We start from the raw sequence: 57,671 nt of genomic DNA, 5'->3' as shown, positions 1-57,671 counted from the left end.
CGGACCTCTGGACAGGTATCCGTTCGGCGTCGGCAGGGAGGTCAGCCGTGCGGCGCAGCCGCCAGACCAGTACGTCGCTGGTGGAGTCGGCGGTGTCCAGCTCGCGGCGTCTGGTGGCGTCGGTGAGCAGCGCGGCTGGTTGGTGTCCGGCGGCTTCGGTGTCGTCGAGGGTTGCGGCGAGGGCGGGCCAGCCGGGTTCGTTGAGGATCTGCTCGGCCAGCTCCGGCACCGCCGCCCGTAGGTGCGCGGCCTGTCTCTGAAGCCGGGGCTGGGTGAGGTGCTGGCCTCGCTGGTGCAGCACGGCCATCGGATGGCGGGCGGCGGCCCGGTAAGCGGTACGCAGGTGTTGGGCGCTCTGGCGGGCGGCGGCGGCCTGCTGGGCGTGGTTCTTTCTGGTGTGCCAGTGGACGGCGGCGGTGATCAGGAAGAACGCCATGTCGATCACCATGGCTGTGGTCGCCCCGTCCTCTCCGTGCCCGAGGACCGGCCCGCTGCGGACGAGGTCGCGGGCGGCCCGGCGAAGCGCCCGGTCGTGCCCCCGTTCAGTCTGGATGTGGGACCGGGTGGCGCGCTCGAACAGGAAGGCTGCCTGCCGCAGTTCGTCTCTCGTAGGGGCTGCGCTCGTGGTGGCGAGCGCGTCCAGGACTTCCCCCGCCCCGGTGATGCGGGCGGCGATCTGCTCGTCGGTGCCGTGGTCGATGACCAGCAGGGCCTGCCACATCGCGGTGCTCGCCCGCCGTCTCGCGCCTGCCGGCCCTGGCCACCGAGGACCTGCGGACACGTCGGTGTCATGTTCGGCCTGTGGACCGCTGGTGGTCCAGCGTTTGCGGATTCTGGGGAGGGAGAGGTCGGGGGCGAGGGTGGATCCGGCGTAGAAGACGGGTTCGCCGTCGTGGTTGCGGTCGTCGGGCAGGGCGACTTTGTATCCGAGGAGGTCGCCGGAGGGCGCGGCGCGCTGGTGAACCAGGAGTCCGGCTGCTGTGAGGCGGGTGAAGAACTCGTTCATGGTGCCGGCTGCCGCGTGGCGGACGGTTTCGCGTAGTTCCTCGCGTGGGGTCTGGGGGCGGTTCTCGCGTTCGGCTTTGTGGCGCTCGGCGCTGGTGGGGCGTTTGGCGGCGGTGCCGTCGCCGGGGTTGAGCTGCCGCAGGCCGTACTCGGCTTCGAGGAGGCGGGCTTCGGCCTGGGCGCGGGCGGCGTCGTTGTTGAGCCGTGGTCTGCGGCCGTCTTCGCGTACGAGGGTGGCGACGATGTGGATGTGGTCGTCCGCGTGACGTACGGCGGCCCACCGGCATGCCGTGTCGTCGCCGGTGGGGGCGATGCCGGTGGCGGCGACCATACGGCGGGCGATGTCCGCCCACTGCGCGTCGGTGAGCAGCGGGTCTTCGGGAGCCGCGCGGACGGACAGGTGCCAAACGTGCTGCTCGGGGCGGCGCGAGGGCGACAAGGTGTCGACGGGCTGGTCCAGGAGTTGTGCGAGGTGGTCGTAGGTGGCGTCGGGGTGGCGGCCGGGGTCGGGTGCGAAGGCGTCCCAGGCCGCGACGAGGTGGGGGTCGGTGTGCTCCTCGCACCTGCCGGGCTCGTACAGGTAGAAGATCAGGCCGACCGTGCGGCTGCCCCGCTTCTGAACACGAGGAATCATCGGCAGATCATCCGGGCCGGTTCTCGTTGCTGAGGTAGTGCTGGGTGAAGGAGTCCACCCGCTGTGCCGCGCGTTCGACGGCGGCGAGAACACCAGTGGCGTGGAGGACGTCGGCGCCGGAGTTGGCGGCCTTGGCGACCTGGTTGAGGTTGTTGCCGATCTGCCCGAGATGCCGGCGCAGCGCGAACAGCTCGCTCACGATTTCGCGTTCACCGGCCACCTCGGCCGCGGTCCGGTCGAGATTACGGGCGGCGTTGAGGCCGGCGCGGGCGAGGAAGGCGGCGATGCTCATACCGCAGGCGGTGGCACCGTCGGCGAGGAGGCGGTACTCGGTGTCGTTCATGCGGCAGCTCGGCTGGTGCATGCGCTTGTCGTCGTCACGCAGACGCTCACGCTGCTTCACGCGCGGCTTCAACGATGCGGCGCAAGCGTGCTGACACGACGAACGACGGCACTCGTGCTGCTCCTCCTGCTGTTCCGGATGCGGGCCGCCCTCGGCCTCATCCGGACCGGCCGGCGCCCCCTGGCGCCGGCCGGATCCCGCCGCCCCCGGGGCGGGAGATGCGTGAGCATTGCTGCCATCGGCAGCAATGCTCACGCGATAACTTGCTCCGCCTGAGGTCGAGTTGATATCTGCCTCACGGGGCTCGTGGGCGGGGGTGTTCTGCGGGTTTGTCATCGGATGCGGTTCCTCGTCGTGCGTGATTGTCGGATGTCAGATGGTGGTTTCGGTGCGCAGTTCCTGCAGCACGGGGCCCAGTCGGTCGTTCCGGCCTCCCCTCAGGCCCTCTCGGCGGAGGATCTCCCGCAGTTGAACCCGGGTGACGGCCTCGTTGCCGTCCCGTTCCAGCACCGCCGGGACATGGGGCCGAACCCTGGCGACGAGTTGGTCCATCGACAGCGCCGGTCCCTTCGGCGCGCCCTTCGCCTGCCTCGTTTGGGACCGGTTCCGCTTGCCTTTCGCCCTCTGGTTCCGTCGCACGGGGACCGTACGAACTCGTTCTCAGTCCCCGTGTTTTTCGGTCCCCGTCTCGGTCCCCACGGGTGTGGTTCTGCGGTCCCGGTTCCCGTGACGCGCGGTCCCCGTGACGGCGAGAAGCTGGCCCCGGTCCCCACGGCGGACGGTCCCCGCGCCGGTGCTCTGGCGGTTCCGGTCCCTGCGGTGAACTGCGGTAGGCGGCTCTGGAGTCGCCTGACCAGCGGGTTCGACGCGGTCCCCGTCGCTGACGACGGCGTCGGTCCCCGCAGAGTCCTGGGCCTTCTCGTCGGTCCCCAGTTCGCTTTGCTCGGTCCCCCCGTCGGTCCCGGCGTCGTGCTTTTCGCTTTCGGGGACCGGTCCCCTTTCGGTCCCCGATGCCCGGTCCCCGAAGGATTCGGTTTCAGCGCGGGGACCGTCGCCGGGGACCGAGGTGTAACCGGTCTCCCGGTGAAGGGGCCGTGTCTGATACCGCATCAGCCCGCTTGTTGTGCACGACGGTCCAGGGGGAGGGGAGGGCAACCGTGGCGAGGGCAAGTGCGTGCCTGCGGGCGGCGAGCTGGTCGAGCAGCTGCGCTCGCTGCGCTGGGTCGGTGCCGACTGCGGCGCGTCCCACGGCTTTGGACAGGCGGCGTGTGAGTCTCCGCCCGCGCCACCCTTGCCTCTGAGCGGGTGTGCGTTCGGCGAGGCGGGTGGCGAGCGTGACGGCGCGGGCGGTGGCGCGTTCGCGGGTGATCTGCGCGGCGTCACGGTCGCGGGCGGCGATGCCCAGGCGGGACAGAAACCGCTCGCGCACCTCGCGCCCGAGCCTGGCCAGGAGACTCTTCGAAGCGGCGCCCGGCTTGTGCAGGCGCAGTTCGATGCCCATGGCGAGGTGCCAGAGCATGGCGGCCATGACGGGTCCGACGAAGGCCCGTACCGTGCCGCCGACCATTCCGGACTCGGCGTACGCCGGGATGATCTGCACCCCGGTGATCACCCACACCAGGCTCCCGGGCAGCCCCGGCGCGCCCCGGCTGCTCAGATTCTGCCGCGCCATCAGCGCGGTCGCGAACAGGGCCAGTTCCGCAGCGCCGAACATCATGGCCCGCTCGACCGTGCCGGCCATGTCGAGGTAGTCCGCGGCGAACCGCCAGCTCGTGTCGGCGCTGTAGGCGGTGCAGCCGAGCGCCGCGACTGCGGCGACCTTCACCGCAGGACTGCCCGCCCGCCGCGGTTCTCGCTCGGTTCGCCGATGGTTCGACCACCCCGCCACGGCGAGGGCCAACCCGCCGGTCAACGTGACCCCGACCGCGAGAAGAGTGAGCAGGTCGGTGATCGAACCTGAGGGCAGGAGGTTGCTCATGCGGCCTTTCTGAGAAGGGCGTTCGCGGCGTCGGCCGACATCTGGCGGGTCGCTGGCTCGTCCGTATCGGGGCTGTTGGGCGTGGGCCGACTGGTTGTCGAGCTTGGCCTCGGGCGCTCGGAGGCCGGCGCGGGTTGCTGTGCGTGCTGCGCTGCGGCGGATTCGAGGCGGGACGGGTGGGGTGTGGTCCGTGGGGCGTTGCCCCTGGCTCCGCCGTCGGGGCCGACGCGCCTGCTGCGGCAGGGCTGTCCCTCGGCGGCGTGGCACCACTCGCAGCGGACACCGAGGGCATCCGGCTGACCCTGTGCGATAGCCGCCTCGCGGGCTGCGCGGGTGGGCCGGTAGCTGGCCAGCTGCGTGCGGACGGCCGGGGGGATGCAGGAGCCGATTTCCCGCAGCCGCGCTTCCAGGTCGGGGCGGGCCCGGCCGCTGGTGAGGGACCGGTGTTGGGCGGGCTCGGCGCTGCCGGTGGCCACGGCCCTTCGTGTGCCCACCAGTTCAGCGGTCCAGGCTGCCTGGTCGTCCGGATCGGCGGACGGGGTGGGGTCGGTGTGCCGCTGGAGACGGTCGCGGCGGTAGGCGTTCCACCGGCGGGCGACGTCCGCGGGGAGGATGGGGTACGGCGAGTTGAGGATGTGGTCCCGGGCGACGAGGCGGGTGTCCCATCCGTGTCGGGTGTCCAGGGGCACGTCGCCGAGCAGGTGGTGCCACTGGGCTATCTGGTCGCGGGCTTCGCCGGTGTCGGTGCGGATGAGGCGGGGGTCGAGCCGGCCGAGGTAGGCCAGAAGGGCGCCGACTTCGTTGGGGGTCACCGGGGTGCTACTCCGTTCCGTTCGGCTCGTTGAGCGCGGCGCGCAGGGCGGCGATGTGGGCCTCGGTGCGGGTCAACCCGCGGCTGGCGGGGCTGTTGCCGGGCCGGGCGTAGAGGTTCGGGCGGCTGGGTGTGGGGTTGTGTTCTCGGGCGATCCAGGAGCGCCAGTCCGCCGCCCAGGCTCCTGTCGTACGGGGCTGGAAGTCGGCACGGTGCGCACGCCACTTCGCGTCGGCGGCGGCCAGACCCTGTTCGCCGAGGCGGTCGAGGTGGCCCTGCTGCCGGGCCCAGGCGTGGGTGTCCGGGTCGGCCTGCCACTCGCCGGCCGAGGTGACCGGGGCAGCACCACTGCTGCTGTACCTACGGTTCACCTTCGGTTCACTACGGTTCTGGGGGTCGGTTTCTGACCCTTCCGGGGGTCGGTATCCGACCCGTCGGGGGGTCGGATTCTGACGTGAGGGGTCAGATTCCGGCCCGGCCGGAATTTGACGGCGGGGGTCGGATTCCGACCCGTCTCTGGGCCAGATTCCGTGCCTCCGCAGCCGTTTCCCGTCCAGCTCCGGCACCGGATCGGAGTCGGCCGGCGGCTCGACAATCGCCTCGGGGTCGTCCTTCGTGGCCGCGGCGGCCTTGGCGAGCTGTGCGGCGGTGCGCGGCAGCCGGTAGACCGTGCTGCGCTGCGGGCCGGTGAAGGCGTCCAGCGTCTCCAGCTCGCCGCTGTTCACGAGGGTGGTCAGAGCGCTGCGTACGGCGTTGCGGCTCGCGTTCGTCCGCTGCATGAGAGAGGTGATCGAGGCCCAGGCGACGCACTGCTCGTCCGGCACCCGGTCGGCGATCGACAGCAGGACCAGGCGCGCGGTTCCCCGGCTGGAGCTGTGCTCCCACACCCACTCACGGGCGTCCTTGCTCATCGGCCGCTCCGGTGGCCGGCTGCGGTGAGACCCGGCGGCTGGCTGGGCCTCGGGGCAGGGGAGGCGGCTACGGCGGGCTGGGCCGTAGGGTCGGGCATGGAGGTTCCTCACCCGGTGTCCGATGGGCTGGCACCCATGGCACACCGTTGTGTTCGTCGCGGAAGGGCGAATCGGCAGGGGACTTGGCGGCTCCCGGCGCTTTGCGCGCCGGGAGCCGGCCTCATTTCCGGGCGGGCGAATCCAAGAAGCCACACCCACGCCGCACAAGTCCAGCATTCACCGGAGAAAGCGGACAGCTGTCGGCGAACACCTGCTGCGGGGGCCTTTCACTAACGGTAGACCCGAAACGCCGGTTGACGAAAGAGCCCGCTCAACGGCAAAGCCAGAAGCATCACATCGCGGAAAGCTTGCACAGCCGCCGTGGCCCGAGCTACAACACATAACCCCACGTCAGACCACACCTCGATGCTCGCCGCCGACATCCGCACATCGCCCCCGGGCACCCCGCTCAACTTCCCCGTGACGGTGTAACGGGCCGCAACATAGCCGCAGAACGCCGGTTAACCAAACCGGCGAACCCGAGGTACAAATTTGGCTATGGAAATCAGACCACTCGCAATAGGTCGGGCAGGAATCCGGGCTGACCGCACCGTTGAATTCCTTCGCACCCGGCAAGGCATCGACAAGTGTCGACTCGCAGACCGCGCGCCGGCTTTGGGCCGCCCCGCGGCGAAGTCCGCCGTGTCCCGCATCGAACCCGCCCAGCGGCGCTGCGGCATCGACGATCTCGTCGTCGTTGCGGGCGCGCTGCGCGTCTCGCCCTCCGCACTGCTGCGGGAGCCAACCGCCGCCTAGCCGGCCAGCTCCGCCTCTCCCCGCCCTTCCGCGATCAACACCCAAGGCGCCGCCCAGGGATGCCAGTCCCGCGCGCCGGAACAGGAACGTTCTTGCATCGCTCCGCCATGCCCTCGCGCGGATCCTCTGCCCGGACCGATGCCGGGAAGGAGGTGAGCAACGAACCCGATCGCCTCCTCACCGTGGCCGACGCCGCCGAACGGCTCGGTACCGGCGAGCGGTTCATACGCCGCCTGATCCACGAGCGCCGTATCCGCTACGTCAAGGTGGGCAAGTACGTCCGCATCGCCGAGAGCGTCCTTCGCGCCTACGTGGACGAGCGGACCATCGAGCCCGTCCGCACCACGCGGCCCCGTCACGGGAGAGCGGCTTGACCGCCCGCGCCCGCCGGGCTTCGCGTCGCCGCTTCGGCGCGATACGCAAGCTGCCGTCCGGCCGGTACCAGGCCCGGTACCCCGGCACCGACGGCATGTTGCGCCCAGCCCCCGACACGTACGAGACGAAGCGTGACGCCGAGGTCTTCCTCGCGCAGATCCAGGCCGACCAGACGCGTGGCGATTGGATCGACCCGGCCGACGGCGAGGTGCAGTTCACCGAGTACGCCACCCGCTGGATCGACGAACGGGGCCTCGCACCCACCACGGACGAGCTGTACCGCCGGCTCCTGCGCCTGCACCTGGAGCCGACGTTCGGGGCTCTGGCCGTCAACGCCATCAGTCCGGCTCGCGTCAGGTCCTGGCGCGCGGAGCGGCTGCGGTCCACGGGCGGGACCACGGTCGCCAAGTCGTACCGGCTGCTGAAAGCCGTCATGGAGACCGCGGTCGACGACGACATGATCCGCAAGAACCCGTGCCGTATCCGCGGCGCGGGACGAGAAGAGGCCGACGAACGTCCCGTCGCGACGGTGGCCCAGGTCTTCGCTGTCGCCGATGTCATCGGCCTGCGCTGGCGACTGATGGTCCTCCTCGGAGCGTTCGCCTCGATGCGCCCTGAGGAACTCGCCGAGCTCCGCCGAGGGGACATCGACCTCGACGCGGGCTCCCTCTGGGTGCGCCGTGCCGCGCCCGAGCTGAACACCGGACGCCGCGTCATCGGCGACCCCAAGTCCCGAGCGGGCAAACGGGAGATAGTCCTGCCCGCCTTCCTGTACGAGGACCTCCGCCGTCACCTGGAATGGTTCGCCGAGCCAGAAGGCAACGGGCTGGTGTTCGTCGGAGAGAAGGGTGCGGCCCTGCGCGGTACGACCTTCGGACGCAAGTGGCGAAGAGCCCGGGACCAGGCGGGCCTGCCCGAGGGTTTCCGCTTCTACGATCTGCGGCACACCGGCAACACCCTCGCCGCCGACACGGGGGCCAAGCTGAAGGACCTCATGGTCCGTGCCGGTCAGTCCTCCGAGAAGGCGCAGCTCATCTACCAGCACTCCACCAAGGAGCATCAGCGTCGGCTCGCCGCCGACATCGACCACGACGTCCGCCGCCAGACAGAGCCGACCCAGCAGAGCGGCAGCGGCGCGACCATTCACCCTCTCCTGCCACGCCCGCCGGGACCTGGCGCACAGGCCGCTCGCCGCCGGTAGTCCGAAGGGCCGTCTCCTCCTGCCGCAGAGTGACGACGACAACGGCAATCGCCCCGCAGTGGATTCGCTCCCGCACAGCCCGGCCCGATCTATCTCTTGTGACACAGGTCACTCAAAGTGCGTCTCATTAAATGAGAAGACGGAGTGTCAGGCGCTGCGTGATGGGGTCCGACAGCAATGTTCGGCCTGGTCGGAGGGGCCGCTATGGCACGCGAATGGCACGCGGCCGGAAAATGGTCTAGACAACAAAGGAGGCCCAAGTCGCTGACTTGGGCCTTCGTCGTGGAGCGGGTGACGAGAATCGAACTCGCGCTCTGAGCTTGGGAAGCTCATGTTCTACCATTAAACTACACCCGCGCGGAGCCGCCGTGATCAGTGGCGCTTCCGTGGACACTCTACCCCATTGTCGACTCCTGTTGGTCGATGTGGCTCTCGGTCCCGGGAGTTGGGGGGTAGCCTCCGTCATCGGAGTGCCGCTTCGGTGGGCGTCCCGGTGATCCCCTAATGTGTGGGTTCGTCCACGTTCTTGGGGAAGGGACCTGATGGACTTGATGGATCGCCAAGTCGTCCGCTGTGCCGAAGGGCATGTGTTCAGTACTACGTCGTTCCCGATGCAGCAGCTTGACGCCGGGCGGCTCGGGCCCGGGCGGTTGATTCGGTGTCCGCGTTGTGCTCGGTTGCGGCATGCCGTGCCCGTGGAGGTCGGGCAGCGCTGACGCAGGTGGTTGGCAGGGGCGCGCGGGGTTGCCCGGTTGGGGTGGGCCCGCGCGTTCTGCGTATCCTCGGGGCGTGCTTCTCTCTGACAAGGACATCCGGGCCGAGATCGATTCCGGGCGCGTACGCATCGACCCTTACGACGAATCGATGGTGCAGCCGTCGAGCATCGACGTACGGCTCGACCGGTTCTTCCGCGTGTTCGAGAACCACCGCTATCCGCACATCGACCCCGCCGTCGAGCAGACCGATCTGACCCGCAAGGTCGAGCCGGCCGGGGACGAGGCTTTCATCCTGCATCCCGGGGAGTTCGTGCTCGCCTCGTCGTACGAGGTCATCTCGCTCCCCGACGACATCGCCTCCCGGCTGGAGGGGAAATCGAGTCTCGGGCGCCTGGGGCTCGTCACACACTCGACCGCCGGGTTCATCGACCCCGGCTTCTCCGGGCACGTGACCCTGGAGCTGTCCAATCTCGCGACGCTGCCCATCAAGCTCTGGCCCGGTATGAAGATCGGACAGCTGTGTCTGTTCCGGCTCAGTTCGCCGGCGGAGTTCCCGTACGGGTCCGATCGTTACGGGTCGCGCTATCAGGGTCAGCGCGGGCCGACCGCCTCCCGTTCGTTCCTGAACTTCCACCGGACCCAGGTGTGAGGGACGTGGACGACATACGGGAGAACCTCACGTACGAGCAGTTCGGTCTCGCCGTACGGGAGCTGGCCCAGGCCGTCGCCGACGACGGGTACGAGCCCGACGTCGTTCTGAGCATCGCCCGCGGCGGGGTCTTCGTCGCCGGCGGGCTCGCGTACGCGCTCGACTGCAAGAACATCCACCTGGTGAACGTGGGTTCTACACGGGAGTTGGTACGACTCTCGAAATGCCGGTCATGCTGGCGCCGGTGCCGAACGTCGTCGACTTCTCCAACAAGAAGATCCTCATCGCCGACGACGTCGCCGACACCGGGCGCACCCTCAAACTCGTCCACGATTTCTGTCTCGAACACGTCGCCGAGGTCCGCAGCGCCGTCATCTACGAGAAGACGCACTCGCTCGTGCGGTGCGAGTACGTCTGGAAGCGCACCGACGAGTGGATCAACTTCCCCTGGAGCGTCGAGCCCCCGGTCGTGCGCCGCGGCGGGCAGGTTCTCGAAGCCTGAGAAATCCGGTCCTGAGAAGCCGTGAGCCCGCCGTCCCCCATGGGGCGGCGGGCTCACGGCGTCAGTCAGATCGTGCCCAGCTTGATCAGCGACAGCAGCGCGATCAGCTGGATCGACGAGGCGCCCAGTGCCTTCGGCCACGGCAGGTCGTGCGACCTGCTCACCATCACCGTGAACAGCGCGCCCGCCGCGACCCAGGTGATCCAGCCGAGGATCTGCACCAGGGAGTTCTGGCCGCCCAGGAAGAGCGCGAAGACCAGACGCGGTGCGTCCGTTATCGACATGATCAGCATGGAGAGGCCGACCGTCGGCTGCCACGCGCCGTCGCCGCCCAGCTGACGGGCCAGGGTGTGGGTCACCGCGCCCAGGATCAGGCCGCCGAGCACGAAGGCGACGGCCGTCGTCAGGACGTACGGGATGGCCGTCGAGAGGGTGGCGTTTATCGCCTCCTCGCGGGCGCCGTCGAAGCCGAAGATGGCGAGCAGACCGTAGAGGAACGTGACGACCAGCGCCGGGCCCCAGACCGCGTAGTCGCGCATCTGCCAGAACGTCCCGTTCGGGCGCAGCACGATGCCGCTCAGCAGCTGCTTCCAGTGCAGGCGGGGGCCGGCCGGGGCCGGGGCCGCGCCCGCGTGGTACGTCGCGCCGTCGCCGTAACCGTGCTCGTCCACGCTGAACTGCTGCGTGTGACCAGGGTTGTTGGCGTACGGGTCCTGCCCGCCGCCACCGCCGTGCTGCTGGTTGTACGGGTCGCCGAAGTACTCGGGCTCGCCGTGCCCGCCCTGTCGGCCGCCCTGTCCACCCGGTCCGGGGTAGCCGTAACCGCCCTGCGGGGGGCCGGGCTGTCCGGCGCCCGCCGGGGGCCACTGCTGCTGCGGAGGGTGCGGCTGCCGGCCGTACGGGGGCGCCGGCTGCCCGCCTCCGTACTGCGGAGGGGGCGCCGCCTGCCGTCCGTACGGCTGCTGCTGCGGGTCTTGCTGACGTGTGCGGTTGTCCCGGCCGCGTCCGATCCTGAATCCAGCCACGTCACCGAACGTACCCGTTTCGGGCGGGCGGGGGGCTGGAGGAGCCGGAACAGGCCAGCCTTTGCGGCCGAGCTGTGACATCCCCTAAGGGAACCCTGGGGGGCTTGCTACACCTGGGGCGTGGGGAAACCTGATCCTACTTCAGGAAGATCGACGTGCTGAAGGTGATCACCGGGCGCTCCGCCGCCTTTCCGTCCTTCCCCGACGGATACAGCGCGATCAGGTCCTTCTCCTCGCCCTGGTGCGTGCGGGTCATTACGTCCGGCCCTTTGTCGCCCGTGAAGTCCGCGGACTCCAGGAGGTCCGTCGTGGTCCCGCCGCTCGCGCCGGGCAGCTTCGGCGCGGCCGGGAGTCCGACGGCCTTGAAGGTGTACGTGCCGCCCGCCTCGCCCGGTCCCCGGGGGCCTCCCAGCAGCAGCTTGCCCTTGGCCGCCTTGCCGGGCTCGTGGGTGCGGGTGGCGTGCACCAGGTCGTCGTAGCCGTCGCCGTCGGTGTCCGCCTTGCCCGTCGGGGGGTAGAGGACGGGGCCTCCGCCGGGGACGGGTTCCGCCGCGGCGCGGGGCGCGCCTGCGCGGCTGAAGGGGCCGCGCAGATAGCTGACCTGCCCGGCGCTGGCGGAGACGGCCAGGTCCGGCTTGTCGTCGCCGTCGAAATCGCCGCACACCGGGTGGTCGGGCCACTCGTTGCCGTAACGCGCCTTCGCGGGGATCTTCAGGACGACCGCCTTGCCCGTGATGCCGTCCGGGCCGCCGAAGAGCAGCTGGAGCGGGACGGGCGGGCGGCCGAGGCCGTCGTACGGCGGGTCCGTGCTCACGATCAGATCGGCGAAACCGTCCCCGTCCAGGTCGCAGGTGGCCGCCGCGTCGAAGGCGGCGGGGAGGACGCCGTCGGTGGCCGCGCCGTTGGCGGCGGGGGAGAGCGTCTGGCGTACGGCGGGGTCGACACCGCGCGGTGAGTCGGAGCCGTACACGATGCCGATGCCCGCGTCGTCGCCCTGGATCGCGTCGGGGGCCTTGACGAGGTCGTTCAGTACGAGGTCGCGGTGGCCGTCGCCGTTGAAGTCGGCCGGGACCGCGCTGCCGTCGCCGCGCGGAACGGGGCGCTTCGGTACGGAGGCGCGGCCGGCCAGGGGCGCGGTGTCGCCGTTCTTGGCCTTGCCGCCGTTCGACCCGCCGTCCGAGCCGGAGGCGCTGCAGCCGGTCAGCAGCAGGGCCAGTGCCGTACAGAGGCCGGCGCCGGTCATCACCGCTGTCGAGGCGCCGGTACGTATGCGCACGACCTCATCCCCCTACTTCTGTCCCGTCACATGACATTCGCTGCCACATGATGCTCCAGTTCGCGCGTTGCGGTAAGGAAACGGACCGATCGCGATCACGGGCCGATAGTCCCAGGGGATGGAAAAGCCCCCGGACGACGGAAGCGGCCGGACCCGCCCCCGAGGCAGGTCCGGCCGCTTCCTTCCGGGTCGGCCGTTTCTTCCGGCCGCCTCCCGAGGAGGGCGTTACGTCGCGGGCTCCGCCGCCGGTTCGGCCGCCGGCTCCGAGGAGTCCTCCGGGCCCGCGGGTGTCCGCACCGAGTCGAGCAGCAGCTGCGCCACATCCACGACCTGGAGCGACTCCTTCGCCTGGCCGTCGTTCTTCTTGCCGTTGACCGAGTCGGTCAGCATCACGAGGCAGAACGGGCACGCCGTCGACACGATGTCCGGATTGAGCGAGAGCGCCTCGTCCACGCGTTCGTTGTTGACGCGCTTGCCGATCCGCTCCTCCATCCACATCCGCGCGCCGCCCGCGCCGCAGCAGAAGCCGCGCTCCTTGTGGCGGTGCATCTCCTCGTTACGGAGGCCGGGCACCTTCGCGATGATCTCGCGCGGCGGTGTGTAGACCTTGTTGTGCCGGCCCAGGTAGCAGGGGTCGTGGTAGGTGATCAGACCCTCGACCGGGGTCACCGGGATCAGCTTCTCCTCGTCGACGAGGTGCTGGAGCAGCTGGGTGTGGTGGATGACCTCGTACTCGCCGCCGAGCTGCGGGTACTCGTTGGCGATCGTGTTGAAGCAGTGCGGGCAGGTCGCGACGATCTTCTTCGAGGACTTCGGCTTCTTCGTCCCGGGATCGTCGTCGTCCTCGCCGTACGCCATGTTCAGCATCGCCACGTTCTCCTGGCCGAGCTGCTGGAACAGCGGCTCGTTGCCGAGGCGGCGGGCCGAGTCGCCCGTGCACTTCTCGTCGCCGCCCATGATCGCGAACTTCACACCCGCGATGTGCAGCAGTTCGGCGAAGGCCTTCGTGGTCTTCTTGGCGCGGTCTTCGAGCGCGCCCGCGCAGCCGACCCAGTACAGGTAGTCGACCTCGGAGAGGTCCTCGACGTCCCGGCCGACGACCGGCACCTCGAAGCCCGCCTCCTGCTGGAGCTCCTTGGTCCACTCCAGACGCTGCTTCTTCTGGAGGCCCCAGGGATTGCCCTTCTTCTCCAGGTTCTTGAGCATCGTCCCGGCCTCGGAGGGGAACGAGCTCTCGATCATCACCTGGTAGCGGCGCATGTCGAGGATGTGGTCGATGTGCTCGATGTCGACCGGGCACTGCTCGACGCACGCGCCGCAGGTGGTGCAGGACCAGAGGACGTCCGGGTCGATGACGCCGTTCTCCTCCAGCGTCCCGATCAGCGGGCGTTCGGCCTCCGCGAGGGCGGCGGCAGGCACACCGGCCAGCTGCTCCGCGGACGCCTTCTCCTCGCCCTCCATCGTCTTGCCGCCGCCGGCCAGCAGATAGGGCGCCTTGGCGTGCGCGTGGTCGCGCAGAGACATGATCAGGAGCTTCGGCGAGAGCGGCTTGCCGGTGTTCCAGGCGGGGCACTGCGACTGGCAGCGGCCGCACTCCGTGCAGGTGGAGAAGTCGAGGAGGCCCTTCCAGGAGAACTGCTCGACCTGCGAGACCCCGAAGACGTCGTCCTCGCCCGGGTCCTCGAAGTCGATCTCCTTGCCGCCGGACACCATCGGGCGGAGCGCGCCCAGCGCCGTACCGCCGTCGGACTCGCGCTTGAACCAGATGTTGGGGAAGGCGAGGAAGCGGTGCCAGGCGACGCCCATGTTCGTGTTGAGGCCGATGGTGATGGCCCAGATCATCGTCACGCCGAGCTTGATCATGGCGGTCAGATAGACCAGGTTCTGGAGCGTGCCGAGGCTGAGCCCCTTGAAGGCCAGGACCAGCGGATACGAGGCCCAGTACGCCGGGTCGTAGCTGTCGACGTGGTGCAGGGCGCCTTCGAGGCCGCGCAGGGTGAGGATCGCGAGGCCGATCACGAGGATCACGTACTCGACGAAGTACGCCTGCCAGGCCTTGGAGCCGGTGAAGCGCGACTTGCGGCCGGCCCGCGAGGGCAGGCTCAGCAGCCGGATCGCGATCAGTACGAGGATGCCGACGGTCGTGGCGAGCGCGATGAACTCGATGTAGACCTCGTACGGCAGGAAGGTGCCGATGTACGGGATGATCCAGTCGGCCTGGAACAGCTGGCCGTACGCGTTGACGATCGTCAGCCCGAGCGTCAGGAAGCCGATCGCGACGAACCAGTGCGCGAAGCCCACGACGCCCCAGCGGTTCATCCGCGTATGGCCGAGGAACTCCTTGGCCAGGGTGACCGTGCGCGCTCTGGGGTCGTCGGTGCGGCTGCCGGCCGGTACGGGCGAGCCGAGCTTCACGAACCGGTAGATCTCGACGACGGCTCGGGAGATGAGCGCGACGCCGACGACGGTCAGCACCAGCGACACGATGATCGCGGCGAGTTGCATTGGGGGCTCCTCGGGCCTGCGAGGGTGGAAAGAACAGCACCACGTCAGTGGCATCTACTAAGCGGTAACTTAATCGGTTTGTGCTGAGGGTACCCAGTTATCCCGCCGCACTGTAGCCGCGCGGCCGGTGATCTGTGTCGCTGAGGTGACCCTGTGCCGGGATCCGCGGTGCGTCGGCGTTCTCGGTGTACGGGGCGGAGACGGCGGCCGGGGTGCGGGCGAGGATCAGCAGGTCGAGGCCGATCCAGTGGTGCTCCACATAGTGCTGGTCGAGCAGGGCGGGCTCGTCCCAGGGAAGCGGGGAGCGCCGGCGCACCTGGGCGAGGCCGGTGAGCCCCGGCCGTACGGACTGCCGCCAGGGCGCGGCCGCCCTGGGGTCGGCGGGCGTGAGCGGCGCGGGGCCGACGAGGGACATCCGGCCCGATACGACATGGGGCAGGCGTGACAGCAGGTCGAGCCGGCGGCGGCGGGTGGCGAGCGTGCGGACGGTGAAGACCCGGCCGTCCATGCCGACCCGGCGGCCGTGCGTGAAGGCGCTGCCGGGGTGCCGCTTGGAGAGCGTGAGGGTGAGGGCGGCGGCGGCCAGTACGGGCGAGGTCAGAACCAGCAGGAGTGAGCCGAGCGTCAGGTCCAGCAGGCGCTTGGGGTCGAGGACATGGTCGAGGATCCGGTACGTCGCGTCGCGCAGGGCATGCCCCAGGGCGTGCCTCAGACCATGCCTCAGGGCGTGCTCCAGCGCACGGCCCACGGCGTGACCGGCGGTGCGGTCCGTGACGTGCTCCAGGGCCGGGTCCTGGGCCGGGCCTCTTGCCGGGTCCGGGGCCTGCTCGGGGATCCGGTTCCCGGTGTGGGCCGCCGGGCCGGGATCCGGGTGCGGAACCATGAGATACCCCCGACCGTTGTGTGTGATTGTGCTCGGCAACATGGCATTTGCGAAGCGGGTGCCGGTCGATCGTGACCCAGCGGGGATGAGAAGTTCCGAAGGCGCGCGGACCTGCGGGAACCGCATGGTCCCGGGCGGTCCCGGAAGAGTGGCCGCACGATAGTTGAGTCCCCTCGACTCAGCTCTGTTGACGCCCGAGGATCAGTCGTGCATCCTTGAGCCTGTTCCACTCAAGTCAGCTGGAGGAATCGAAATGGCACGTGCGGTCGGCATCGACCTGGGCACGACTAACTCCGTCGTCAGCGTTCTCGAAGGCGGCGAGCCCACCGTCATCACCAACGCCGAAGGCGCCAGGACCACGCCGTCCGTCGTCGCCTTCGCCAAGAACGGCGAGGTGCTCGTCGGAGAGGTCGCCAAGCGCCAGGCAGTCACGAACGTCGACAGGACCATCCGGTCGGTCAAGCGCCACATGGGCACCGACTGGAAGATCAACCTCGACGGCAAGGACTTCAACCCGCAGCAGATCTCCGCGTTCGTCCTTCAGAAGCTGAAGCGCGACGCCGAGTCCTACCTGGGTGAGAAGGTCGCCGACGCGGTCATCACCGTCCCGGCCTACTTCAACGACTCCGAGCGCCAGGCCACGAAGGAGGCCGGCGAGATCGCGGGCCTCAACGTCCTGCGTATCGTCAACGAGCCGACCGCCGCCGCGCTGGCGTACGGGCTCGACAAGGACGACCAGACGATCCTCGTCTTCGACCTCGGCGGCGGCACCTTCGACGTGTCGCTCCTGGAGATCGGTGACGGCGTCGTCGAGGTGAAGGCCACCAACGGTGACAACCACCTCGGTGGTGACGACTGGGACCAGCGTGTCGTCGACTACCTGGTGAAGCAGTTCGCCAACGGTCACGGCGTGGACCTGGCCAAGGACAAGATGGCTCTCCAGCGTCTCCGCGAGGCCGCGGAGAAGGCGAAGATCGAGCTGTCGTCCTCCACCGAGACCACGATCAACCTGCCGTACATCACGGCGTCCGCCGAGGGCCCGCTGCACCTGGACGAGAAGCTCACGCGCTCCCAGTTCCAGCAGCTGACGGCCGATCTGCTGGAGCGCTGCAAGACCCCGTTCCACAACGTCATCAAGGACGCCGGCATCGCGCTGTCCGAGATCGACCACGTGGTCCTGGTCGGCGGCTCCACGCGTATGCCCGCCGTGGCCGAGATCGTCAAGGAGCTCACCGGCGGCCGTGACGCCAACAAGGGCGTCAACCCCGACGAGGTCGTGGCCATCGGTGCCGCGCTCCAGGCCGGTGTCCTCAAGGGCGAGGTCAAGGACGTCCTGCTGCTCGACGTCACCCCGCTGTCTCTTGGCATCGAGACCAAGGGCGGCATCATGACCAAGCTCATCGAGCGCAACACGACGATCCCGACGAAGCGCTCCGAGATCTTCACGACGGCCGAGGACAACCAGCCGTCGGTGCAGATCCAGGTCTACCAGGGCGAGCGCGAGATCGCGGCGTACAACAAGAAGCTCGGAATGTTCGAGCTGACCGGTCTGCCGCCCGCCCCGCGCGGTGTGCCGCAGATCGAGGTCGCCTTCGACATCGACGCCAACGGCATCATGCACGTGGCCGCGAAGGACCTCGGCACCGGCAAGGAGCAGAAGATGACCGTCACCGGTGGCTCCTCGCTGCCGAAGGACGAGGTCAACCGGATGCGCGAAGAGGCCGAGCAGTACGCGGACGAGGACCACCGCCGTCGCGAGGCCGCCGAGACCCGCAACCAGGCCGAACAGCTCGTGTACCAGACCGAGAAGTTCCTCAAGGACAACGAGGACAAGGTCCCCGGTGACGTGAAGGAAGAGGTCGAGACCTCCATCGGCGAGCTGAAGGAGAAGCTCAAGGGTGAGGACACGGCCGAGATCCGTACGGCCACCGAGAAGGTCGCGGCCGTCTCGCAGAAGCTCGGCCAGGCCATGTACGCGAACGCGCAGGCCGAGGGCGCCGGCAACGACGCCCCGGGCACGGAGCAGGCCGGTCCCGCCGGCGGCTCCGACGGCGCGGACGATGTCGTGGACGCCGAGATCGTCGACGACGAGAAGCCCAAGAAGGACGGTGCCGCGTGACGGAGGAGACTCCGGGCTTCGAGGAGGAGCCCGACGTCCCTTCCGGCGCCACCCCCGAAGACGCCGCGCCGAAGGCCGCCGCCCCGGACTCCGCCAAGGAGCCGGGCCCGGCGGCCCCCCCGGCCGGGGACGTACAGCACGACGCCACACAGATCGCCCTGATCGCACAGCTGGACCAGGTCCGTACGGCGCTCGGTGAGCGCACGGCAGACCTGCAGCGGCTTCAGGCCGAGTACCAGAACTACCGCCGCCGGGTCGAGCGGGACCGGGTCACGGTCAAGGAGATCGCGGTCGCGAGCCTTCTGACCGAGCTGCTGCCCGTGCTCGACGACATCGGGCGCGCCCGGGAACACGCCGAGCTGGTGGGCGGGTTCAAGTCGGTGGCGGAATCGTTGGAGACGGTGGCCGCGAAGATGGGCCTCCAGCAGTTCGGCAAGGAGGGCGAGCCCTTCGACCCGACGATCCACGAAGCCCTGATGCACAGCTACGCGCCGGATGTCACCGAGGACACGTGCGTCGCGATCCTGCAGCCTGGGTACCGGTTCGGCGAGCGGACCATCAGGCCCGCCCGCGTCGCCGTGGCGGAGCCCCAGCCGGGGGTCCAGCCCGGGGAGAAGGCGTCGAGCGCCGACGAGCCGGACACGGACGAGGAGAGCGGTGGCCCGGACGAGGGCTGACGCACGGACAAGTGATGCGGACGGACAGTACGCATGACGGGCAGTGAGGAGGGACGTCGGGAATGAGTACCAAGGACTTCGTGGAGAAGGACTACTACAAGGTTCTCGGCGTCCCCAAGGACGCCACCGAGGCCGAGATCAAGAAGGCGTACCGGAAACTCGCACGCGAGTTCCACCCGGACGCCAACAAGGGTGACGTCAAGGCCGAGGAGCGCTTCAAGGAGATCTCCGAGGCAAACGACGTGCTCGGCGACCCCAAGCGGCGCAAGGAGTACGACGAGGCGCGCTCGCTCTTCGGCAACGGCGGCGGCTTCCGGGCCGGCCCCGGGGCCGGTGGCGGCGGGTCCTTCAACTTCGACCTGGGCGACCTCTTCGGAGGCGGCCCGCAGGGCGGCGGCGGAGGGCCCCAGGGCCAGGGCGGCGGCGGCTTCGGCGGCGGACTCGGGGACGTGTTCGGCGGCCTCTTCAACCGAGGCGGTGCCGGCACCGGTACGCGTACGCAGCCGCGCCGCGGCCAGGACATCGAGTCCGAGGTGACGCTCAGCTTCACCGAGGCGGTCGACGGGGCCACGGTCCCGCTGCGGATGTCCAGCCAGGCGCCCTGCAAGGCGTGTTCGGGCACCGGCGACAAGAACGGCTCGCCGCGGGTCTGCCCGACCTGCGTCGGCACCGGACAGGTGTCGCGCGGCACGGGCGGCGGCTTCTCGCTGACCGATCCGTGCGTGGACTGCAAGGGCCGTGGGCTGATCGCCCAGGACCCCTGCGAGGTCTGCAAGGGCAGCGGCCGTGCCAAGTCGTCGCGGACCATGCAGGTCCGCATCCCGGCGGGCGTCAGCGACAGCCAGCGGATCCGGCTGCGCGGCAAGGGCGCGCCCGGTGAGCGCGGCGGTCCGGCGGGCGATCTGTACGTGGTGGTCCACGTCGGCTCGCACCCGGTCTTCGGCCGCAGGGACGACAACCTCACCGTCACCGTGCCGGTCACCTTCGTGGAGGCGACACTCGGCGGCGAGGTCAAGGTCCCGACGCTGGGCGGGCCCCCGGTCACCCTGAAACTGCCCGCGGGCACCCCCAACGGCCGTACGATGCGCGCCCGGGGGAAGGGTGCCGTACGCAAGGACGGCACCCGTGGCGACCTCCTGGTCACCGTCGAGGTGGTCGTCCCCAAGGATCTCGGCGCCGAGGCCCGTGACGCGCTGGAGAGTTACCGGAAGGCGACCGCGGGGGAGAACCCGCGTGACGAGCTGTTCCAGGCAGCGAAGGGAGCGTGACTCCAATGGACGGGGTCGGGCGGCGTCGACCGCACTCATCGTTCAACCCGGCCTTCGAACTGACCGAAGAGTCGCCGGTGTACGTCATCTCGGTGGCGGCCCAGCTGTCGGGTCTGCATCCGCAGACCCTGCGCCAGTACGACCGGCTGGGCCTCGTCTCGCCGGACCGTACGGCGGGCCGCGGCAGGCGCTACTCGGCGCGCGACATCGAACTGCTCCGCCAGGTGCAGCAGTTGTCGCAGGACGAGGGCATCAACCTGGCCGGCATCAAGCGCATCATCGAGCTGGAGAACCAGGTCGCGGCGCTCCAGGCCCGCGTCGCCGAACTGGGCGCGGCGGTGGACGGCGCGGCGGCGGCGATGCGCCAACGCGAGGCCCAGGTCCACGCGTCGTACCGCCGGGACCTGGTGCCGTACCAGGACGTGCAGCAGACGAGCGCGCTGGTGGTGTGGCGGCCGAAGCCGAAGCTGTCGTCGGACTAGCGCCTAGAGCCGTACGCGGGAAGGCCCGTTGCCTTCTGGAGAGATCCAGGGGGCAACGGGCCTTCTTCTGTAGCGAGGCCGCGTCGCGTTGCCCGGCCCCGGGGACCGCTGCCATGAGGTGGGTAGGTGTCGTACTGATCAAGGGACGACACCTCCCCGATGCGTGTGAAACGGCGCGGTGTTCAGCGGAGTTCGTACGGCTTGCTCGGCTGGGGTTCGATCAGGCCCGACTGGACCAGCAGGGCGCCGAGGTGGGTGCGGCTGGAGGCGTTGAGGGCCTGCATCAGTTTGGCTATGTGGGAGCGGCAGGTGCGGACGCTGATGCCCATTTTGCGGGCCACCGCCTCGTCGGTGGTCCCTTCGGCGAGGAGCCGGGCGATGCTGTGCTGGACGGGAGTCACCGGCGCGTCCGGTGAGATCGTGGGCGGGCGTTCCGTCATGGGGGTGGCCTGGCCCCACAGGACCTCGTAGACACCCACGAGGTAGGTGATCAGGGCCGGGTGCCGGATCTCCAGGGCCGTGTGTCGGTTGGCGCTGGCGGGGATGAAGGCCACCGCGCGGTCGACGATGATCAGGCGCTCGACGGTCTGCTCGACCGTGCGTACCTCCAGCCGGTCGGCGGGGACCTGATCCAGGTACTCCTTGATGTGCGGGCTGTAGCGGGCCGGGTGCTGGTACAAGTGCCTCAGGTGGGCGCCGCGTTCGATGGCGGCCAGCGAGCGGGCCAGCCCCGCCATCATGAGTTTGCGCTCCCTGCTGAACCCCGGCTGGACCGTCAGGATCTCCTTCGTCGCGGCGCGGGCGGCCTCGCCGACCTTCGCGTCGATCAGCACGTGCCCGTCGAGCATGGTGATGGAGAGGCTGGGGTCCTCGGCGACGACGGCGCTCAGCGGCGCGAGCGAGTTGACCAGGGAGGTGGTCAGCTGGACACGTTCGTGGATCTCACGCGTGATGGGCTGGAGGAGATGCGCCAGAGCCGCGGACGGCAGCACCGGGCTCATCCACGCGGCGTCGAGAGGGTCGGGATACAGGAGCGCCATGTCGAGGAGGCAGGGCGCCGGCGCCAGTGCGGCGCGAGTGATCCGCCCTCTGCGCAGCGCCTCGGTGTAGAGAGCGATCGCCGTCTCGCACAACTCCCGGTCGCCGTGTGGGTGGTGCGTCTGATTCTCTCTGTTTTCGCCTATTTCGGCACCCTCCACTTTCTGCAATGCAGCAAGATGACGGTGGTGCGATTCTAGTCGGTGGAGGAGGGTTGCAGGCGGGTGGGAGTCGCCAACTCCCGGGCCCGAACCCGGCCGTGACCGCGGCTCTCCCCCCGGGCGTGGCTCAGTGGTCGTGGTCCAGAATGCCCGACTGGGCGATGAGGTAGCCGAGTTGGGCCCGGCTGCCGCTGCCGAGCGTGGTGCTCAGCTTGGCGATGTGCGCGCGGCAGGTGCGGACGTTCATGCCGAGCCGGCGTGCGATGGCCTCGTCCACGTGGCCGTCGATGAGGAGTTTGGCGATGGAGCGCTGGGTGCTGGTGATTCCGTCGATCTCCGGCGCGTACGACAACTGTTCGTCCCAGGGGGTGCCGTGGAGCCAGAACTGCTCGAAGACGCCGACCAGATACTGCACCAGCCCCTCGTGGCGGAGTTCCAGGGCGATCCTGCGGTCGCTGCGGGCGGGTACGAAGGCCACTTTGCGGTCCACGATGATGAGGCGCTCGATGATCTCCTCCAGCGTTCGCACCTCCACCCCGTGCGGCGCGACCCGTTCCACATAGGCGAGCGTGGCGGGATGATGCCGGGCCGTGTGCTGATACAGGGTCCGCATCTTCACGCCGCTGTCTATCAGCGGTCGGACCCGGCGAAGGGCCTCCTCCTGGGAGCCCGGTTTCCGTCCGCTGCCGGGCTGGACCGTGAGCAGTTCCTCGGTGCACTCGGCGGTTACGCGGTCCAGGGTGGAGTTGATGAGGCTCAGCCCTTCGAGCACGGTGATCGCGTGCGTGGCTGACGGGTCCAGGGCGGTGAGAGTCATGAACGGCTCGAAGGTCTCCGCGAGCGACATGGCGAGCTGCCGCCGCTCCTGGATCTCCCGTTCCAGGGGATGCGTGAGCTGGTTGAGCGCGATCGACGGGGATACCGGACGGAGCCACTGGGCATCGTCCGGGTCCGGGCGCAGCAGTGCGAGGGCGAGCAGGCAGGGCGCGGCCTCCACCTCCGAACGGGACAGCCGGCCGGAGCGCAGAGCCGCCGCGTAGAGATTTTTGCCGGCTTCGCATAGTTCGCCAGGCCCATGCCTATGTCCGTCAATTCCCTGACTTGACTGCATTTGACACCCCCTCAGGGTCCTGAATTACAGGAACATGATGCCCGTGCTCGCTGGTGGAAGCGTTCGGCGTGGGCCATCGTCTTAGTCGCGGGGGGAGGATAGTGATCAGAATGGGGTGGAGATCGTCCATGAAGAGGATGGCTCGCGCGTTTTGCGTACTTGCTTTTGCGGTGGCCGTGACGGGCTCGCTCGTCGCGGGTGGCACCCCCGCGGCGGACAGCGCGTCTGTATCCGCCGTGCAGGCTCTGCCGAGTGATCCCTCCTGGGACAGCGCACCGGTGGACTTGGGCGCATGACTGTCCCGCCGGACGACAGGGTCTTTCGGCGTGAGATGGCTTCGGCCTACCGGTCCGGGTGGCACTTCATCGATCTCGTCACGGCGATCCCTCACCGTGGTGACTCGCTGATGGTCACCCTGTTCGGAGAGCCCGTGGTCGTCGTCCGCGAGGAGGACGAGGACGTCCGTGCCTACCGGTGTCTGAGGAAGCCTCGGGGGGCGCCGCAGCCCGTGCGCTGTGCGATTCGGTACGACATGATTTTCGTAAATCTTGACCAGCGTGACCACCAGCTGGTCGAACCACAGACCATTTCCGCCACCCCCCGCAGTGCCTGAGCGATTCCCCCGTCGTAGTAGATCGCTCCGGCACTTCCCCCACACAGCGGCGCCATCGTGGACCTGAAACGCGATGGCGCCGCTGTGCTGCCCGCATACAGGCCGGCCCGCGCCGCGCCGCGCGCCGCGGATCATCCTCTGCCGAGCGTGCGGTCGACGGCGATCTCGATGACTATCCGGTCCGGGTTGGGTGCGGGCGTGCGCTCGTAGCGGGCCGCGTAACGGCCTACCGCGTCCGCGACCCGATCGGCCTCCGTCCGTACCGTCGCGACGCCTTCAAGGGTCGCCCAGCGCCGTCCTTGGACCTGACAGACCGCCACCCGGGCCCCGTCCGGGCCCGCCGCCAGGATGTTGGCGACCTTCGTGGAGTTCTTGCCGGTGATGACACGTGCCAGCCGGGTCTCCGGCTCGTACGTCACGCCCACCGGCACCACATGCGGTGTGCCGTCGGGCCGGAGCGTGGTCAGGGTGGACAGATGGCGCTCGCGCCAGAAGGCGAGATAGTCGGCGCCGGGATCGCGTACGTCTTGGGCCATGCCGGAAGAATAGGCGCGAAATGGCCTCGCGGACGCGGGTCGGCGGTAGTTGGTCGGCGTAGCCGGATGTACCCCCTTCGGGCTTGAGTGGCATAGACTCAACTTTGCGTACGTTGGGTGGGTCAGGTTCCCCGGGGACGGACCCTGCGCCGAGGAGGAGAGACCGCACGTGGACGCCGAGCTGACGAACAAGAGCAAGGACGCCATCAACGCCGCCACCGACCGCGCGGTGTCGGCGGGCCATGCCGACCTGACCCCCGCGCACCTGCTGCTCGCGCTGCTCGGGGGCGAGGACAACGAGAACGTCACGGACCTGCTCGTCGCCGTCGACGCCGACCAGGCCGAGGTACGGTCCGGGGCGGAGCGGCTGCTGGCCGACCGGCCCAGCGTGCGGGGATCCACCGTCGCCCCGCCCGGCCCCGACCGCGCGCTGCTCGCCGTCATCTCCGACGGCGCCAAGCGGGCGAAGAAGCTCGGCGACGAGTACATCTCGACCGAGCATCTGCTCATCGGCATCGCGGCCGAGGGCGGGAAGGCCGGAGAGCTGCTGGAGCGGCAGGGTGCCGGCGCGAAGAAGTTGCAGGCCGCGTTCGAGAAGGCAAGGGGAGGACGCCGGGTGACCACACCCGATCCGGAGGGCCAGTACAAGGCCCTGGAGAAGTTCGGCACCGACTTCACGGCCGCCGCGCGCGAGGGCAAGCTCGACCCGGTCATCGGCCGGGACCAGGAGATCCGCCGCGTGGTGCAGGTGCTGTCGCGCCGTACGAAGAACAACCCCGTACTGATCGGCGAGCCCGGTGTCGGCAAGACGGCCGTCGTGGAAGGGCTCGCGCAGCGCATCGTCAAGGGCGACGTGCCGGAGTCCCTGAAGAACAAGAAGCTCGTCTCGCTGGACCTGGGCGCGATGGTCGCGGGCGCCAAGTACCGCGGCGAGTTCGAGGAGCGGCTGAAGACCGTCCTGTCCGAGATCAAGGAGAGCGACGGGCAGATCATCACCTTCATCGACGAGCTGCACACCGTCGTGGGAGCGGGCGCCGGCGGCGACTCAGCCATGGACGCGGGCAACATGCTCAAGCCCATGCTGGCGCGCGGCGAGCTGCGCATGGTCGGCGCGACGACCCTGGACGAGTACCGCGAGCGCATCGAGAAGGACGCCGCGCTGGAGCGGCGCTTCCAGCAGGTGCTGATCGCCGAACCCAACGTCGAGGACACGATCGCGATCCTGCGCGGCCTCAAGGGCCGGTACGAGGCGCACCACAAGGTGCAGATCGCGGACGCGGCGCTGGTGGCCGCCGCCGCGCTCTCCGACCGCTACATCACCTCGCGCTTCCTTCCCGACAAGGCCATCGACCTCGTCGACGAGGCCGCGTCCCGCCTCCGTATGGAGATCGACTCCTCACCCGTCGAGATCGACGAACTCCAGAGATCGGTCGACCGCCTCCGTATGGAGGAGCTCGCGCTGAAGAACGAGTCGGACGCCGCGTCCAAGCAGCGTCTGGAGAAGCTGCGGCGCGACCTCGCCGACCGCGAGGAGGAGCTGCGCGGGCTCGACGCGCGGTGGCAGAAGGAGAAGCAGGGGCTGAACCGGGTCGGTGAGCTGAAGGAGAAGCTGGACGAGCTGCGCGGACAGGCCGAGCGCGCGCGGCGCGAACAGGACCTCGACGCCGCGTCCAAGCTGCTGTACGGCGAGATCCCGGCCGTGGAGCAGGAGTTGGCGGCGGCGACCGAGGCGGAGCAGGAAGCCGCCAAGGACACCATGGTCAAGGAGGAGGTCGGCGAGGACGAGATCGCCGACGTCGTCGGGTCGTGGACCGGGATCCCGGCCGGGCGGCTGCTGGAGGGCGAGACGCGCAAGCTCCTCCGTATGGAGGCGGAGCTGGGCCGCCGGCTGATCGGTCAGACGGAGGCGGTCGAGGCGGTGTCGGACGCGGTACGGCGCACCCGCGCGGGCATCGCGGACCCGGACCGGCCCACCGGTTCTTTCCTCTTCCTCGGACCGACCGGTGTCGGCAAGACCGAACTGGCGAAGGCACTGGCGGACTTCCTCTTCGACGACGAGCGGGCCATGGTCCGTATCGACATGAGCGAGTACGGCGAGAAGCACTCGGTCGCGCGGCTCGTCGGGGCGCCCCCCGGCTACGTCGGCTACGAGGAGGGCGGCCAGCTCACCGAGGCCGTCCGCCGCAGGCCCTACAGCGTGGTCCTGCTGGACGAGGTCGAGAAGGCCCACCCGGAGGTCTTCGACGTCCTCCTCCAGGTCCTCGACGACGGCCGCCTCACGGACGGCCAGGGGCGGACGGTGGACTTCCGCAACACCATCCTGGTCCTCACGTCGAACCTCGGCAGTCAGTATCTGGTCGACCCGATCCCTTCGGCGGAGACGAAGAAGCAGCAGGTCCTGGAGACCGTACGGGCCTCCTTCAAGCCGGAGTTCCTGAACAGGCTGGACGATCTCGTCGTCTTCTCCGCCCTCTCCAAGGAGGAGCTGGCCCGGATCGCCGATCTGCAGATCGGGCTGCTCGCGAAGCGGCTGGCGGACCGCCGCCTCGCCCTCGACATCACCCCGGAGGCCCTGGCCTGGCTCGCCGACAAGGGCAACGACCCCGCGTACGGCGCGCGGCCGCTGCGCCGGCTGATCCAGACGGCGATCGGCGACCGGCTGGCGAAGGAGATCCTCGCGGGCGAGGTCGTGGACGGCGACACGGTACGGGTGGACCGCGCGGGCGACGGGCTGATCGTGGGGCCGGCGCCGCGTGGGCGGGAGCCGGAGGCCGAGGAGGGGGCGGGCCCTGGTGAGGGGGCCGGTGCGGGGGCGCCTTCTTTGGAGAAGACGCCGTAGCGACGCGCGGGTCCCGCCTGTCCCGGCCGGACCCGGGGCCCGTCACCGCAACGGTGGCGGGCCACGTCCGGCCATCCGCCCGATTGTCGACGGGGTGCGGGGTTGCCGCACGGGGATCGCGGCTAGGGTCGTTGTCAGACAACGGCATGCCTTCCTCAGGAGAATCCAGCGATGACTATCGACCCGTCCTCGATTCCGAATTTCGGGGCCCAGCCCCAACCGCAGGCTGCGGGACCGGCGGGCCCTGTCGTCCCCGACAAGGATCTGGTCAAGCAGCTCCTCGACCAGATGGAGCTGAAGTACGTCGTCGACGACGAGGGTGACCTCGCGGCGCCGTGGGAGGATTTCCGTACGTACTTCATGTTCCGCGGCGAGGACGACCAGCAGGTCTTCTCGGTACGGACGTTCTACGACCGGCCGCACGCCCTTGAGGACAAGCCCAAGATCCTCGACGCGATCGACGACTGGAACCGCCGCACGCTGTGGCCCAAGGTCTACAGCCACGTGCACGAGGAGGAGGACGGCCCCACCACCGTCCGGCTCATCGGCGAGGCCCAGATGCTGATCGGTACCGGCGTCAGCCTGGAGCACTTCGTGTCGTCGACCGTCAGCTGGGTGCGGGCGTCGATCGAGTTCGACAAGTGGCTCGTGGAGACCTTCGGCCTGACGCCGACGGAGGCCAAGCCCGCGGAGTCCGCCGACGGCGCGCCCGCCGAGCAGAAGCCGGCCGACGAGGCCTGACGGCGCGTTTCGACGACGGCCCGCGCGTGGCGCCCCGGCGCTACAGCGGCACCGGAGCCAGCGTCAGCAGGTACGTTCCGTAGCAGCACGACAGCCCGGCGAGAGCCGCGATCACCACGATCGCCGCTCTCGGCCGGGCTTTCGCGAGCGCGCACGCGAGCGGGAGCAGCAGCGGGAACGCGGGCAGCAGGAAGCGGGGCTTGGACTCGAAGAAGCCTCCGCCGCCGGCTGTGATCAGCAGCAGTACCCCCGTGTACACGAGCACCGGCAGCGGCGGGCGGCTCTCCCGGTCCACGACGAGCAGCGCGAAGAGCAGCAGGGCCACGCCGACGATGAGCGCGGTCGCGGTGGTGGCGAGTTCGGCGGGGCGCACGACGATGTCCCGTACGTTGCGCAGGGCGTCGATGCCGAAGTCGAAGCGGGAGCGCCAGCCTCTCTGTACGGCGAAGTAGCCGGAGAGCGGGTCGCCGGTGCGTACGCCCACCCAGAGCAGATAGCCGCCCCAGCCGAGCGGCGCGACGGCGGCCCCGGCCCAGAGCCGCCAGGGCGCGTGCGCGCGGCGCTTCCACAGCTCGTAGCCCGCGGCGACGCACACCGCCGCCGCGATGGCGACCCCGTTGGGCCGGGCCAGGCCCGCGAGCGCGGCCAGCGAACCGGCCCACAGCCAGCGGCCGGTGAGCACCGCGTACAGGGAGAAGGCGGCGAAGGCGGTGAGCAGCGGCTCCGTGTACGCGATGGAGAACACGACCGCGTGCGGGAGCAGACCCCACAGGAGCACGAGGACGGTCGCGGTGGTGCGGCCGTGCAGGCGCTCGCCGAGCAGATGGATGCCGAAGGCGGCGACCGCGGCGGCGGCCCAGGAGATCAGCAGGGCGGCGGTGCCGCCGCCGATCGGGAGCACGGTGGTGACGGCCCGTACGAGACCGGGGTAGAGCGGGAAGAACGCGAGGTCGCTGTGGACGGCACCGTCGGTGAAGTGGAGCGTGTGGCCGTAGCCCTGTTCGGCGATCCGCGTGTACCAGGTGGAGTCCCAGGTCTGGGTGAGCAGTTGGCGCGGGGACCGGCCGATGTGCTCGGCCCAGAGGCACAGGAGGAGCAGCCCGGTGAGCCGCGCGGCGGCGAACAGCCCGAGGGAGAGGGCGGCCCGGCGCAGGGCGGAGACGAGGCGCGGGGCGCGCGGGGCGGCGACGGGGCTGAAGGTGATGGCCGGGAGGGTTTTGGGTGTTCCCCCGGGGCCGGTGGATCCGGCGGTGTCGTATGCGTCGACTGTGTCGAGCGTGTCGGCGGACAGGGGGCACCTCCGGGCGCGTGACGGGTCTAACCGACCTTCCGTCGCGTGGCTGGACGGCGCGACCGGTGCCGGGCCGACCGGGTACGAAGGGGCGCCGGACGGGGGGTGCCGGGGGAGGGGCGGCGTGTCGGCGTGACAGGGGTGACGGCGGGGGTGGGGGGCGGGGCGTTGGGTACCTGTCGGGCGCGCGGGGGATCACCGTCTCGTCCGACATCGGGGTGCTCAGCACCGCCCTGATGCTCCGTCATAACAGGCTGGAGGACTCCACCGATCCGGCGGAAGCGCTGGACGCCGGCGGCGGACCGGCTCGCTGCGCGCCGCGCCCGCGGTGAAGCGGACGGCGATTCTCTCCGCGACGGGCGCCGCGCTGACGCGTACGGCCGACCGGACCCGCCACGCGGTCACCTCCGGCCAGGCGGTCGAACACATCAGGCCGGCACTGGAGCTGGCCGACGCGACCGATCCGCTCCTGCCGCAGAGGCAGTTGTCGCCCTCGCTCCGCGCTCTCCGCCGAAGGCACGGCGCGCGCCCCGCACCGCGCGGTGTGCGAGCCGCGCGCCGAGTACCCCCGTACCCCGAGCCCGTGGGCCCGCCAGGTCCACGCGGGGCCCTGAGGCCCTTCGCGCCTCACCCCGCGCCCTACCCGCGCCTCACCCCGCGAGGGTCTTGAGCCGGGCCGCCGCGTCCGCCAGTACCTCCGTGCGCTTGCAGAACGCGAACCGTACGAAGGGCGCGCCCTGCTCCCGGTGGTCGTAGAACACCGCGTTCGGCACGGCCACCACACCGCACCGCTCCGGCAGCGCACGGCAGAACGCGAAGCCGTCGCTCTCGCCGAGCGGCCGGATGTCGGTGGTGACGAAGTAGGTGCCCGCCGGCCGGTAGACCTCGAAGCCGGCCGCCGCGAGTCCCGCCGACAGCAGGTCGCGCTTGGTCCGCAGATCGTCGCGCAGGTCGTCGAAGTAGCTTTCCGGCAGCCGCAGCGCCTCGGCGACGGCGTACTGGAAGGGGCCGGCCGAGACGTACGTCAGGAACTGCTTCGCCGACTTGACCGTGGTCACCAGCTCCGGCGTGGCCGTCACCCAGCCGACCTTCCAGCCGGTGAACGAGAACGTCTTGCCCGCGCTGCCGATGGTGACCGTGCGCTCGCGCATCCCCGGGAACGACGCGATGGGCAGATGCTCGCCGTCGAAGACCAGGTGCTCGTACACCTCGTCGGTGACCACCAGCAGATCCCGCTCGACGGCGAGCGCGGCCACGGCCGCCAGCTCCTCGCGCGTGAGGACGGTGCCGGTCGGGTTGTGCGGGGTGTTGAGGAGGATCAGCCGGGTGCGCGGGGTGACGGCGTCGCGCAGTTCGTCCAGGTCCAGGTGGTACGCCCCGTCCCGGGGCCGCAGCGTCACGGGCACGCGCGTGCCGCCCGCGAGGGCGATGGAGGCGGCGTACGAGTCGTAGTACGGCTCAAGTGCGATCACCTCGTCGCCGGGTTCCACGAGGGCGAGCAGTGACGCGGCGATCGCCTCGGTGGCGCCCGCCGTGACCAGGACCTCGGTGTCGGGGTCGTACGCCAGGCCGTACCGCTTCAGCTGGTGGTCGGCGATCGCCGTGCGCAGCTCGGGAACGCCGGGGCCCGGCGGGTACTGGTTGCCGCGGCCGTCGCGCAGTGCCCGGACCGCCGCCTCCCTGACCTCCTCGGGGCCGTCGGTGTCGGGAAAGCCCTGGCCCAGGTTGATCGCGCCGGTCCGGACGGCCAGCGCCGACATCTCGGCGAAGATCGTCGTCCCGAACTCCGCGAGGCGTCGGTTGAGCAGGGGGCGGCGGGGCGCGGCGTTGTCGCTCGCGGCGGATGCGGGGGGAGCCGGGGGAGACGGACGGTCCGGGGGATTCGTGGCGGTCATGGCGGCCATCCTGCGCCGAAGCTCTGGACTTGCTCAAGTCTGCTTTGGGTTAGCGGGGCGGGGGGCATTCCCCAGTCACACAAGAAGACGGCACGAAAGCCGATCACTGGCGAAGCCGGTCACGCGAAAGCGGAGGCCTCGCTTCGGGGGAACAGAAAGACGGTGAAGACGATGAACGTTGTGGGTCTTGCCTTCGGGCTTCTCGCACTGTTGGTTGTCGGGTTCCTGTTCGCGATGGGGTCCTATTCGAAGAGCCGGCGGGCGCGAAACCGGAATCGCGGTGTCCGGCTCTCCGGCAGCCGCCGATCCGGCGGGGGCGACGGCGGCGGCGGGAGCAGCGGCGGGAGTTGGTACTCCAGCGGCGACGGAGGCGGCTCCTCGTCCTGCGGCGGAGGTTCTTCCTCCTGCGGCGGAGGCGGCGGGGGGTGCGGCGGCGGAGGCAGCTGACACGGGGCAGCTGGTCCGTGGCCACTGAAGGTGCCCGGCGGGATGAACTTCCGCCGGGCACCTTCATGTTGGACGCCCGGGTGGAGGAAGTGCCTTGAACCAGTGGGGCGTTGGCCGGTTTGTGGTTGAACAGTTGAACTGTGGCACCCCCGGGGGGATGGAAACCCAGTCAAGTTGGGTAAAAACGCTGTGAGCGCCCCTTACTTCGTGATTCCCTCGCTGTTGAGATTTCCAGCCCCCGGACCTTGGGCCTCGAACCTCGGACTTTCGCGCGGGCCGAGTCGACGATCTCCTGCCTTCCGTCAGACCTCAGCTCTCAGTCCTCAGCTCGCAATTCCCAGCACCCAGCTCGCGACTCTTAGTTCCCGCTTCTCAGTTCTCCGCTCGTAAGTTCCGTCCGTGCACAGTTCACGACTCGCAGCTCACCACTCACAGTTCTCTGTTCCGGGATCTCGATCACCGATCTCGCATCACCGATCTCGCATCACCGATCTCGGATCTCAGACCTCCCCATTCATCCTCCGGGACGCCACCCGGTCCACTTTGCCAAGCGTGTTTGCGGAGCCGACCCATGCTCAGAACTCTCAATACCGCCTACACCGACACCCGTGCCGCCGATCTGGCCTGGGCTTTGGGGCGCGAGCCGCTGCCCGCCCTCGCCGTCCTCGATCTCGAACTCGCCGGCGCCAAACTGCAGTTGAGGCTCCTGGGCGCCTCCCACCAGGTACTACTTGAGGAGGCGCAGGGCAGTTGCTCCGAGACGGTGGCCTGCATCCCCGGCAGCAGTACGCCGCTTCCGCTCGGTGTCGCGGAGCGCGTGGGGGAGTGGGAGTACGAATTCGCCGCGCGCGTCGAGACGTTGTCGCAAGGCTCGTTCGCGGGGCGCGCGCAGGAACTGCTCGCCCTGGTCGCCGACCACCCGAACGGGCTCGCGGGCACGTTCCCGGGCGATCCGCACGCGTTCACGGCGATGCTCGTGCAGAAGCACGAGGGGCAGGTGGCGTGGCGCACCTGGCACGCGTACCCCCAGGAAGGGGCGCTGGTGGTGACCCGGACGCGGGTGGGGGTGCGGGTTCCGGTCGCGCTGTAGTGGCGACCGGAACGGCCGCGGGAGCGGCAGGAAAAGGTCATGGGGAGAGGTGTGAACGCGAGTTACCACCCTTGTGGGTGACAAGCCGCACGGAAGTAGTGACGTAGCGTTACTGGGATGATCGACCAGTACGTGGTCGCGCCGGCGGAAAGCGCGCCGCGACTGCCCGTCCGGCCCAGCGCGGGCCGCTTCCTGATTCTCGCCGTGGTCTTCGTGTGCGCCGCGTGCGGACTGGTGTACGAGCTGGAGCTGGTCGCCCTCGCGTCGTATCTGATCGGGGATTCCGTCACACAGGCGTCGGTGGTCCTGTCCCTGATGGTCTTCGCGATGGGCCTCGGGTCGCTGCTCGCCAAGCGGCTGCGCTGCCGGGCGGCCGTGGGATTCGGTCTTGTGGAGGCGGCGCTCGCACTGCTGGGGGGCTGCTCGGCGATGGTGCTGTACGCGACGTTCGCCTGGATGGGCGAGTCGCGGTACGCGCTGATCGGCTTCTCGCTCTCCATCGGCATCCTCATCGGCGCGGAGATCCCGCTGCTGATGACGCTCATCCAGCGGGTCTCCCGGCAGGACGCGGGCGGGACCGTCGCGGATCTCTTCGCCGCGGACTACGTGGGCGCGCTGGTGGGCGGTCTCGCGTTCCCGTTCCTGCTGCTGCCGTGGCTCGGGCAGCTGACGGGCGCGCTGCTGACCGGTGCGGTGAACGTGGTCGCGGGGGGCGCGCTCGTGCTCTGGGTCTTCGGCAGCGATCTGACAGGTCGCGAGCGGGGGCTGCTGTTGCTGGTGAACGTCCTGGTGCTGGCGGTGCTGGGCGCCGCCGCCGTGATGGTGGACGACTTCGAGCGGGCCGCGCGGCGCGCGGTGTACGGGGACGGGGTGCGGGTCGCGGTCCAGACCGACGTCCAGGAAGTGGTGCTCACGGGCGGGCGGGGAGGGCGGGGCGAGCCGCTGAGCCTGTATCTGGACGGGCGGCTGCGGGTCAGCGAGCGCGATGAGTTCCGGTACCACGAGGCGCTGGTGCATCCCGCGATGAGCGGCCGGCACGAGCGGGTGCTGATCCTGGGCGGCGGCGACGGGCTCGCGGCGCGGGAGGTGCTGCGCTACGCCGACGTCCGTTCGGTCACGCTCGTCGAGCTGGACCCGGGCGTCGCGCGCCTGGCCCGTACGGACCCGGCGCTGGCGGAGCTGAACGGACACGCGTACGAGGACCCTCGGCTCCGGGTGGAGTACGGGGACGCGTTCGCGTGGCTGCGGGGGCACGGGAGCGGGTCGGCGCCGGAGCGGGGGCCGTACGACGTGGTCATCTCGGACCTGCCGAACCCCGCTATCACCCCGAGCACCAAGCTCTACTCGGAGGAGTTCTACGGACTGGCCTCCCGCGTGCTCGCCGACGGAGGGCGGCTGACGGTGCACGCGGGGCCGCCGGCCGTCCGGCCGCGTACGTACTGGACGGTGGACGCGACGCTGCGCGCGGCCGGCTTCGGGACCAGTCCGTACAGCGCGACGGGGCGGGCGGCGGGATTCGGGGCGGGGCCGGACCGCGCGCACGACGGGAGGAACGCGGACGAGGGGGAGGCGGCGGGCGAGGGCACGCGGGGGGCGGACTGGGGCTTCGTCCTGGCCGCCGTCGGCCGCCCGCCGAGGGTGGAGCTGTCCCCGGACGCGCCCCGGCTGCGCTCACTGGCCGCGCCGGTGCTCGCAGCGGGGGTCCTCGGGGCGGAACGCACCCGGTTGCGGGATCTGCCGCCGTCCACGCTGGTGCATCCGCGGTACGCGGGCTGATGGGGCGCGCGGGGTCGGCCGGGGAAGCCGTTGTGTGCGGAGGGGCGCCTGAGTCGGCGGGGCTGAGTAGGCTCGGATCCCATGGAGCATGAGGTGTTCATTCCGGTTCCGGCTGAGACCCTCCGCGAGGCGCTGAGGGACCACGCCCGCGTCGCGCGCTGCGTCCCCGGCCTCCAGCAGGACGCGGACGGGTCGGCCCGCCCGCTCTCGGGCCGCCTGAAGGTCCGCGTGGGCGGCCACACCATCACGTACCGGGGCGCCCTGACGCTCACGGAACGCGCGGGCGGCTTCACGGCGAAGGGCGAGGGCACGGAGGTACGGGGTACGGGCTCCGCCAAGCTGAACGTGCGCGTCAGACTCACGGAGACGGACAACGGCACGACGCTCACTTTCACGGCGACGTCGACGGCGGAGGGCCGCCTGTCGGAGATCGACGCCCCGACATCGGAAGCGACGGCCCGCCGCCTGCTGGACCGCTTCGCGTCGGCGCTGACGAAGGCCGACGCGCCTGCTGCGGGCTCCGCCGCCGGGACCGACAGGCCGGTAGCGCCCCCGGACGACGCGTCCCACGCGGACGCGTCCGGCGACGAGCGCGCGGCGGCCGCGGGTCGGCCCGCCGAGAGCCCTCGCGCTGCGGGTGAGGGGCCTGACGCCTCCGGCGCCGGCGCCGGACGGGATGAGGGCGTGACAGGCCCGGCCGACGAGTCGGCCGCGGCTGCCGGTCGGTCGGCGGAAAGCCCAGGCACCGACGGAGCGGACGAGTCGGTCGGTGCCGACGAGCGGGCGGAGCCCGCTGATCGGCCCGGCGGGCCCTCCGGCTCCGGGCAGGACCCGGACGCGGCCGCCTCCGGTGACCAGCCCGACCCCGACGACCTCCCCGACCCCGGCCTTCCCGACCTCGGTGAGTCGGAGGAGTTCGATCCTTCCGTCGGGTTCGGGGCCACCTCATCCGGGGACGGGGACTTTCTCGTGCCCCTCGATCCGCCCGCCGAGGCCGCCCATGCGCGGCGGACCATGATCGGGCGCAGTGCCGAGGAGGTCGATCACGCGCCGCCCCGCGGGCGTTACGCGCCCGAGCAGGCCCCCGACTCCGGGGGCGCCGGGGCCGCGCTCCGGTGGGTGGGGCCCGCCGCCGCGCTCGCCATCGCGGGGGCCGTCGTCGTGGGGCGCGCGCTGCGGCGCAGGCGTTGAGCCGTACGTCTCGTCCCGCCGGTTAGGGTCAAGGCGTGAGTACGGAAACGGACCAGAAGCGCGAGATCCGACTGGCGTCCGGCGACGCCGAGTTGACCATCCATCCGGCGAACGGCTGCCGCGTCGCGAGCCTGCGCGTCGGCGGTACGGAACTGCTGCGGCAGGGCGACCGTTACGGCTGCTTCCCGATGGTGCCCTGGTGCGGGCGGGTCGATCGAGGGCAGTTCGGCAACGGCGGCATCACCCACCAACTGCCGCTCAACTCCCCGCCGCACGCCATCCACGGCACCGGCCGCGACACCTCCTGGCGCACCGCGCGCAGGGGCGACACCGAGGCGGCGTTCACGTACGAGCTGGCCGACCCCTGGCCGTACACCGGTCGTGTCACCCAGCTCTTCGAGCTCACCGACGACTCGCTCACCCTCACGCTCGGCGTCGAGACGTACGACGACTCCTTCCCCGCGCAGGCCGGCTGGCACCCGTGGTTCCTGCGCCACCTGGACGGCGGTACGGCCGACGAGGACGCCGTACGCCTCGACTTCTCGCCCGCCTGGCAGGAGGAGCGCGGCGAGGACCATCTGCCGACCGGTCGACGTATCGATCCGCGCCCCGGCCCGTGGGACGACTGCTTCGGGATGCCCGACGGCGTGGAGGCGACGCTGACCTGGCCGGGGCGGCTCGAACTGAAGGTGGCCAGTACCGCCGAATGGGCGGTCGTCTACGACGAGCAGGCCGAGGCCGTCTGCGTGGAGCCGCAGACCGGTCCGCCGAACGGACTGAACACCCTGCCGCGGCTGGTCACGCCCATCGACCCCCTGGAGATCAGGGCGACCTGGAGCTGGCGCCGGCTCTGAGCCGGGCCTTCACCCCCGGCCCGTAAGCTCGGAGCCATGACTGACGTACGTGCTGAGCTGCTCCAGCAGATCAAGGACAAGGCCGTCGTGCACGGCAAGGTGACCCTGTCGTCCGGCATCGAGGCCGACTGGTACATCGATCTGCGCCGCATCACCCTGGACGGGCAGGCCGCCCCGCTGGTCGGGCAGGTCATGCTCGACACCGCCGCCGCCGCCGGTCTGGACTACGACTGCGTGGGCGGTCTGACGCTCGGCGCGGACCCCGTCGCGACGTCGATGCTGCACGCGTCCGCGGCGCGCGGCGCGGGCCTGGACGCGTTCGTCGTACGCAAGCAGGGCAAGGCCCACGGGATGCAGCGCCGTATCGAGGGCACGGACGTGAAGGGCCGCCGCTGTCTGGTCGTGGAGGACGTGTCGACGACCGGCGGTTCGCCGCTGACCGCCGTCGAGGCGGTGCGCGAGGCGGGCGGCGAGGTCGTCGCCGTCGCGGTGATCGTCGACCGGGGGGCCGCCGGCGCCGTGGAGGCCGCGGGGCTGCGCTACGTCAGCGCGTACACGCTGCCCGACCTCGGCCTGGCCTGAGCCTCACCGTACGGACCGGAGTCTGGAAAGATGAGGGCGACAATGACGTCGCCCCCAGGTCAGGGACAAAGCACCTCAACCCGCACATCACAAGGAGCGGCCCGATGCCCATCGCAACCCCCGAGGTCTACGCCGAGATGCTCGACCGGGCGAAGGCAGGCAAGTTCGCCTACCCGGCCATCAACGTGACCTCGTCCCAGACTCTGCACGCCGCGCTGCGTGGCTTCGCGGAGGCCGAGAGCGACGGCATCATCCAGATGTCCACCGGTGGTGCGGAGTTCCTCGGCGGTCAGTACAACAAGGACATGGTGACGGGCGCGGTCGCGCTCGCGGAGTTCGCGCACATCGTGGCCGCGAAGTACGACGTCACGGTCGCGCTGCACACCGACCACTGCCCCAAGGACAAGCTGGACACCTACGTGCGTCCGCTCCTCGCGGTCTCGTCCGAGCGCGTCAAGGCCGGCCGGAACCCGCTGTTCAACTCGCACATGTGGGACGGCTCCGCCGAGACCCTCGCCGACAACCTCACCATCGGTGAGGAGCTGCTCGCGCAGGCCGCCGCCGCGAAGATCATCCTTGAGGTCGAGATCACCCCGACCGGCGGCGAGGAGGACGGCGTCACACACGAGATCAACGACTCCCTCTACACGACCGTCGACGACGCGCTGCGCACCGCGGAGGCCCTGGGCCTGGGCGACAAGGGCCGTTACCTGCTGGCCGCGTCCTTCGGCAACGTGCACGGCGTCTACAAGCCGGGCAACGTCGTGCTCCGTCCCGAGCTGCTGAAGGACCTGCAGGAGGGCGTGGCCGCCAAGTACGGCAAGCCCGCCGGCAGCCAGCCGTTCGACTTCGTCTTCCACGGCGGCTCCGGCTCCTCCGCCGAGGAGATCGCGACGGCGCTGGAGAACGGCGTCGTGAAGATGAACCTCGACACCGACACGCAGTACGCCTTCACGCGTCCGGTCGCCGACCACATGTTCCGGAACTACGACGGCGTGCTGAAGGTCGACGGCGAGGTCGGCTCCAAGAAGGCGTACGACCCGCGCACCTGGGGCAAGGTGGCCGAGGCGGGCATGGCGAAGCGCGTGACCGAGGCGTGCGCGGCGCTGCGCTCGGCGGGCACCAAGCTCAAGTAGGCGACCGCCGACACCGTACGCTGCGGGCCCGGCACCTCCTGGGGTGCCGGGCCCGTGTGCTGCCCGGCCGCCCGTCCCGAGGAGGACCCCTGTGGACTACGACTTCGACACCCCCGTGGACCGCCGCGGCACCTGGAGCGTCCAGTGGGACGGTGTCGCCGACCGCTTCGGCGACTCTCTTCCGACGGGGATGCTCCCCTTCACCATCTCCGACATGGACTTCGCCTGCGCGCCCGAGGTGCTCACCGCCCTTCAGGCGCGTCTCGCGCACGGCGTGCTGGGCTACACGGACTGGCGCCACGAGGACTTCCTGTCGGCGCTGCGGCACTGGTTCGCCACCCGCTACGACACCGAGCTGGACACCGGCCAGGTCGTGTACGCGCCGTCCGTGCTCAACCAGGTGTCGCAGCTGCTGCGGATGTGGACCGCCCCCGGCGACGGCGTGGTCGTCCACACCCCTACGTACGACGGCTTCCGCAAGGCGGTCACCGGGCTCGGCCGTGAGCTGCGCGGGGCGCCGGTGGGCGATCCGGCGGCGCTGGAACGGGAGCTGGCGCGGGCGGACAGCAGGGTGCTGATCCTGTGCTCGCCGCACAATCCGACGGGCCGGGTGTGGACGGAGGACGAGCTGACCGAGTTCGCGAAGCTCGCGGCGGCGTACGACGTGGCGGTGATCAGCGACGAGATCCACGCCGACTTCGTCCACCCGGAATTCGTCCCGGCGGGCCGCCGCCATCTGCCGTGGACCCGGTTCGGCACGGGCCGGTGGGCGATCGTCACGTCCGCGTCGAAGGCCTTCAACTTCCCGGCGCTCAGTGGTTCGTACGGAGTCGTCGGCGACCCCGACGACCACGCGGAGTTCATGCGCCGGATGCTGACGGCCGAGGGCCTCGCCTCGCCCGCCGTCCTCGCGCTGACGGCCCACATCACCGCGTACCGCGAGGGCGCGCCCTGGCTGGACGCGCTCAACACCTACGTCGCGTCCAACCTCCGCATGCTCGCCACCCGCCTCGACGCGGCCTTCCCCCAACTCGCCTGGAGCCCGCCGGAGGCCGGCTATCTCGCCTGGATCGACCTGCGGGCACTGGGCGTGGACGACGACGAGCTCCAGCGCGAGCTGATCGAGCGCGAGAAGGTGGCGATCATGCCGGGCACGACGTACGGCTCCGAGGGTTTCGTCCGCCTCAACGTCGGCTGCCCGCGGGCCAAGGCGGAACGGGGCGCGGACGCGTTGATTCGTGCGCTCCGTCGGCTCGCCACGTAGCCCCCGGACGGGGATGATCCACCTATGGATATCAGGCTGGGCACGGCCGTCGGCCGGTGGATCGTGTTGGCCACGGTGCTCGGTTCCACCATGGCGCTGCTCGACTCGACCGTGGTGAATGTCGCCCTGCCGCACATCGGTGACGATCTCGACGCGGACCTGGCCGACCTCCAGTGGACGGTCAACGCGTACATGCTCACGCTGGCCGCGCTGATCCTGCTCGGGGGATCGCTCGGGGACCGGTACGGGCGGCGGCGGGTCTTCGTGCTGGGGATCGTGTGGTTCGCTCTCGGGTCGCTGATGTGCGGTCTGGCGCCCACCGCCGAGGTGCTGATCGTCGCGCGCGCGTTGCAGGGGGTGGGCGGTGCGCTGCTGGTGCCCGGGTCACTGGCGTTGATCCAGGCCAGTTTCCATCCGGACGACCGGGCGCGGGCGGTGGGGCTCTGGTCCGGGCTCGGGGGTGTCGGCGCCGCGATCGGACCGTTCGTGGGCGGCTGGCTGGTGGACGGTCCCGGCTGGCGCTGGGTGTTTCTGCTGAACGTGCCGCTGGCCGCGATCTGCGCGCCCGTGGCTCTGCGCCATGTGCCGGAGTCGAGGGACCCGGCCGCGCACGGCCGGTTCGACGTGGCCGGCGCGGTGCTGGGCGCGGTGGCGCTGGGGCTGGTGACGTACGCGCTGATCGCGAAGGTGTGGTGGTCCGGGATCGCGGGTGTGCTGGTGGGCGTGGCGTTCGTGGTGCTGGAGCGGCGGCGGCCCGATCCGATGCTGCCGCCGTCGATCTTCGCCTCGCGGCTGTTCACGTCGGTCAATCTGGTGACGCTGTGCGTGTACGCGGCGTTCGGCGGGTTCTTCTTCCTGGCGACGTTGCAGCTCCAGGTCGTCGCGGGGTACTCGGCGCTCGGCGCCGGGACCGCGCTGCTGCCGACGACCCTGCTGATGCTGCTGTTCTCGGCCAGGTCGGGCGAGCTGGGCGCGAAGATCGGACCGCGTATCCCGCTCACCGTGGGACCGCTGCTCTGCGCCGCCGGGCTGCTGCTGTTGCTGCGGGTGGGCGGCGGCGCGGACGCCTCCTACGTACGCGACGTACTGCCCGCGCTGGTGGTGATGGGCCTCGGCATGGTGACACTGGTCGCGCCGCTGACCGCGACCGTCCTGTCGTCGGTCGACAGCTCGCGCGCCGGACTCGCCAGCGGCATCAACAACGCCGCCGCGCGCGCCGCGGGTCTGCTCGCGGTGGCGGCGCTGCCGCTGCTGGCGGGCGCGGGGCCGGAGGTGTACCGGTCGGCGACGCAGTTCGACGCGGCGTTCCACCGGGCGATGCCCCTGTGCGCGGGGATCCTGGTGGTGGCGTCACTGATCGCCTTCACCGCCGTGCGTACGCCCAAGGCCGAGGACAAGACCGCCGAGGCCGCCCCCAGCCTGCCCCAGTGCAAGGTGAACTGCGGGCTCTCGGCGCCGCCGCTGGAGCCCACCGCGGTACGGAAGGGGAAGGGCGGGGCCGCGGGAGGAGAGGCGTCCGCGGCGGACGTGTGAGGGCCGGTGTGCCGGTGGCCGCGAGGGGCTGTCCCCCGGTTCAGGCCACGGGGCGGCGATTGCCTGTGGCAAACCCGCACCGCGGCCACGGAATCCGACACGACCTGGGACACTCGGAGGCATGGCCATCCACAAAGACCTTCTTGGGGGACCGCCCCCCACGCACCTGCCCGACGACCCCGAGCCGCGGGAGCTTCTCGCGAACGGGACGGCGCCCGCCGATGTCGCGGCGAAGTACCCGACCTCGTCGCTCGCGTGGGCCCAGCTCGCCGACGACGCGTTCGAGAACGGCCGGGTCGTCGAGTCGTACGCGTACGCCCGTACCGGCTACCACCGTGGCCTCGACTCCCTGCGCCGCAGTGGCTGGAAGGGGCACGGCCCGGTGCCGTGGGAGCACGAGCCGAACCGTGGCTTCCTGCGCGCCCTGCACGCCTTGGCCCGCTCCGCGCAGGCGATCGGCGAGCAGGAGGAGTACGAGCGCTGCTCGGTCTTCCTGCGGGACTCCTCCGCGGTGGCGGCCGACACCCTCGGCTGAGGCTCGGCCGGGGGCGTTCGTTCCCCCTCGCGAGAGGTGACTCCGCGCTCTCTGGGACGCCGGGACGCCGCGCTCGGGCGGCGCGCGTCCGTGCGGCGTTGCTTTCGTGTCGCTTCGCGTGACGTCGAGTTTGTCCGTAACACCGTGAATCGCCGCAGGTCCGTGGCCGTCCGAAAGGCTACGGACCCGCGGCGCGCGGTCGGTACGATCGCACACGCCATCGAATCCGGTACGAGGTCCCGGCACCCTCTCCCCGACGCCGGCCGAAGCAGGGGAGAAGTCCGTCTTGGGCAAGCGTGTCCTGGCCCGCCGCCGTCCGATCGTCCGCGCCGTGCTCATCGGCGTGTGCCTGACCGCCGTGTTCGTCGGTGGCGGCGCGGCCCTCGCGGGCTGGCCGGAGAGCGATCCCACCGCCGAGGCGGCCGAGGACCCCGCCGAGGACGCCTCGGAGGAGGCCGAATCCGGGGCGGGGGAGCCCACGACGGCCCCCGGGGGCTCGAACGTCGCCCCCGCTCCCACCGCCTCCCCGGAGGCGGTACGCCGTATACCCGTCCCCGACGACGGCCCCGGCACCTTCACCACCGCCCGCTCCGCCGGTTCGCCCGTCGGCTCCGGCGACACAGTCCGCCGCTACAGGGTCCAGGTCGAGAAGGGCATCGAGCTCTCCGAGCGGGAGGCCGCCGTCGAGATCGAGACAATCCTGGCGCACCCCCGGGGCTGGACCTCCGACGGCCGCAACTCCTTCCAGCTCGTCGCCTCGGGCCCCTCCGACTTCGACGTGAAGATAGCGACGCCGGGCACGGTGGACCGGATCTGCGGCGCCGCGGGCCTGCTCACGCGCGGTGAGGTGAACTGCACCGTCGGCCGCACCGTCGTGGTGAACCTCAAGCGCTGGGTGCTGGGGTCCGAGCAGTTCGACGGCCCGGTCACCGAGTACCGCGCGCTGATCATCAATCACGAGGTCGGCCACCGTCTGGGCCGGGGCCATGTCACCTGCGGCGGCGAGGGCGAACCCGCGCCGGCGATGATGCAGCAGATCAAGGGCCTGCACGGCTGCGTCGCGAACGCGTGGCCGTACGAGGAGAACGGGACGTACATCACAGGTCCGGCGGTGCCGTGAAGTCGGGATTATGATGCGAACAGGGGACCGGAGCTCCGATGCCGATTGGAAGGGGCGGACCGCTACCCGGTAGCAATATCGAGGAGACAGAGATGTCGCAGCCCCCCGATGCCTCCGGAGCCGGTTCGGATGCCCCGAACCTCGACTTCGCGGGTACGACCCCGTACGAGGACTACGTCCGGGCGGACGTCCTCACCCATCTCCAGCACCCGATGTCCGACGACCCGGGCGAGATGGTCTTCCTGGTGACCACCCAGGTGATGGAGCTGTGGTTCACCGTCATCGTCCACGAGTGGGAGACCGCGTCGCGCGCGCTGCGCGAGGACCGGGTGCCGGTCGCGGTCGACGCGCTCAAGCGGTCGGTGCGCGAGTTCGAGGCGCTGAACGCTTCGTGGACGCCGCTGAGCCAGCTGACACCCGTGCAGTTCAACTCGTACCGCAGCGCGCTCGGCGACGGCTCCGGCTTCCAGTCGGCGATGTACCGGCGGTTGGAGTTCCTGCTCGGCGACAAGTCGGCGTCCATGCTCGTACCGCACCGGGGCGCGCCGCGCGTGCACGCCGAGCTGGAGAAGGCGCTTCAGGAGCCGAGCCTGTACGACGAGGTGCTGAGCCTGCTGGCCCGGCGCGGGCTGCCGGTGCCGGTGTCGGCGCTGAACCGCGACTTCACGCAGAAGTACGAGCCGTCGACGGCGGTCGAGGAGGTCTGGGCCGCGATCTACGCGGAGCCCGACCAGAACGGTGAAGTCATCAGGCTGGGCGAGGCGTTGACGGACGTCGCCGAGCTGGTGTGGCGCTGGCGCAACGACCATCTCGTGGCGACGCGGCGCGCGATGGGCTCCAAGACCGGGACGGGCGGCTCCGCCGGTGTCGCGTGGCTGGAGAAGCGCGCGCAGAAGAACGTGTTCCCGGAGCTGTGGACGGCGCGCAGCCATGTCTGAGCCGTCGTTGCCTTCGGAAGCACTGGTGAAACGGGCCGCCGAGCTCGACGCCGCCGACGAACTGGCCCCGCGGCGCGAGCTGTTCGTCCTGGACGACGACTCCGTCTATCTGGACGGCAACTCGCTCGGCGCGCTGCCCCGCCATGTGCCCGAGCGGGTCCAGGACGTCATCACCCGGCAGTGGGGCGAGCTGCGTATCCGCTCCTGGACCGAGGGCGGCTGGTGGGTCGCTCCCGAGCGGATCGGCGACCGGATCGCGCCGCTGGTCGGTGCGGCGCCCGGCCGTGTCGTGGTCGGCGACTCCACAAGTGTCAATGTCTTCAAGGCGGTTGTGGCCGCGGCGCGTATCGCGGACGAGGGCCGGGACGAGATCCTGGTCGACGCCGCGACCTTCCCCAGTGACGGGTACATCGCGGAGTCGGCCGCGCGGATGACCGGCAGGCGCCTGGTGCCGGTGGCCGTCGGCGAGTTGCCGGGTGCGCTAGGGCCGCGTACGGCCGCCGCGCTCGTCAACCACGTCGACTTCCGTACGGGCCGGCTCCACGACCTGCCCGGCATCACGGCGGCGCTGCACGACGCGGGGGCGCTGGCGATCTGGGACGTGTGCCACAGCGCGGGCGCGCTGCCGGTCGGGCTGGACGCGCACGAGGTCGACCTGGCGATCGGCTGTACGTACAAGTACCTGAACGGCGGGCCGGGTTCACCGGCCTTCCTGTACGTCGCCGAGCGCCACCAGGAGGCTTTCGACTCCCCGCTGCCGGGCTGGACCTCGCACGCGGACCCGTTCGGGATGACGCCCGACTACACGGCCGCGGACGGCGCGACGCGTGGCCGGGTGGGCACCCCGGACATCCTCTCCATGCTGGCGCTGGAAGCGGCACTCGACGTGTGGGAGGGAGTCTCCCTGGATGTGCTGCGGGCGAAGAGCCTGGCGCTGACGGACTTCTTCCTGCGGTGCGTGGAGGCGTACGCCCCGGCGGGGCGGGTCGCTTCGCTGACCCCGGCGGCGCATGCGGAGCGCGGCAGCCAGGTGGCGCTGCGCTGTGCCGAGGCGCCCGCGGTGATGGCGGAGCTGATCGCCCGCGGGGTGGTCGGGGACCTGCGGCGGCCGGACGTGCTGCGGTTCGGATTCACACCGCTGTACGTGGGCTTCCGCGACGCGGAACGGGCGGCGCGGGTGCTGGGGGATGTCCTGCGGGACGTGAGCTGAGGCGGGTGCTGAGACCGGCGCACGCGGCCGAGGAACCCACTGCCCACCTGGGGGTACCCCCACCGCCCGGATGGGTGCCTCCGTCATGGGATCGGGGCGCCCGGTCCAACAGGCTGTTGGCCATGAGCACTTACGCGAAAACCTCACGCCGTTCGCGCCTGCCCGTGGTCACCGCGCTCGTCACCGCCGCCGTCTGCGCCGTCTCCCTCGGGGTCTCCGCGGGTCCGGCGCCCGCGCACGGGACAGAAGGCGCCGGCCGGGACTCCGCGGGCACCGCCCTGTCGCGGAAGGAGTTGCGGCGTGAGGTGGACCGCACGCTGAGGGAGGCCGGGTACGTGGGCATCTCCGTACAGGTGCGTGACGGGCAGCGCCGTACGTACGCCGTCGCCGGGGAGGCCGAGCTGGGCACCGGGCGGCGGGTGTCGCACGCGGCCGACTTCCGCGCGGCCAGCGTCACCAAGACCTTCGTGGCGACGGTCGTCCTCCAACTCGCCGCCGAGGGGCGGCTGTCACTCGACGACACCGTGGAGGACTGGCTGCCCGGTGTCGTCGCGGGGAACGGCAACGACGGCAGCCGCGTCACGGTGCGGCATCTGCTCCAGCACACCAGCGGGATCTACAACTACGACTTCACCGAGGACACCGGCGACACGGCCGAGGACTTCGAGCGGACCAGATTCGACCACCACGACCCGGAGGAGTCCGTGGCCGCGGCGATGAGGCACCAGCCGGACTTCGAGCCCGCCGACCCGAACGATCCCGAGCCGGACTGGAGTTACTCGAACACCGGCTACACGCTCGTCGGGATGATCATCGAGAAGGTCACGGGCAAGTCGTGGGACACCGAGATCCGCGACCGTATCGTCCGCCCGCTGGGGCTGACGCGGACGTACGCCCCCGGTGACGACCCGGGGCTCAAGGGCCCCTACACGCACGCGTATCAGCGGTTCCCGGGATCCACCGGCTGGACGGACACCAGCGTCCGCGACATGTCGTGGGCCTCGGCCGCCGGTGAGCTGATCACCGGCGAGCGCGACCTGGACCGCTTCCTGACGGCCCTCCAGCGCGGCCGGCTGCTGCCGCCCGCCCAGATGGCCGAGCTGCGGAAGACCGTGCCCGCGGGCGCGGAATTCCAGGCGGTCTTTCCCGGGCTGCACTACGGGCTCGGGGTGATGCGGCAGCCGCTGAGCTGCGGTGGGTACCGCTGGGGGCACGGCGGTGATCTGGAGGGGCAGACCGTGCGGACGGCGGTCAGCGAGAACGGACAGCGGTCGGTGGTCGTCAACTCGACCGGGAAGAGGGCGGACGACGAGTCTCTTTTCGCGGCGGAGAAGGCCGTCCAGGCGCTGCTCGACCGGGCGATCTGCGGCGGTGATCGGTGATGCGGCGACGGTCGTCACCGGGGCGCTGACGCGCGGCGGGGGAGTACGGCGGTGGCGGGGCCGCCAGCGGTGGGACGGGGCCGTAAACCTGTGGCGGGGATGCTGATAGCGTCCCGGCTGATCAGGTCAATTCGCTTCTCTCATCGAAAGGTTGGCGCAGCATGACGGATTCCGCCGCCCGTGGCTCCGCCGATGCCGCTGCGGTCGTCCGTGACCAGGCCGAGTTCGAGGCGCTGCTGTCGCGTCCGAGGGTGGAGCCGGACGTCACCTCGGCGTACGGGGAGCACCCTGATCAGGTGGTCGACTTCTACGCGCCGCGTGGCGGGCGCGAGGGTGTGCCGCTGGTCGTCGTGGTGCACGGCGGGGCGTGGCGGGCGCCGTACGACCGGGCGCATCTGACGCCGTTCGCCGGCTTCCTGGCCAGTCGGGGGTTCGCCGTGGCCAACGTGGAGTACCGGCGGGGGAGCGCGGAGGAGGCGCTCGGCGCGGAGGCCGGGGCCGGTGGGTCCGAGCCGGTCGCCGGGCGGTGGCCCGAGACGTTCGACGACATCGCGGCCGTGATGGACGCGCTGCCCGCGCTCGTCGCCGACGCCCTCCCGCAGGCCGACCCGCGCCGGATCGTGGTCACCGGGCACTCCGCCGGTGGTCACCTCGCGCTCTGGGCGGCGGCCCGGCATGTGCTGCCCGTGGGGTCGCCGTGGCGGCTGGACGAGCCCCCGCTGCTGCGCGGGGTCGTCGCGATCGCGCCCATCGCGGACTTCACCTCCGCCGTCGAGCTGGGTGTGTGCGGCGGAGCCGTCGTACAACTCCTCGGTGGGGAGGCGGAGTTGAAGGCGCGCAGGGACAACGCGGACCCGTCGGTGCTGCTGCCCACCGGGATCGCCACCGCCGTCGTGCACGGCCGGGAGGACATCGTCGTGCCGCAGGCCGTCTCGGAGGCGTATGTCGACGCCGCTGCCAAGGCCGGGGAGATGGTCGGCATCACGCTGCTGGAGGACGTCGGGCACTACCCGCCGGTGGACCCGGGCGCCGATGCCTGTGCGGTCGTGGCCGAGGAACTGGCGCAGCTCGCGTACTGACGGGGGCGGGGCGACCGGGCCGCACCTGATCACCTACGACGGCGGGGGCACCACCGATCTCCGCGTGTAGCTCTGGGGAGTGTGCATGTAGTACTTGGGAGGGACGGGAAAGGATCCCTATCACTGGTGACGACCGGTGCCCGTCCCTCCCCTTACCTTTGAAAACGTGACCAATACACAGACGAAGACGGCGAAGACCGCGACCGGGAAAGCCCGGAGCCCCGAGTTCCGAGCGGTCGCGGGCCTGATCGGGAGCCTGCGGCAGGACCTCTTCCACGACGCCTTCGCCTACCGGCCGCTGCCGCGCATGGCCACGGACGGTGTGATCACGCGCCGGCTGCCGGAGCGGCTGCGGGAGTACGCGGGATGGTTCCCGCACTCTGTGATCGTCGGGTGCTCGCTGTTCGCGCTGCTCGTCGGGACGGCCAACGGATCGGGGCTGGACCTGATCACGGTGGTGCCGCTCCTGCTGGTTCTCATCAGGCCCGTCGCGGCCTGGTGGCTGGCTCTCGCGGTCACAGCGATCACGGGGATGTCGACCTCCTACTACGCCGACTGGCCTTGGACGCCGTCCGCCTTCGCCTCGTATCTGGCTGTCATGACAATCGTCGCGATACGGACGAATCCGCGTACCGCGGGCTGGATGTGGCTGCTCACGCTGGGGTACTCGATCGTTGTCGAGACACTCTTCGGCGGCGGGTACATGTACAGCTCGACCACGGCACCCATGCTCTTCGTCTCCGCGCTCACCCTGCTGGCCGTCTCCGCGCTGCACATCCGCCGTGACGCGAAGAAGGAGGTGGCGGTGCAGCTCAGTGTGAACGCGGTCGAGCGCAGCCGGCGCACGCTTCTCGAAGAGCGCACCACCATCGCCCGCGAGCTGCACGATGTCGTGGCGCACCATATGTCGGTCGTCGCCATCCAGGCGGAGGCGGCGCCCTACCGGGTGGAGAATCCGCCGCCCGAGCTGGAGAAGGCCTTCGCCACCATCCGGGAGAACGCGGTCGCCGCGCTGACCGAGCTGCGTCGCGTGCTCGGAGTCGTCCGGGCCGAGGACTACGACGCCCCCGACGCGCCGCAGCCGACGCTCGCCGACCTTGAAGGGCTGCTCTCCAATGTCCGGGAGGCCGGCCTGACCGTGGAGAAGGCGGTCACCGGAGCGGTACGGGAGCTGCCGCAGGGCGTCGAGCTGTCGGCGTACCGCATCATCCAGGAAGCACTGAGCAACGCTCTGCGGCACGCGCCGGGGGCGACGGCGAAGGTGGAGGTCTCGTATGTGCTGGGCGGGCTCGGCCTGCGGATAGTCAATACGCCGCCGCAAGGGCTGGTGAAGCCTTCGCCGGGGGCGGGCCACGGCATAACGGGGATGCGGGAGCGGGTGACGATGCTGAACGGGGAGATGACGGCGAGGCTGCTGCCGGACGGTGGCTACGAGGTCGCGGCGTACATACCGGTCGCCGTCCAGGACGAGGACGAGCCCGCCGACGCGGGCGCGGGTCCGGCCACGAAGGCTGACGGGGAGCGGTCATGACCATCCGCGTGCTGATCGTCGACGACCAGGTGATGGTCCGCGAGGGCTTCTCGGTCCTGCTCAACGCGATGCCGGACATCGAGGTCGTCGGTGAGGCGGTGAACGGCCGGGAGGCCGTCACCCAGGTCGCGGCCCTCCGGCCGGACGTGGTCCTGATGGACATCCGGATGCCGGAGCTGAACGGTATCGAGGCGACGCGCGAGATCGTGGCGGCGGACGCCGACGCGAAGGTGCTCGTCCTGACGACGTTCGACCTGGACGAGTATGTGTACCAGGCGCTGCGGGCGGGGGCCTCCGGCTTTCTGCTCAAGGACGCGTCGGCACGCCAACTGGCCGACGGCGTAAGGGTGGTGGCGTCCGGTGAGGCGCTCCTCGCGCCCACGGTGACGCGCCGGCTGATCACGGAGTTCTCCAAGCTGGCCGAGTCGCCGCGCCAGCCCGCGATGGCACAGATGGGGGAGCTCACGGAGCGCGAGACAGAGGTGCTGGTGCTGATCGCGCAGGGGCTGTCGAACGCGGAGATCGCCGGTCATCTGGTGGTCGCCGAGTCCACGATCAAGACGCATGTGAGCCGCATCCTGGTGAAGCTGGGGCTGCGTGACCGTACACAGGCGGCGGTGTTCGCGTACGAGGCGAGGCTCGTCACTCCCGGGTGAGCGCGCCGGGCGGGGCTCCGGAGCCTTTCGGGGTCCGGTGCCTTTCGGGGGTCGGCCGGGTACGTCCGTGCGCGGGGCCGGTCCTTCGCGTCTCGTCGTCGCCTGCGGGGGCCCCGTCCCCGCACCGCGGTCGGACGCCGCACGTGACGCGGATGACATTGTCCAGGGGGGTGACCGGGGCGGCCAAGCGCGTAGCGTGCGCTCATGGCAGAGTCCCGGCCCGCACCCGTACCCGGTCACGCACCCGGTCCCGAGGGCCCGGTGCCCTCGTCGCACTCCTCGTCCCCATCCGCCTCCGGGCCCGTCTCCGGGGCCGCGCCCTCGGCCGGGACCAGGTCCTTCGACCCGTGGTCGCTCGACTTCGTCGCCGACCCGTACCCCGCCTACGCGGAGCTGCGTGAGCGGGGCCGGCTGCACTACTTCGAGCCGTCGCGGCAGTGGCTGGTCCCCTACCACTCGGACGTGTCGGCCCTGCTGCGGGACCGGCGGCTGGGGCGGACGTATCTGCACCGCTTCACGCACGAGGAGTTCGGCCGTCAGCCGACGCCCGAGGCGCACGAGCCGTTCCACCTGCTCAACGGCAGCGGGCTGCTCGACCTGGAGGCACCGGACCACACCAGGATCCGGCGCCTGATCTCGAAGGCGTTCACTCCTCGTACGGTCGAGGAGCTCGCGCCGACCGTACGGCGGCTCGCGGCCGACCTGGTGGGCGGGCTGTGCGCGGCGGGCGGCGGGGATCTGCTCGCCGAGGTGGCGGAGCCGCTGCCGGTCGCCGTCATCGCCGAGATGCTGGGAGTCCCGGTGGTGGACAGGGCGCTGCTGCGGCCCTGGTCGGCCGACATGTGCGCGATGTACGAGCTGAATCCGACGGAGGACGCGGCGCGGCGAGCGGTCCGGTCGTCGCTCGAGTTCACCGACTACCTGCGGGAGTTGATCGCCGACCGGCGGGCCGCGCCCGGCGCCGACCTGCTCTCGGCGATGATCGCGGCGCAGGACGCGGGGGACCGGCTGAGCGAGCAGGAGATGATCTCCACCTGCGCGCTGCTGCTCAACGCGGGGCACGAGGCGACGGTCAACAGCACCGTCAACGGGTGGTGGACGCTGTTCCGGCACCCCGAACAGCTCGCGGCCCTGCGGTCCGGCGAGGCGTCGCTGTCCACAGCTGTGGAGGAACTGCTGCGGTACGACACCCCGCTCCAGCTCTTCGAGCGGTGGGTCCTCGACGACATAGAGATCGACGGCACGGTCGTGCCACGCGGCGCCGAACTCGCGCTCCTCTTCGGCTCCGCCAACCGCGACCCGTCACGCTTCGACCGCCCGGACACGGTCGATCTCACCCGTGCCGACAATCCGCATGTGACGTTCGGCGCGGGCATCCACTACTGCCTGGGCGCGGCGCTCGGGCGGCTCGAACTGGGCGCGTCCTTCGGCGAGTTGTTGCGGCAGGCACCGGAACTGCGGCTCGTCGCCGAGCCGGAGTGGAAGCCGGGCTATGTGATCCGAGGGGTGAAGGAGCTGTTGGTGGAGGTGTGACGCCCCCGCGGGGGCGTCACACCTCGGTCGCGGGGCCGACCGCTCGACCGTTACTTGGTCTCCAGGTCCCGGCGGCGGAAGCCCGCGAGCCCCAGCCAGATCAGCCCGGCGGCGACGGCGGTGAGGACGAGCAGGGGGGTCCAGCTCATCTCGGCGGCCGGGAGCTGTGGCACGTGCCCGAAGGGCGACAGGTTGTTCATCCAGTCCGGGAACTGGAGGATCGACCCGAGATACCCGACCAGGAACGCGTACACGGGCACGATCCAGGCCGCCGCTCCGGCCCGGGGGTACCAGCCGAAGAGCGCCACGGCCACACCGACGGTCACCCACAGCGCCGGCGCGTACGCCAGGGCGGCGCCGATCAGTTCGAGGACGAGGCCGCCGTCCCCGACCGACGCGGCGCCCGAGACGCCGAAGCCCAGCCCGGCCACGAGCAGCAGCGCCGTACCGCCGGCGAGCGCGACGGCGACGTGGCTGCCCACCCAGTGGTCCCGCGAGAGACCGGTGGCCAGCAGAGGTTCGGCGCGGCCCGCGCTCTCCTCGGCACGCGGCCGGAGCGCGGCCATCACCACGTACACCGCCGCGACCACGGCGATGACCACCATCACCATCGAGGCGAACGACTCGGCGACACTCGCGCCACCGATCTTCGCCAGTGCCTCCTGGACCGGATCGATGTCCTTCAGCATGTCGGCGGCCTCGCCGAGGATGGAGCCGTACATCCCGCCCATCACGAACAGCCCCGCGCCGAAGCCCAGAAGGGTCGCCCGGTGCAGCCGCAGCGCGAAGCCGAAGGGCCGGGTGAGCGCGTCGGAGGCCGTACGCCGGCCGAGCCGGGCGGAGCGCAGGCCCGCGCCGACATCGCGCCGGGTGCTCAGTACGAAGCCGGTGGCAGCGGTCAGCGCGGCGAGTGCCAGGCAGAGCAGCAGCGGCCACCACCGGTTGTCGACGAAGACGTACGTCCGCTGGGCCCAGCCGATGGGTGACAGCCAGGACAGCGCGTCGTTGCCCACGTCACCGGAGGCGCGCAGGACGTAGGCGACGCCGATCGCGGCGAGTGCCATGCCGGATGCGCCCCGCGTGTGGGCGGTGATCTGCGTGGTGATGGCGGCGACGCCGGCGAAGACGAGGCCGATGGCGGCGTTGGTGAGCCCGTACAGCAGCGCCCCGCCGGTGGTGATCCCGTCGATGCCCGCCGACAGGATGCTCAGCGTGAGCAGGGCGGCGAGCGCCAGGTTGGCGACGGCGGCGAGGATCAGCGCCGACGCGAGTTGCGCGTGGTGACCGACGACGGTGGAGCGCACCAGTTCGGCGCGGCCGGTCTCCTCCTCGTTGCGGGTGTGCCTGGTGATGATCAGGACGCTCATGAGGCCGACCAGGACACCCATGAAGCCGAGCAGTTGGTGGCCCATCATCGAGCCGATGTTGTAGTCGTCGAGGTAGTGGCGCGGACCGGTCATGGCGAGCGCGGCGGGGCTGTCCATGGAGCTGACGGCCGTGGCGCGTTCGGCGGCGGTGGAATAGAGGGTCTTGAACTCGGTCACCGAGGACATCGTGCCGAGGGTGAGGGCGACCACCCAGACGGGGATGCGGACGCGGTCCCGGCGCAGACCGAAGCGGACCAGGATCCCGGTGCCGGCGAGGGCGCCCGACCCGGTCCTGGCGGGGGCGGAGGTGCGCCCGGCCGCGGGCGCGGTGACGGTGGTCATCGGACGACCCCGCGGGAGCCGCTCGTGTCGGCGGCGGCCGGGAGGTCTTCGGCGTCGTCCGCGCCGGCGGGGTGGCCGTTGGCCGCCAGTTCGTCGCCGTAGTGACGCAGCATCAGCTCTTCGAGGGTCGGCGGGTGACTGACCAGACTGCGGATGCCGAATCCGCCGAGGGCGCGGATCGCGGCGTCGAGGTGCGCGCCGTCGACGGCGAAGTGCACCCTGCGGTCGGTCAGCCGCACCCCGTGGATGCCGGGCATGGCGTCGAGTCCGGTGGCCGGGCGCTCGGTCTCGGCCTCCACCGTCGTACGGGTCAGGTGGCGCATCTCGCTGAGCGTCCCGGACTGTACGTTCTTCCCGAGCCGGATGATGCTCACGCGGTCACAGAGCTTCTCGACCTGGGCCAGGATGTGGCTGGAGAGCAGTACCGTCTTGCCCGCTTCCTTCGCCTGCGTGATGACGTCCTGGAAGACGACTTCCATGAGCGGGTCGAGTCCGGCCGTGGGCTCGTCCAGGAGCAGCAGCTCCGCGTTGGACGCGAGCGCGGCGACGATGGCGACCTTCTGCCGGTTGCCCTTGGAGTAGGCCCGGCCCTTCTTGGTCGGGTCGAGGTCGAAGCGTTCGATCAGCTCGTCCCGGCGCCCCCGGTCCAGTCCGCCGCGCAGCTTGGAAAGCAGGTCGATGGCCTCGCCGCCGGTCAGGTTCGGCCAGAGCTCGACGTCACCGGGTACGTAGGCGAGCCGCCGGTGCAGGGCGACGGCGTCCTTCCACGGGTCCTTGCCGAGCAACTGGGCGGCGCCGGAGTCGGCGCGCAGGAGCCCGAGCAGGACGCGGATGGTGGTCGACTTGCCGGCGCCGTTGGGGCCGAGGAAGCCGTGGACCTCACCGGAGTCGACGGCGAGGTCGAGGCCGTCCAGTGCGTGCGTGCGGCCGAACGACTTGTGCAGTCCGGCGACGGTGATTGCCTTCGTCATGATTCTGAACGTACGCTTCTTTCAGAAATTTGTGAAGTTAAGGAAGTGTATAAATGGGCTCGATAGACTTGTGTCAGGCGTTGACGGGACCGGGACGCCAGGCACACGGAGACAGAGACTGAGGTCAGCGCATGAGTGAGCGGCGTTGGGAAGACGGCCGTGACGAGAGCCGTGACACAGGTCACGAGCACGGGAGCGGCCGTGACGACGCGGGTACGGTCTCCCGGTTCGTCGAAGCCTTCGCGGCCCAGCTCGTCGAGGCCGGTATGACGCGCATGCCGGCCAGGGTCTTCGTGGCACTGCTCGCCTCCGAGAAGGGCGTCCTGAGCTCCGCCGAGCTCGGCGAGCAGCTGAAGGTCAGCCCGGCGGCCGTCTCCGGCGCGATCCGCTATCTCTCCCAGGTCAACATGGTCACCCGCGAACGCGAGCCGGGCTCGCGCCGCGAGCGCTACCGGGTGCTGGACAACCAGTGGTACGAGGCGCTGACCAATCGCGACGTCATACTGAGGCGCTGGCAGGCGACGATGCGCGAGGGGGTCGAATTCTTCGGTCTCGACACTCCGCAGGGGCACCGGATCAACGAGACGCTCCAGTTCTTCCTTTTCCTGGAGGAGGAGTTCGGGTCGATGATGGAGCGCTGGAAGGTCTACCGCGCCAAGCACCTCCTCGACTGAGCGGGCCGGGCGGCCGCGGTGCCGTCCCGCTCATCGGCCGGCGGACGGGCTGAAGGTCGCCGGCAGCGTCAGCCCCCACGCCCCCGCCCGCAGCGTCCAGGTGCGCGTACGCACCGGACCCGTCACCGCGGCGTCCGCCCGGTAGCGGAAGTCCGCGCCCGAGACCGTCACCGACAGGGCGCTCGCGGTGATCGGCTCGGCCGAGGCGCTCGTACGGATCACGATCTCCGCCCGGCCGGCCACCGACCGTACGGTCACCGCCTCGACCGGCTCGTCCAGATCGCTCAGCAGCACGCCGTCCGCCTCCACCCGCAGCCGGTGGGTGTGGACGGCGAGCACCTGCGGCGCGGGCTTGACCAGCGTCCGGACCAGGGACCGGCAGGTGTGCCAGACGGACGAGCCGCCCGCTCCGCCGGTCCGGCCGTCCGCCGTCGGCGGCGGCGGCGCCGGGATCCGCAGATCGCCCAGCACCACGCCGTCGCTGTCGTCGACGAGCAGATCCTGCCGCCGTACGACGCCGTCGAGCACCGCGCGCGCCGCCGCGACGGCGCCCGTGGGCACGCCGAGCGAACGCGCCAGGTCGACCGAGGCCCCGACCGGCACCAGCGACAGCGCGCCCGCGGCCAGGTCGCGCTCCCGGTGCAGCAGGGCGACCGTCCGCAGCAGGGCGCGGTCGTCGCCGATCACCACCGGCCGCCGTGAGCCCCTGCGGGCCAGGACCCGCGCGAAGTCGGCGGGGCCGTCGGGCAGACAGATCTTGGCCGTCGCGCCCGCGCTCAACACGTCCTTCGCGATGCGGACTGATTCGCCGTCGGTCCGGCGGGCGACCGGGTCGATGACCACCAGAAGCTGCTGGGCACCGTTCTCGGCGGGCTCTGGAGCCGACACCTCGGTCCTTCCTCGGGTAGCATCTTTGTGCAAGAGCCCCTTGCGCTATTGCGCCAGGGGCTTGGTCTATTCCGGGGCAACCGGTTCGACGGCTCGGGCTTCGTCGTACAACGTCGTGCGATCTCTTACGCGTGCGTCCTGCGTACGTGCGTCCCCTGGCCTTGGACATGCCCCGCCCGGAAGGGGTGTACGCCTGTGCCCGCACTTGTGCTGCTCGGTGCTCAGTGGGGTGACGAAGGCAAGGGAAAGGCCACCGACCTGCTCGGTGGATCCGTGGACTATGTGGTGCGCTACCAGGGCGGCAACAACGCCGGCCACACGGTCGTCGTCGGCGACCAGAAATACGCGCTGCATCTCCTCCCTTCCGGAATCCTCTCGCCTGACTGCACGCCGGTGATCGGCAACGGCGTTGTCATCGACCCGGCCGTCCTGCTCTCCGAGCTGAGTGGGCTCAACGACCGCGGTGTCGACACGTCGAAGCTGCTGATCAGTGGGAACGCCCATCTGATCACGTCGTACCACACCACGATGGACAAGGTGACGGAACGGTTCCTCGGCTCCCGGAAGATCGGGACGACGGGCCGTGGCATCGGTCCGACGTACGCCGACAAGATCAACCGGGTCGGTATCCGCGTCCAGGACCTGTACGACGAGTCGATCCTGACCCAGAAGGTCGACGCGGCGCTGGACTTCAAGAACCAGATCCTCGCCAAGCTCTACAACCGGCGCGCCATAGAGGCCGGCAAGATCGTCGAGGAACTGCTGGGCTTCGCGGACAAGCTGCGTCCGTACGTCAGCGACACGACGCTGGTCCTCAACGACGCGATCGACGCCGGAAAGGTCGTCCTCTTCGAGGGCGGCCAGGGCACGCTCCTGGACGTCGACCACGGCACGTATCCCTTCGTGACCTCGTCCAACCCGACGGCGGGCGGCGCCTGTACGGGCTCCGGCGTCGGTCCGACGAAGATCAGCCGGGTGATCGGCATCCTCAAGGCGTACACGACCCGCGTCGGCGCGGGCCCGTTCCCGACGGAACTGCTGGACGAGGACGGCGAGGCGCTGCGCCGCATCGGCGGCGAACGGGGCGTCACGACGGGCCGCGACCGCCGCTGCGGCTGGTTCGACGCGGTGATCGCCCGCTACGCGACCCGGGTCAACGGCCTGACGGACTTCTTCCTCACCAAGCTGGACGTGCTCACCGGCTGGGAGCGGATCCCGGTGTGCGTGGCGTACGAGATCGACGGCAAGCGCGTCGAGGAACTCCCGTACAGCCAGAGCGACTTCCACCACGCGACCCCGATCTACGAGTACCTGCCGGGCTGGACGGAGGACATCAGCAAGGCGAAGACGTTCGACGACCTCCCCAAGAACGCGCAGGACTACGTGAAGGCGCTGGAGGAAATGTCGGGCGCCCCGATCTCCGCGATCGGCGTGGGCCCGGGCCGCACGGAAACGATCCAGATCAACTCGTTCCTGTAGCCCCCGGCTCAGGACCCATGGCTACGCCCCGGCGGCACGACGGCTGCCGGGGCGTAGCCATGTCTGTCTGTGATCATTCGGCCTCAATTCCGTGACCACGAGGCCCCGGTGTGAATATCATGAGGTTCGCAGTAGTGAATAGCTGACTCTGGGCGGGGGCCTCGTTGACGGTACTGATGGTGTCCGCGGCCGTCTGGGGCGTACTGCAACTCTTTGTCCTCTCCCTCCTCACGCGCACGGTCCGGCTGTCCACGGTGTTGCTCGCGATCGTGGTCGGCGTCTACGGATGCGGAGTGGTGACCGCGCTGCTTCAACTCGCGTACACCCGCCTCTACGCGGACTGGTCGGGGCAGCCGCTGACCGAGGTGGTGAGCAGTACGGGCTACACGGTCGCGCCCTGGCTGGAGGAACTCGTCAAGGTCTCCCCGCTGTTGCTCGCCGGGTTGAGTCTCAAGGTGCGCAGGCAATGGGGGCTGACCGACTTCGTCCTGCTGGGTGGGGCCCTCGGCGCCGGGTTCGGTCTGCTGGAGGCCGTACTCCGCTTCGGCCTGGACTCGGACCGCGCGATACCCCATGCCCGCGGTGGCTGGGTTGTCCCGGACAGTATCTTTCCGCCGTACGTGCCCGGTCCGGAGCAGGTGTTCGGAGCCTGGCTGCCCGCGCCGTTCGGCGAGGCGGCGGTGGTCGGCCCGCCGGTCGCCGGAACGTTCAACCACTTGGTGTGGACGGCCGCTGCCGGGCTGGGAGTCGGGCTGCTGTTCCGCTGTCGTGGCTGGGCGCGGCTGTCGGCGGTGGTGCCGGTGGCGTTCGCCGTGGTGCACCACTCGGTGAACAACTACGTCGCGCGGGAACGCGGTGCGGACGCCAGGCAGTGGCTGGACGTTCTGGACGCGAAGGCCTGGGCCGTGCCGGTGGTATGTCTGCTGGTGGCGGTCGTGGTGGACCTGCGGGTCCTCCACCGGGGCAAACGCACCGTGCAGGGGGTGCTGCTCGCGACGGAACGTGGTGACGGAGACAGCGTGGCCGCGCTGCTCCGCTACCTCACCTGGAGTCTCTCCTGGCGACGGTCGTGGCGGCGGGTTCCGTGGAGCGCGCTGATCGTGCTCCGGTACGTCGGCCTGCGCCGGGCGTTGCTGTACGCCGAAGCCCTCGCGCGGCCCGGCGAGACCGAGCCGCTGCGCGGGGCGGTGGCGGACGCCACCGCTCGTATGGACGCGACGGACCATCAAGGCGCCTGGCGGCCCGAAGAGATACGGGCCCGGCTCGCGCCTTCCGGGCGCCGGTTCTCCTGGCGCACATGGCTGCTGCTCGTGCCGTGCGTGCTGATGCTCCCCGCGGTGCTCTTTCTCGGGGTGGGTTCCTTCACCTCCACGGCCGGGCTGCGGGACTTCTTCACCACTGGCAGCGGCCCGGACATTCTGATGGGTTTCGCCATCGCCGCCCTCGTGTGGATCGCCTGGCAACTGATCCTCCTTTTCCGCACCGCCCGCGCGGCAGCGGCCCAGCCTGTCGGTGAACGGCTGGCCGCCCACCGATTCCGCCTCGGCACGGCGCTTGGATCGGGCACCACCGGAGTGCTTCTTCTTTAGAGCCGATCTCAATTGGTGATCATTAGGCTGCCCTTCGTGACAGCGATGGTGAGGCGTCTGGTCC

Annotated in this window: 47 protein-coding genes, 1 tRNA gene and 3 pseudogenes (1 of these 51 running past the window's edge); 32 read left to right on the top strand and 19 right to left on the bottom strand. The window is 70.5% G+C overall.

The genetic code is table 11. The annotated features are described in order from the left end of the window. The 6 genes and pseudogenes from IEY79_RS31570 to IEY79_RS31550 all read right to left on the bottom strand — a co-directional run. Positions 1-1,639: the 5' portion of a relaxase/mobilization nuclease domain-containing protein gene (locus IEY79_RS31570; RefSeq protein ID WP_189111076.1), read on the bottom strand. Its footprint begins 74 nt before the window's first position; 1,639 of the gene's 1,713 nt are visible here — the first part of the coding sequence; it begins with the start codon at positions 1,637-1,639; the stop codon falls past the left edge of the window. 7 nt (positions 1,640-1,646) lie between these two features. Next, on the bottom strand, positions 1,647-2,042 hold the full coding sequence (locus IEY79_RS31565) for a plasmid mobilization protein (protein WP_229701285.1): 396 nt from the start codon (positions 2,040-2,042) through the stop codon (positions 1,647-1,649). Between the two features lie 312 nt (positions 2,043-2,354). Next, entirely contained in the window at positions 2,355-2,534 is a 180-nt protein-coding gene (locus IEY79_RS37665) for a hypothetical protein (RefSeq protein WP_229701284.1), read from the bottom strand. A 484-nt stretch (positions 2,535-3,018) separates the two neighbouring features. Then, positions 3,019-3,960, bottom strand: coding sequence for a hypothetical protein (locus IEY79_RS37660; protein WP_229701283.1), 942 nt, complete (start codon positions 3,958-3,960; stop codon positions 3,019-3,021). A gap of 116 nt (positions 3,961-4,076) precedes the next feature. Further along, a pseudogene (locus IEY79_RS31555) lies at positions 4,077-4,772 on the bottom strand (zinc finger domain-containing protein); the annotation flags it as partial. Positions 4,773-4,779: 7 nt separating this feature from the next. Continuing rightward, entirely contained in the window at positions 4,780-5,682 is a 903-nt protein-coding gene (locus IEY79_RS31550) for a helix-turn-helix domain-containing protein (protein WP_189111075.1), read from the bottom strand. 741 nt (positions 5,683-6,423) lie between these two features. On the opposite strand from IEY79_RS31550, the gene IEY79_RS38240 reads away from it, so the two are divergent. The 3 genes from IEY79_RS38240 to IEY79_RS31535 all read left to right on the top strand — a co-directional run bounded on the left by IEY79_RS38240 (position 6,424) and on the right by IEY79_RS31535 (position 8,113). Next, entirely contained in the window at positions 6,424-6,537 is a 114-nt protein-coding gene (locus tag IEY79_RS38240; protein ID WP_308426704.1) for an XRE family transcriptional regulator, read from the top strand. A gap of 152 nt (positions 6,538-6,689) precedes the next feature. Then, positions 6,690-6,911 (top strand): helix-turn-helix domain-containing protein, encoded by a 222-nt coding sequence (locus IEY79_RS31540; RefSeq protein ID WP_373292667.1) that lies wholly within the window; start codon positions 6,690-6,692, stop codon positions 6,909-6,911. After that, positions 6,908-8,113 (top strand): tyrosine-type recombinase/integrase, encoded by a 1,206-nt coding sequence (locus tag IEY79_RS31535; protein WP_189111072.1) that lies wholly within the window; start codon positions 6,908-6,910, stop codon positions 8,111-8,113. Before IEY79_RS31540 ends, IEY79_RS31535 begins: the two co-directional genes overlap by 4 nt. Before the next feature lie 283 nt (positions 8,114-8,396). On the opposite strand, the gene IEY79_RS31530 is transcribed toward IEY79_RS31535, so the two are convergent. Next, positions 8,397-8,470 (bottom strand) — tRNA-Gly (locus tag IEY79_RS31530). Positions 8,471-8,902: 432 nt separating this feature from the next. Here IEY79_RS31530 and dcd point away from each other — a divergent pair. Together dcd and IEY79_RS31520 are read left to right on the top strand one after the other, a co-directional pair. After that, positions 8,903-9,478, top strand: coding sequence for a dCTP deaminase (gene dcd, locus IEY79_RS31525; RefSeq protein ID WP_189111071.1), 576 nt, complete (start codon positions 8,903-8,905; stop codon positions 9,476-9,478). 14 nt (positions 9,479-9,492) lie between these two features. Continuing rightward, positions 9,493-9,980 (top strand): annotated as a pseudogene (locus IEY79_RS31520) (phosphoribosyltransferase). A 65-nt stretch (positions 9,981-10,045) separates the two neighbouring features. Here the strand turns inward: IEY79_RS31520 and IEY79_RS31515 are convergent. The 4 genes from IEY79_RS31515 to IEY79_RS31500 all read right to left on the bottom strand — a co-directional run bounded on the left by IEY79_RS31515 (position 10,046) and on the right by IEY79_RS31500 (position 15,669). After that, on the bottom strand, positions 10,046-11,005 hold the full coding sequence (locus IEY79_RS31515) for a Yip1 family protein (RefSeq protein ID WP_229701281.1): 960 nt from the start codon (positions 11,003-11,005) through the stop codon (positions 10,046-10,048). A 136-nt stretch (positions 11,006-11,141) separates the two neighbouring features. Continuing rightward, the gene (locus tag IEY79_RS31510; protein WP_189111117.1) at positions 11,142-12,248 is read right to left on the bottom strand and encodes an FG-GAP repeat domain-containing protein; all 1,107 of its coding nucleotides are present in this window, start codon (positions 12,246-12,248) and stop codon (positions 11,142-11,144) included. 258 nt (positions 12,249-12,506) lie between these two features. After that, positions 12,507-14,786, bottom strand: a complete 2,280-nt coding sequence (locus tag IEY79_RS31505) for a (Fe-S)-binding protein (RefSeq protein WP_189111069.1) — start codon at positions 14,784-14,786, stop codon at positions 12,507-12,509. Positions 14,787-14,883: 97 nt separating this feature from the next. Continuing rightward, positions 14,884-15,669, bottom strand: a complete 786-nt coding sequence (locus IEY79_RS31500) for a sugar transferase (protein ID WP_229701280.1) — start codon at positions 15,667-15,669, stop codon at positions 14,884-14,886. A gap of 253 nt (positions 15,670-15,922) precedes the next feature. On the opposite strand from IEY79_RS31500, the gene dnaK reads away from it, so the two are divergent. The 4 genes from dnaK (at position 15,923) to IEY79_RS31480 (ending at position 20,215) form a co-directional block, all read left to right on the top strand. Beyond that, the gene (gene dnaK, locus IEY79_RS31495) at positions 15,923-17,788 is read left to right on the top strand and encodes a molecular chaperone DnaK (RefSeq protein WP_189111068.1); all 1,866 of its coding nucleotides are present in this window, start codon (positions 15,923-15,925) and stop codon (positions 17,786-17,788) included. After that, a complete protein-coding gene (gene grpE, locus IEY79_RS31490) occupies positions 17,785-18,465 on the top strand; it encodes a nucleotide exchange factor GrpE (protein ID WP_189111067.1) in 681 nt (226 codons plus the stop codon). Before dnaK ends, grpE begins: the two co-directional genes overlap by 4 nt. Before the next feature lie 62 nt (positions 18,466-18,527). Continuing rightward, positions 18,528-19,733, top strand: a complete 1,206-nt coding sequence (dnaJ, locus tag IEY79_RS31485; RefSeq protein WP_189111066.1) for a molecular chaperone DnaJ — start codon at positions 18,528-18,530, stop codon at positions 19,731-19,733. A 5-nt stretch (positions 19,734-19,738) separates the two neighbouring features. After that, positions 19,739-20,215, top strand: a complete 477-nt coding sequence (locus IEY79_RS31480; RefSeq protein ID WP_189111065.1) for a heat shock protein transcriptional repressor HspR — start codon at positions 19,739-19,741, stop codon at positions 20,213-20,215. Between the two features lie 182 nt (positions 20,216-20,397). Here the strand turns inward: IEY79_RS31480 and IEY79_RS31475 are convergent, their stop codons facing one another. Continuing rightward, positions 20,398-21,414 carry a helix-turn-helix transcriptional regulator gene (locus IEY79_RS31475; RefSeq protein WP_229701279.1) on the bottom strand — a complete coding sequence of 339 codons (1,017 nt, stop codon included), beginning with the start codon at positions 21,412-21,414 and terminating at the stop codon, positions 20,398-20,400. 127 nt (positions 21,415-21,541) lie between these two features. Further along, a complete protein-coding gene (locus IEY79_RS31470; protein WP_189111064.1) occupies positions 21,542-22,525 on the bottom strand; it encodes a helix-turn-helix transcriptional regulator in 984 nt (327 codons plus the stop codon). 292 nt (positions 22,526-22,817) lie between these two features. Between IEY79_RS31470 and IEY79_RS31465 the strand changes: the two genes are divergently transcribed. Continuing rightward, the gene (locus IEY79_RS31465; RefSeq protein WP_023539836.1) at positions 22,818-23,138 is read left to right on the top strand and encodes a Rieske (2Fe-2S) protein; all 321 of its coding nucleotides are present in this window, start codon (positions 22,818-22,820) and stop codon (positions 23,136-23,138) included. Between the two features lie 131 nt (positions 23,139-23,269). Here the strand turns inward: IEY79_RS31465 and IEY79_RS31460 are convergent, their stop codons facing one another. Beyond that, complete coding sequence (locus IEY79_RS31460) at positions 23,270-23,674, bottom strand: TIGR03618 family F420-dependent PPOX class oxidoreductase (RefSeq protein WP_189111063.1); 405 nt, start codon at positions 23,672-23,674, stop codon at positions 23,270-23,272. Between the two features lie 169 nt (positions 23,675-23,843). Between IEY79_RS31460 and clpB the strand changes: the two are divergent. Together clpB and IEY79_RS31450 are read left to right on the top strand one after the other, a co-directional pair. Beyond that, positions 23,844-26,423 (top strand): annotated as a pseudogene (clpB, locus tag IEY79_RS31455) (ATP-dependent chaperone ClpB); the annotation flags it as partial. 261 nt (positions 26,424-26,684) lie between these two features. Next, positions 26,685-27,254: a type III secretion system chaperone family protein gene (locus IEY79_RS31450; protein WP_189111061.1), complete on the top strand. Its 570-nt coding sequence runs from the start codon at positions 26,685-26,687 to the stop codon at positions 27,252-27,254. A gap of 40 nt (positions 27,255-27,294) precedes the next feature. Here the strand turns inward: IEY79_RS31450 and IEY79_RS31445 are convergent, their stop codons facing one another. Further along, positions 27,295-28,458, bottom strand: coding sequence for a mannosyltransferase family protein (locus IEY79_RS31445; RefSeq protein ID WP_373292668.1), 1,164 nt, complete (start codon positions 28,456-28,458; stop codon positions 27,295-27,297). 737 nt (positions 28,459-29,195) lie between these two features. Beyond that, positions 29,196-30,449 carry a pyridoxal phosphate-dependent aminotransferase gene (locus IEY79_RS31440; RefSeq protein ID WP_373292666.1) on the bottom strand — a complete coding sequence of 418 codons (1,254 nt, stop codon included), beginning with the start codon at positions 30,447-30,449 and terminating at the stop codon, positions 29,196-29,198. Between the two features lie 1,009 nt (positions 30,450-31,458). On the opposite strand from IEY79_RS31440, the gene IEY79_RS31435 reads away from it, so the two are divergent. From IEY79_RS31435 to IEY79_RS31355, 17 genes are all read left to right on the top strand, one after another. Beyond that, positions 31,459-31,977 (top strand): DUF2617 family protein, encoded by a 519-nt coding sequence (locus IEY79_RS31435; RefSeq protein WP_189111059.1) that lies wholly within the window; start codon positions 31,459-31,461, stop codon positions 31,975-31,977. Between the two features lie 117 nt (positions 31,978-32,094). Then, complete coding sequence (locus tag IEY79_RS31430) at positions 32,095-33,753, top strand: polyamine aminopropyltransferase (RefSeq protein ID WP_189111058.1); 1,659 nt, start codon at positions 32,095-32,097, stop codon at positions 33,751-33,753. 81 nt (positions 33,754-33,834) lie between these two features. Next, a complete protein-coding gene (locus IEY79_RS31425) occupies positions 33,835-34,944 on the top strand; it encodes an SRPBCC family protein (RefSeq protein WP_189111057.1) in 1,110 nt (369 codons plus the stop codon). A gap of 35 nt (positions 34,945-34,979) precedes the next feature. Beyond that, on the top strand, positions 34,980-35,798 hold the full coding sequence (locus IEY79_RS31420; RefSeq protein WP_229701278.1) for an aldose epimerase family protein: 819 nt from the start codon (positions 34,980-34,982) through the stop codon (positions 35,796-35,798). 36 nt (positions 35,799-35,834) lie between these two features. After that, positions 35,835-36,380: an orotate phosphoribosyltransferase gene (pyrE, locus tag IEY79_RS31415; RefSeq protein WP_189111056.1), complete on the top strand. Its 546-nt coding sequence runs from the start codon at positions 35,835-35,837 to the stop codon at positions 36,378-36,380. Between the two features lie 104 nt (positions 36,381-36,484). Then, positions 36,485-37,516 carry a class II fructose-bisphosphate aldolase gene (gene fbaA / locus IEY79_RS31410; protein WP_189111055.1) on the top strand — a complete coding sequence of 344 codons (1,032 nt, stop codon included), beginning with the start codon at positions 36,485-36,487 and terminating at the stop codon, positions 37,514-37,516. A 91-nt stretch (positions 37,517-37,607) separates the two neighbouring features. Continuing rightward, the gene (locus tag IEY79_RS31405; RefSeq protein ID WP_189111054.1) at positions 37,608-38,780 is read left to right on the top strand and encodes a MalY/PatB family protein; all 1,173 of its coding nucleotides are present in this window, start codon (positions 37,608-37,610) and stop codon (positions 38,778-38,780) included. A gap of 24 nt (positions 38,781-38,804) precedes the next feature. Then, positions 38,805-40,313, top strand: a complete 1,509-nt coding sequence (locus tag IEY79_RS31400) for an MFS transporter (RefSeq protein ID WP_189111053.1) — start codon at positions 38,805-38,807, stop codon at positions 40,311-40,313. A 121-nt stretch (positions 40,314-40,434) separates the two neighbouring features. Continuing rightward, positions 40,435-40,848: a DUF3151 domain-containing protein gene (locus IEY79_RS31395; protein WP_189111052.1), complete on the top strand. Its 414-nt coding sequence runs from the start codon at positions 40,435-40,437 to the stop codon at positions 40,846-40,848. A gap of 286 nt (positions 40,849-41,134) precedes the next feature. Beyond that, positions 41,135-41,968, top strand: a complete 834-nt coding sequence (locus IEY79_RS31390; RefSeq protein ID WP_189111051.1) for a DUF3152 domain-containing protein — start codon at positions 41,135-41,137, stop codon at positions 41,966-41,968. Between the two features lie 92 nt (positions 41,969-42,060). After that, positions 42,061-42,906 carry a tryptophan 2,3-dioxygenase family protein gene (locus IEY79_RS31385; RefSeq protein WP_189111050.1) on the top strand — a complete coding sequence of 282 codons (846 nt, stop codon included), beginning with the start codon at positions 42,061-42,063 and terminating at the stop codon, positions 42,904-42,906. Then, positions 42,899-44,116 carry a kynureninase gene (gene kynU / locus IEY79_RS31380; protein ID WP_189111049.1) on the top strand — a complete coding sequence of 406 codons (1,218 nt, stop codon included), beginning with the start codon at positions 42,899-42,901 and terminating at the stop codon, positions 44,114-44,116. The genes IEY79_RS31385 and kynU overlap by 8 nt, the downstream gene beginning before the upstream one ends. Positions 44,117-44,238: 122 nt before the next feature. Next, a complete protein-coding gene (locus IEY79_RS31375; protein ID WP_189111048.1) occupies positions 44,239-45,498 on the top strand; it encodes a serine hydrolase domain-containing protein in 1,260 nt (419 codons plus the stop codon). Between the two features lie 161 nt (positions 45,499-45,659). After that, positions 45,660-46,577, top strand: a complete 918-nt coding sequence (locus tag IEY79_RS31370; RefSeq protein WP_189111047.1) for an alpha/beta hydrolase — start codon at positions 45,660-45,662, stop codon at positions 46,575-46,577. 166 nt (positions 46,578-46,743) lie between these two features. Beyond that, positions 46,744-48,108 (top strand): sensor histidine kinase, encoded by a 1,365-nt coding sequence (locus IEY79_RS31365; RefSeq protein WP_189111046.1) that lies wholly within the window; start codon positions 46,744-46,746, stop codon positions 48,106-48,108. Further along, entirely contained in the window at positions 48,105-48,764 is a 660-nt protein-coding gene (locus IEY79_RS31360) for a response regulator (RefSeq protein ID WP_189111045.1), read from the top strand. The genes IEY79_RS31365 and IEY79_RS31360 overlap by 4 nt, the downstream gene beginning before the upstream one ends. A 204-nt stretch (positions 48,765-48,968) precedes the next feature. Continuing rightward, positions 48,969-50,297: a cytochrome P450 gene (locus IEY79_RS31355; RefSeq protein ID WP_189111044.1), complete on the top strand. Its 1,329-nt coding sequence runs from the start codon at positions 48,969-48,971 to the stop codon at positions 50,295-50,297. Between the two features lie 50 nt (positions 50,298-50,347). Here the strand turns inward: IEY79_RS31355 and IEY79_RS31350 are convergent, their stop codons facing one another. Both IEY79_RS31350 and IEY79_RS31345 read right to left on the bottom strand, forming a co-directional pair. After that, on the bottom strand, positions 50,348-52,006 hold the full coding sequence (locus IEY79_RS31350) for an ABC transporter permease (RefSeq protein WP_189111043.1): 1,659 nt from the start codon (positions 52,004-52,006) through the stop codon (positions 50,348-50,350). Then, positions 52,003-52,977, bottom strand: a complete 975-nt coding sequence (locus IEY79_RS31345; RefSeq protein ID WP_189111042.1) for an ABC transporter ATP-binding protein — start codon at positions 52,975-52,977, stop codon at positions 52,003-52,005. The genes IEY79_RS31350 and IEY79_RS31345 overlap by 4 nt, the downstream gene beginning before the upstream one ends. Before the next feature lie 131 nt (positions 52,978-53,108). Here IEY79_RS31345 and IEY79_RS31340 point away from each other — a divergent pair, with 131 nt between their 5' ends. Next, positions 53,109-53,651 (top strand): GbsR/MarR family transcriptional regulator, encoded by a 543-nt coding sequence (locus IEY79_RS31340; protein ID WP_189111041.1) that lies wholly within the window; start codon positions 53,109-53,111, stop codon positions 53,649-53,651. Between the two features lie 30 nt (positions 53,652-53,681). Here the strand turns inward: IEY79_RS31340 and IEY79_RS31335 are convergent, their stop codons facing one another. Further along, a complete protein-coding gene (locus IEY79_RS31335) occupies positions 53,682-54,539 on the bottom strand; it encodes a diacylglycerol kinase family protein (RefSeq protein WP_189111040.1) in 858 nt (285 codons plus the stop codon). A gap of 195 nt (positions 54,540-54,734) precedes the next feature. Between IEY79_RS31335 and IEY79_RS31330 the strand changes: the two genes are divergently transcribed. Both IEY79_RS31330 and IEY79_RS31325 read left to right on the top strand, forming a co-directional pair. Next, positions 54,735-56,018: an adenylosuccinate synthase gene (locus tag IEY79_RS31330; protein ID WP_189111039.1), complete on the top strand. Its 1,284-nt coding sequence runs from the start codon at positions 54,735-54,737 to the stop codon at positions 56,016-56,018. Between the two features lie 164 nt (positions 56,019-56,182). Continuing rightward, positions 56,183-57,607 (top strand): PrsW family glutamic-type intramembrane protease, encoded by a 1,425-nt coding sequence (locus IEY79_RS31325; RefSeq protein ID WP_189111038.1) that lies wholly within the window; start codon positions 56,183-56,185, stop codon positions 57,605-57,607. Positions 57,608-57,671 lie beyond the last annotated feature (64 nt).

The sequence above is a fragment of the Streptomyces camponoticapitis genome, from assembly GCF_014646115.1.
Classification (GTDB): domain Bacteria; phylum Actinomycetota; class Actinomycetes; order Streptomycetales; family Streptomycetaceae; genus Streptomyces; species Streptomyces camponoticapitis.
This window is presented reverse-complemented; position numbering and strand designations above follow the sequence as displayed.

What these genes read in the sequence shown, in the direction of transcription:
- IEY79_RS37665 (WP_229701284.1), bottom strand. Translation starts at nt 2,534, where the DNA reads ATGGACCAACTCGTCGCCAGGGTTCGGCCCCATGTCCCGGCGGTGCTG.
- IEY79_RS37660 (WP_229701283.1), bottom strand. Translation starts at nt 3,960, where the DNA reads ATGAGCAACCTCCTGCCCTCAGGTTCGATCACCGACCTGCTCACTCTT.
- IEY79_RS31550 (WP_189111075.1), bottom strand. Translation starts at nt 5,682, where the DNA reads ATGAGCAAGGACGCCCGTGAGTGGGTGTGGGAGCACAGCTCCAGCCGG.
- IEY79_RS31510 (WP_189111117.1), bottom strand. Translation starts at nt 12,248, where the DNA reads ATGACCGGCGCCGGCCTCTGTACGGCACTGGCCCTGCTGCTGACCGGC.
- IEY79_RS31505 (WP_189111069.1), bottom strand. Translation starts at nt 14,786, where the DNA reads ATGCAACTCGCCGCGATCATCGTGTCGCTGGTGCTGACCGTCGTCGGC.
- IEY79_RS31500 (WP_229701280.1), bottom strand. Translation starts at nt 15,669, where the DNA reads ATGGTTCCGCACCCGGATCCCGGCCCGGCGGCCCACACCGGGAACCGG.
- dnaK (WP_189111068.1), top strand. Translation starts at nt 15,923, where the DNA reads ATGGCACGTGCGGTCGGCATCGACCTGGGCACGACTAACTCCGTCGTC.
- dnaJ (WP_189111066.1), top strand. Translation starts at nt 18,528, where the DNA reads ATGAGTACCAAGGACTTCGTGGAGAAGGACTACTACAAGGTTCTCGGC.
- IEY79_RS31480 (WP_189111065.1), top strand. Translation starts at nt 19,739, where the DNA reads ATGGACGGGGTCGGGCGGCGTCGACCGCACTCATCGTTCAACCCGGCC.
- IEY79_RS31470 (WP_189111064.1), bottom strand. Translation starts at nt 22,525, where the DNA reads ATGCAGTCAAGTCAGGGAATTGACGGACATAGGCATGGGCCTGGCGAA.
- IEY79_RS31465 (WP_023539836.1), top strand. Translation starts at nt 22,818, where the DNA reads ATGACTGTCCCGCCGGACGACAGGGTCTTTCGGCGTGAGATGGCTTCG.
- IEY79_RS31460 (WP_189111063.1), bottom strand. Translation starts at nt 23,674, where the DNA reads ATGGCCCAAGACGTACGCGATCCCGGCGCCGACTATCTCGCCTTCTGG.
- IEY79_RS31450 (WP_189111061.1), top strand. Translation starts at nt 26,685, where the DNA reads ATGACTATCGACCCGTCCTCGATTCCGAATTTCGGGGCCCAGCCCCAA.
- IEY79_RS31440 (WP_373292666.1), bottom strand. Translation starts at nt 30,449, where the DNA reads ATGGCCGCCATGACCGCCACGAATCCCCCGGACCGTCCGTCTCCCCCG.
- IEY79_RS31435 (WP_189111059.1), top strand. Translation starts at nt 31,459, where the DNA reads ATGCTCAGAACTCTCAATACCGCCTACACCGACACCCGTGCCGCCGAT.
- IEY79_RS31430 (WP_189111058.1), top strand. Translation starts at nt 32,095, where the DNA reads ATGATCGACCAGTACGTGGTCGCGCCGGCGGAAAGCGCGCCGCGACTG.
- IEY79_RS31425 (WP_189111057.1), top strand. Translation starts at nt 33,835, where the DNA reads ATGGAGCATGAGGTGTTCATTCCGGTTCCGGCTGAGACCCTCCGCGAG.
- pyrE (WP_189111056.1), top strand. Translation starts at nt 35,835, where the DNA reads ATGACTGACGTACGTGCTGAGCTGCTCCAGCAGATCAAGGACAAGGCC.
- fbaA (WP_189111055.1), top strand. Translation starts at nt 36,485, where the DNA reads ATGCCCATCGCAACCCCCGAGGTCTACGCCGAGATGCTCGACCGGGCG.
- IEY79_RS31400 (WP_189111053.1), top strand. Translation starts at nt 38,805, where the DNA reads ATGGATATCAGGCTGGGCACGGCCGTCGGCCGGTGGATCGTGTTGGCC.
- IEY79_RS31395 (WP_189111052.1), top strand. Translation starts at nt 40,435, where the DNA reads ATGGCCATCCACAAAGACCTTCTTGGGGGACCGCCCCCCACGCACCTG.
- IEY79_RS31385 (WP_189111050.1), top strand. Translation starts at nt 42,061, where the DNA reads ATGTCGCAGCCCCCCGATGCCTCCGGAGCCGGTTCGGATGCCCCGAAC.
- kynU (WP_189111049.1), top strand. Translation starts at nt 42,899, where the DNA reads ATGTCTGAGCCGTCGTTGCCTTCGGAAGCACTGGTGAAACGGGCCGCC.
- IEY79_RS31375 (WP_189111048.1), top strand. Translation starts at nt 44,239, where the DNA reads ATGAGCACTTACGCGAAAACCTCACGCCGTTCGCGCCTGCCCGTGGTC.
- IEY79_RS31370 (WP_189111047.1), top strand. Translation starts at nt 45,660, where the DNA reads ATGACGGATTCCGCCGCCCGTGGCTCCGCCGATGCCGCTGCGGTCGTC.
- IEY79_RS31360 (WP_189111045.1), top strand. Translation starts at nt 48,105, where the DNA reads ATGACCATCCGCGTGCTGATCGTCGACGACCAGGTGATGGTCCGCGAG.
- IEY79_RS31355 (WP_189111044.1), top strand. Translation starts at nt 48,969, where the DNA reads ATGGCAGAGTCCCGGCCCGCACCCGTACCCGGTCACGCACCCGGTCCC.
- IEY79_RS31350 (WP_189111043.1), bottom strand. Translation starts at nt 52,006, where the DNA reads ATGACCACCGTCACCGCGCCCGCGGCCGGGCGCACCTCCGCCCCCGCC.
- IEY79_RS31345 (WP_189111042.1), bottom strand. Translation starts at nt 52,977, where the DNA reads ATGACGAAGGCAATCACCGTCGCCGGACTGCACAAGTCGTTCGGCCGC.
- IEY79_RS31340 (WP_189111041.1), top strand. Translation starts at nt 53,109, where the DNA reads ATGAGTGAGCGGCGTTGGGAAGACGGCCGTGACGAGAGCCGTGACACA.